54 protein-coding genes and 1 tRNA gene (1 of these 55 running past the window's edge) are annotated in these 55,235 nt (G+C 66.2%); 19 read left to right on the forward strand and 36 right to left on the reverse strand.

The genetic code is table 11. The features are described from left to right. The first annotated feature begins 265 nt into the window (after positions 1-265). Positions 266-1,642 carry an arylsulfotransferase family protein gene (locus AB0T83_RS13905; RefSeq protein ID WP_366193760.1) on the forward strand — a complete coding sequence of 459 codons (1,377 nt, stop codon included), beginning with the start codon at positions 266-268 and terminating at the stop codon, positions 1,640-1,642. Here AB0T83_RS13905 and msrQ read toward each other — a convergent pair. The 3 genes from msrQ to AB0T83_RS13920 form a co-directional block, all read right to left on the reverse strand. Continuing rightward, positions 1,639-2,283 (reverse strand): protein-methionine-sulfoxide reductase heme-binding subunit MsrQ, encoded by a 645-nt coding sequence (msrQ, locus tag AB0T83_RS13910; protein WP_366193762.1) that lies wholly within the window; start codon positions 2,281-2,283, stop codon positions 1,639-1,641. The genes AB0T83_RS13905 and msrQ overlap by 4 nt on opposite strands. Before the next feature lie 43 nt (positions 2,284-2,326). Beyond that, on the reverse strand, positions 2,327-3,238 hold the full coding sequence (gene msrP, locus AB0T83_RS13915; RefSeq protein ID WP_366193764.1) for a protein-methionine-sulfoxide reductase catalytic subunit MsrP: 912 nt from the start codon (positions 3,236-3,238) through the stop codon (positions 2,327-2,329). 85 nt (positions 3,239-3,323) lie between these two features. Continuing rightward, on the reverse strand, positions 3,324-4,817 hold the full coding sequence (locus tag AB0T83_RS13920) for an FMN-binding glutamate synthase family protein (protein WP_435891176.1): 1,494 nt from the start codon (positions 4,815-4,817) through the stop codon (positions 3,324-3,326). A 287-nt stretch (positions 4,818-5,104) separates the two neighbouring features. Between AB0T83_RS13920 and AB0T83_RS13925 the strand changes: the two genes are divergently transcribed. Beyond that, positions 5,105-5,590, forward strand: a complete 486-nt coding sequence (locus tag AB0T83_RS13925; RefSeq protein ID WP_366193766.1) for a fasciclin domain-containing protein — start codon at positions 5,105-5,107, stop codon at positions 5,588-5,590. A 59-nt stretch (positions 5,591-5,649) separates the two neighbouring features. Here AB0T83_RS13925 and clpB read toward each other — a convergent pair whose 3' ends face one another. Next, entirely contained in the window at positions 5,650-8,265 is a 2,616-nt protein-coding gene (clpB, locus tag AB0T83_RS13930; RefSeq protein WP_366193768.1) for an ATP-dependent chaperone ClpB, read from the reverse strand. A 189-nt stretch (positions 8,266-8,454) separates the two neighbouring features. Between clpB and pyrF the strand changes: the two genes are divergently transcribed. The 3 genes from pyrF to AB0T83_RS13945 all read left to right on the forward strand — a co-directional run bounded on the left by pyrF (position 8,455) and on the right by AB0T83_RS13945 (position 11,396). Then, entirely contained in the window at positions 8,455-9,150 is a 696-nt protein-coding gene (gene pyrF, locus AB0T83_RS13935) for an orotidine-5'-phosphate decarboxylase (RefSeq protein WP_366193770.1), read from the forward strand. Positions 9,151-9,491: 341 nt separating this feature from the next. Next, positions 9,492-10,748, forward strand: a complete 1,257-nt coding sequence (locus tag AB0T83_RS13940; protein ID WP_366193772.1) for a DNA polymerase IV — start codon at positions 9,492-9,494, stop codon at positions 10,746-10,748. Positions 10,749-10,757: 9 nt separating this feature from the next. Further along, positions 10,758-11,396, forward strand: coding sequence for a hypothetical protein (locus AB0T83_RS13945; protein ID WP_366193774.1), 639 nt, complete (start codon positions 10,758-10,760; stop codon positions 11,394-11,396). A 4-nt stretch (positions 11,397-11,400) separates the two neighbouring features. Here AB0T83_RS13945 and AB0T83_RS13950 read toward each other — a convergent pair whose 3' ends face one another. Beyond that, entirely contained in the window at positions 11,401-12,255 is an 855-nt protein-coding gene (locus AB0T83_RS13950; RefSeq protein ID WP_366193775.1) for an N-formylglutamate amidohydrolase, read from the reverse strand. A 136-nt stretch (positions 12,256-12,391) separates the two neighbouring features. Between AB0T83_RS13950 and AB0T83_RS13955 the strand changes: the two genes are divergently transcribed. Together AB0T83_RS13955 and ykgO are read left to right on the forward strand one after the other, a co-directional pair. Then, positions 12,392-12,466, forward strand: a tRNA-Val gene (locus AB0T83_RS13955). Positions 12,467-12,536: 70 nt separating this feature from the next. Continuing rightward, the gene (gene ykgO / locus AB0T83_RS13960; RefSeq protein WP_133343857.1) at positions 12,537-12,662 is read left to right on the forward strand and encodes a type B 50S ribosomal protein L36; all 126 of its coding nucleotides are present in this window, start codon (positions 12,537-12,539) and stop codon (positions 12,660-12,662) included. A 64-nt stretch (positions 12,663-12,726) separates the two neighbouring features. On the opposite strand, the gene AB0T83_RS13965 is transcribed toward ykgO, so the two are convergent. From AB0T83_RS13965 to AB0T83_RS14005, 9 genes are all read right to left on the reverse strand, one after another. Further along, positions 12,727-13,953 carry a phenylacetate--CoA ligase family protein gene (locus AB0T83_RS13965; protein ID WP_366193777.1) on the reverse strand — a complete coding sequence of 409 codons (1,227 nt, stop codon included), beginning with the start codon at positions 13,951-13,953 and terminating at the stop codon, positions 12,727-12,729. Positions 13,954-13,966: 13 nt separating this feature from the next. After that, complete coding sequence (locus tag AB0T83_RS13970; RefSeq protein ID WP_366193779.1) at positions 13,967-14,182, reverse strand: GDCCVxC domain-containing (seleno)protein; 216 nt, start codon at positions 14,180-14,182, stop codon at positions 13,967-13,969. Positions 14,183-14,187: 5 nt separating this feature from the next. Then, the gene (locus AB0T83_RS13975) at positions 14,188-15,015 is read right to left on the reverse strand and encodes an ABC transporter ATP-binding protein (protein ID WP_366193781.1); all 828 of its coding nucleotides are present in this window, start codon (positions 15,013-15,015) and stop codon (positions 14,188-14,190) included. Positions 15,016-15,118: 103 nt separating this feature from the next. Then, a complete protein-coding gene (locus tag AB0T83_RS13980; RefSeq protein WP_366193783.1) occupies positions 15,119-16,396 on the reverse strand; it encodes an ABC transporter substrate-binding protein in 1,278 nt (425 codons plus the stop codon). Between the two features lie 63 nt (positions 16,397-16,459). Next, positions 16,460-17,536 (reverse strand): branched-chain amino acid ABC transporter permease, encoded by a 1,077-nt coding sequence (locus AB0T83_RS13985; RefSeq protein WP_366193785.1) that lies wholly within the window; start codon positions 17,534-17,536, stop codon positions 16,460-16,462. A 299-nt stretch (positions 17,537-17,835) separates the two neighbouring features. After that, positions 17,836-18,084 carry a hypothetical protein gene (locus AB0T83_RS13990; RefSeq protein ID WP_366193787.1) on the reverse strand — a complete coding sequence of 83 codons (249 nt, stop codon included), beginning with the start codon at positions 18,082-18,084 and terminating at the stop codon, positions 17,836-17,838. Positions 18,085-18,222: 138 nt separating this feature from the next. Continuing rightward, positions 18,223-19,209: a branched-chain amino acid ABC transporter permease gene (locus AB0T83_RS13995; protein WP_366193789.1), complete on the reverse strand. Its 987-nt coding sequence runs from the start codon at positions 19,207-19,209 to the stop codon at positions 18,223-18,225. Between the two features lie 101 nt (positions 19,210-19,310). Next, positions 19,311-20,132: an ABC transporter ATP-binding protein gene (locus tag AB0T83_RS14000; RefSeq protein ID WP_366193791.1), complete on the reverse strand. Its 822-nt coding sequence runs from the start codon at positions 20,130-20,132 to the stop codon at positions 19,311-19,313. After that, positions 20,129-22,102, reverse strand: coding sequence for an AMP-binding protein (locus tag AB0T83_RS14005; RefSeq protein WP_366193793.1), 1,974 nt, complete (start codon positions 22,100-22,102; stop codon positions 20,129-20,131). Before AB0T83_RS14005 ends, AB0T83_RS14000 begins: the two co-directional genes overlap by 4 nt. Positions 22,103-22,267: 165 nt before the next feature. Between AB0T83_RS14005 and AB0T83_RS14010 the strand changes: the two genes are divergently transcribed. Then, positions 22,268-22,429: a hypothetical protein gene (locus AB0T83_RS14010; protein ID WP_366193795.1), complete on the forward strand. Its 162-nt coding sequence runs from the start codon at positions 22,268-22,270 to the stop codon at positions 22,427-22,429. Between the two features lie 13 nt (positions 22,430-22,442). On the opposite strand, the gene fdhF is transcribed toward AB0T83_RS14010, so the two are convergent. From fdhF to AB0T83_RS14045, 7 genes are all read right to left on the reverse strand, one after another. Further along, positions 22,443-25,217 (reverse strand): formate dehydrogenase subunit alpha, encoded by a 2,775-nt coding sequence (fdhF, locus tag AB0T83_RS14015; protein WP_366193797.1) that lies wholly within the window; start codon positions 25,215-25,217, stop codon positions 22,443-22,445. Between the two features lie 108 nt (positions 25,218-25,325). After that, positions 25,326-25,691, reverse strand: coding sequence for a DUF3775 domain-containing protein (locus AB0T83_RS14020; protein WP_366193798.1), 366 nt, complete (start codon positions 25,689-25,691; stop codon positions 25,326-25,328). Between the two features lie 78 nt (positions 25,692-25,769). Next, on the reverse strand, positions 25,770-26,513 hold the full coding sequence (locus AB0T83_RS14025; RefSeq protein WP_366193799.1) for an SDR family NAD(P)-dependent oxidoreductase: 744 nt from the start codon (positions 26,511-26,513) through the stop codon (positions 25,770-25,772). Further along, positions 26,510-27,091 (reverse strand): DUF3833 domain-containing protein, encoded by a 582-nt coding sequence (locus AB0T83_RS14030; RefSeq protein ID WP_366193800.1) that lies wholly within the window; start codon positions 27,089-27,091, stop codon positions 26,510-26,512. The genes AB0T83_RS14025 and AB0T83_RS14030 overlap by 4 nt, the downstream gene beginning before the upstream one ends. Continuing rightward, the gene (locus AB0T83_RS14035) at positions 27,088-28,335 is read right to left on the reverse strand and encodes an MFS transporter (protein WP_366193801.1); all 1,248 of its coding nucleotides are present in this window, start codon (positions 28,333-28,335) and stop codon (positions 27,088-27,090) included. Before AB0T83_RS14035 ends, AB0T83_RS14030 begins: the two co-directional genes overlap by 4 nt. Then, positions 28,332-29,087, reverse strand: a complete 756-nt coding sequence (locus AB0T83_RS14040; RefSeq protein ID WP_366193802.1) for a DUF1365 domain-containing protein — start codon at positions 29,085-29,087, stop codon at positions 28,332-28,334. Before AB0T83_RS14040 ends, AB0T83_RS14035 begins: the two co-directional genes overlap by 4 nt. Next, positions 29,084-30,376, reverse strand: a complete 1,293-nt coding sequence (locus tag AB0T83_RS14045; protein WP_366193803.1) for an NAD(P)/FAD-dependent oxidoreductase — start codon at positions 30,374-30,376, stop codon at positions 29,084-29,086. The genes AB0T83_RS14040 and AB0T83_RS14045 overlap by 4 nt, the downstream gene beginning before the upstream one ends. Before the next feature lie 256 nt (positions 30,377-30,632). Here AB0T83_RS14045 and AB0T83_RS14050 point away from each other — a divergent pair, with 256 nt between their 5' ends. The 3 genes from AB0T83_RS14050 to AB0T83_RS14060 are packed head-to-tail and all read left to right on the forward strand — an operon-like array spanning position 30,633 to position 32,768. After that, positions 30,633-31,139 carry a sigma-70 family RNA polymerase sigma factor gene (locus AB0T83_RS14050; protein WP_366193805.1) on the forward strand — a complete coding sequence of 169 codons (507 nt, stop codon included), beginning with the start codon at positions 30,633-30,635 and terminating at the stop codon, positions 31,137-31,139. A 9-nt stretch (positions 31,140-31,148) separates the two neighbouring features. Then, positions 31,149-31,790: a ChrR family anti-sigma-E factor gene (locus tag AB0T83_RS14055; RefSeq protein ID WP_366193806.1), complete on the forward strand. Its 642-nt coding sequence runs from the start codon at positions 31,149-31,151 to the stop codon at positions 31,788-31,790. A 42-nt stretch (positions 31,791-31,832) separates the two neighbouring features. After that, positions 31,833-32,768, forward strand: coding sequence for an AEC family transporter (locus tag AB0T83_RS14060; RefSeq protein ID WP_366193807.1), 936 nt, complete (start codon positions 31,833-31,835; stop codon positions 32,766-32,768). Between the two features lie 3 nt (positions 32,769-32,771). Here AB0T83_RS14060 and AB0T83_RS14065 read toward each other — a convergent pair whose 3' ends face one another. The 9 genes from AB0T83_RS14065 to AB0T83_RS14105 all read right to left on the reverse strand — a co-directional run bounded on the left by AB0T83_RS14065 (position 32,772) and on the right by AB0T83_RS14105 (position 44,406). Then, complete coding sequence (locus tag AB0T83_RS14065) at positions 32,772-33,962, reverse strand: DNA recombination protein RmuC (RefSeq protein ID WP_366193808.1); 1,191 nt, start codon at positions 33,960-33,962, stop codon at positions 32,772-32,774. Further along, positions 33,962-35,836, reverse strand: coding sequence for a DNA mismatch repair endonuclease MutL (gene mutL, locus AB0T83_RS14070; protein WP_366193810.1), 1,875 nt, complete (start codon positions 35,834-35,836; stop codon positions 33,962-33,964). Before mutL ends, AB0T83_RS14065 begins: the two co-directional genes overlap by 1 nt. A 42-nt stretch (positions 35,837-35,878) precedes the next feature. Next, the gene (locus AB0T83_RS14075; RefSeq protein WP_366193811.1) at positions 35,879-37,192 is read right to left on the reverse strand and encodes a M16 family metallopeptidase; all 1,314 of its coding nucleotides are present in this window, start codon (positions 37,190-37,192) and stop codon (positions 35,879-35,881) included. Then, positions 37,189-38,550 (reverse strand): M16 family metallopeptidase, encoded by a 1,362-nt coding sequence (locus AB0T83_RS14080; protein WP_366193812.1) that lies wholly within the window; start codon positions 38,548-38,550, stop codon positions 37,189-37,191. Before AB0T83_RS14080 ends, AB0T83_RS14075 begins: the two co-directional genes overlap by 4 nt. 79 nt (positions 38,551-38,629) lie before the next feature. Beyond that, positions 38,630-39,154, reverse strand: a complete 525-nt coding sequence (locus tag AB0T83_RS14085; RefSeq protein WP_366193813.1) for a DUF3035 domain-containing protein — start codon at positions 39,152-39,154, stop codon at positions 38,630-38,632. 58 nt (positions 39,155-39,212) lie between these two features. Next, positions 39,213-39,680, reverse strand: coding sequence for a signal peptidase II (lspA, locus tag AB0T83_RS14090; RefSeq protein ID WP_366193814.1), 468 nt, complete (start codon positions 39,678-39,680; stop codon positions 39,213-39,215). Between the two features lie 4 nt (positions 39,681-39,684). Beyond that, positions 39,685-41,274 (reverse strand): bifunctional phosphoribosylaminoimidazolecarboxamide formyltransferase/IMP cyclohydrolase, encoded by a 1,590-nt coding sequence (gene purH / locus AB0T83_RS14095; RefSeq protein ID WP_366193815.1) that lies wholly within the window; start codon positions 41,272-41,274, stop codon positions 39,685-39,687. A 13-nt stretch (positions 41,275-41,287) separates the two neighbouring features. Beyond that, positions 41,288-43,027, reverse strand: a complete 1,740-nt coding sequence (locus tag AB0T83_RS14100) for a heparinase II/III family protein (protein WP_366193816.1) — start codon at positions 43,025-43,027, stop codon at positions 41,288-41,290. Positions 43,028-43,101: 74 nt separating this feature from the next. Beyond that, positions 43,102-44,406, reverse strand: coding sequence for an RsmB/NOP family class I SAM-dependent RNA methyltransferase (locus AB0T83_RS14105; protein ID WP_366193817.1), 1,305 nt, complete (start codon positions 44,404-44,406; stop codon positions 43,102-43,104). A gap of 77 nt (positions 44,407-44,483) precedes the next feature. On the opposite strand from AB0T83_RS14105, the gene AB0T83_RS14110 reads away from it, so the two are divergent. Beyond that, positions 44,484-44,663 carry a DUF1674 domain-containing protein gene (locus AB0T83_RS14110; protein WP_366193818.1) on the forward strand — a complete coding sequence of 60 codons (180 nt, stop codon included), beginning with the start codon at positions 44,484-44,486 and terminating at the stop codon, positions 44,661-44,663. Positions 44,664-44,821: 158 nt separating this feature from the next. On the opposite strand, the gene AB0T83_RS14115 is transcribed toward AB0T83_RS14110, so the two are convergent. Together AB0T83_RS14115 and dapB are read right to left on the reverse strand one after the other, a co-directional pair. After that, positions 44,822-45,184, reverse strand: coding sequence for a dihydrodipicolinate reductase (locus AB0T83_RS14115; protein ID WP_366193819.1), 363 nt, complete (start codon positions 45,182-45,184; stop codon positions 44,822-44,824). A gap of 47 nt (positions 45,185-45,231) precedes the next feature. Continuing rightward, positions 45,232-46,044 (reverse strand): 4-hydroxy-tetrahydrodipicolinate reductase, encoded by an 813-nt coding sequence (dapB, locus tag AB0T83_RS14120; protein ID WP_366193820.1) that lies wholly within the window; start codon positions 46,042-46,044, stop codon positions 45,232-45,234. Between the two features lie 102 nt (positions 46,045-46,146). On the opposite strand from dapB, the gene rbfA reads away from it, so the two are divergent. The 7 genes from rbfA (at position 46,147) to AB0T83_RS14155 (ending at position 52,817) form a co-directional block, all read left to right on the forward strand. Then, positions 46,147-46,551, forward strand: coding sequence for a 30S ribosome-binding factor RbfA (rbfA, locus tag AB0T83_RS14125; RefSeq protein WP_366193821.1), 405 nt, complete (start codon positions 46,147-46,149; stop codon positions 46,549-46,551). Between the two features lie 4 nt (positions 46,552-46,555). Beyond that, a complete protein-coding gene (gene truB / locus AB0T83_RS14130; RefSeq protein ID WP_366193822.1) occupies positions 46,556-47,461 on the forward strand; it encodes a tRNA pseudouridine(55) synthase TruB in 906 nt (301 codons plus the stop codon). A gap of 150 nt (positions 47,462-47,611) precedes the next feature. Continuing rightward, the gene (locus AB0T83_RS14135) at positions 47,612-48,469 is read left to right on the forward strand and encodes a DUF2189 domain-containing protein (protein WP_366193823.1); all 858 of its coding nucleotides are present in this window, start codon (positions 47,612-47,614) and stop codon (positions 48,467-48,469) included. A 44-nt stretch (positions 48,470-48,513) separates the two neighbouring features. After that, positions 48,514-49,029, forward strand: a complete 516-nt coding sequence (locus AB0T83_RS14140; protein WP_366193824.1) for a DUF1643 domain-containing protein — start codon at positions 48,514-48,516, stop codon at positions 49,027-49,029. 388 nt (positions 49,030-49,417) lie between these two features. After that, the gene (rpsO, locus tag AB0T83_RS14145; protein ID WP_193143174.1) at positions 49,418-49,687 is read left to right on the forward strand and encodes a 30S ribosomal protein S15; all 270 of its coding nucleotides are present in this window, start codon (positions 49,418-49,420) and stop codon (positions 49,685-49,687) included. 183 nt (positions 49,688-49,870) lie between these two features. Further along, entirely contained in the window at positions 49,871-52,006 is a 2,136-nt protein-coding gene (gene pnp / locus AB0T83_RS14150) for a polyribonucleotide nucleotidyltransferase (protein WP_366193825.1), read from the forward strand. A 157-nt stretch (positions 52,007-52,163) separates the two neighbouring features. Continuing rightward, positions 52,164-52,817, forward strand: a complete 654-nt coding sequence (locus tag AB0T83_RS14155) for a peroxiredoxin (protein ID WP_366193826.1) — start codon at positions 52,164-52,166, stop codon at positions 52,815-52,817. A gap of 72 nt (positions 52,818-52,889) precedes the next feature. Here AB0T83_RS14155 and AB0T83_RS14160 read toward each other — a convergent pair whose 3' ends face one another. The 4 genes from AB0T83_RS14160 to AB0T83_RS14175 form a co-directional block, all read right to left on the reverse strand. Continuing rightward, positions 52,890-53,111, reverse strand: a complete 222-nt coding sequence (locus AB0T83_RS14160) for a DUF1127 domain-containing protein (RefSeq protein ID WP_366193827.1) — start codon at positions 53,109-53,111, stop codon at positions 52,890-52,892. 124 nt (positions 53,112-53,235) lie between these two features. Next, on the reverse strand, positions 53,236-53,883 hold the full coding sequence (locus AB0T83_RS14165; protein WP_366193854.1) for a pseudouridine synthase: 648 nt from the start codon (positions 53,881-53,883) through the stop codon (positions 53,236-53,238). Then, the gene (locus AB0T83_RS14170) at positions 53,883-54,335 is read right to left on the reverse strand and encodes a GAF domain-containing protein (RefSeq protein ID WP_366193828.1); all 453 of its coding nucleotides are present in this window, start codon (positions 54,333-54,335) and stop codon (positions 53,883-53,885) included. Before AB0T83_RS14170 ends, AB0T83_RS14165 begins: the two co-directional genes overlap by 1 nt. A gap of 3 nt (positions 54,336-54,338) precedes the next feature. Continuing rightward, on the reverse strand, positions 54,339-55,235 hold the 3' portion of the coding sequence (locus AB0T83_RS14175) for a thiolase family protein (RefSeq protein WP_366193829.1). Its footprint extends 282 nt past the window's final position; the window shows 897 of its 1,179 coding nt (coding positions 283-1,179); the start codon falls outside the window, past its right edge; its stop codon occupies positions 54,339-54,341.

The following is a 55,235-nucleotide window of genomic DNA, read 5'->3' on the forward strand; positions in this document are numbered from 1 at the left end:
AATCACCCCAGGACAAACCCAAAACCAACCGAACCCAGACAACAAAAGGTACCGCTATACCCAATGACCAAAGGGCACCTGGCAACCATGACACCGCCGTGGCGATTCCCAGGGGACTCCACAGGGGCTTCCGAGCGGACAAGGGTTGCTGCGCCGCCGGTTCTTCGCAAAGATCGCGGCAAGTTAAAGTCAGATGTGACAGTACCTCCCAGCAGCCCAGCCCGGAACACCCGGCGACAGGGCCATTGGATGGAAGGAGTCGACGATGTGGTTCGAGCGTGTGTTGTTCAAGCGTGTGGAAGTGTGGTTGGTGCTGCTGCTTCTGGTTCTGGTTCTGCCCGGAATTGTCCTGTTCGGCGAGATCGTGAAGAACGAGGCCGTCTCGCGCCAGCATCCTGACCGGTCATCGCGCTGGGGCACCATCGGGGACGCGGCCTATTTCGTGGCGGACCTGCCCGAAGTGTTGAAAAGCGCGCTGGAGACGGGCTCGGCCTTTCACGCGGGCAGCGCAGGGCGGCTGGCCGGGATTCCCTCGGGCTGGTCGCCGGTCTCGGAGGGGCCGCCGATCTCGGGTTACCTGCTGTTCAGCCGGATCGATGGCGACCTCGGCCGGACCGTGGTGGAACTGGTGGACCTGAGCGATTTCTCGGTGTTGCACCGCTGGCTGCCGGACCCCGAAACGCTGTTTGCCGGTCTGCCGCGCACCTCGAAGATCGTGCCCTATGCCTTCTGGTCGTCCGCCCGCTTCCGCGCCATGCACCCGTTGCTGGAAGCCGATGGCACGCTGGTGATGCACGGCCAGACCTCGCCGCTAATGCGGCTGGATGCCTGCGGAGACGTGCTGTGGAGGCAGGACGACATCATGCTGCACCATTCCCTGAACCGGGATGCGGAGGGCAACTACTGGGCACCGGGCTTTACCGAACCGACGGATCTTGGCCTGTCCGAGAAGTTCCACGACGATACCCTGGTGCAGATCTCGCCCGAGGGAGAAATCCTGTTCACGCGGTCGCTGACGCAGCTTCTGATCGATCACGGCCACGAATACATGGTCTACCAGATCGGCGCCTACCGCGAGGATCCGCTGCATCTGAACGACATTCAGCCGGTGCTGTCGGACGGGCCGTTCTGGAAGACCGGCGATGTGCTGATCAGTGCGCGGGATATCGCGGCGATCCTGCTGTACCGGCCCTCGACCGATGAAATCCTGTGGATGAAGCGCGGTCCGTGGATGGCCCAACATGACGTGGATATCCTGGGACCGACCACGATCTCGGTGTTCAACAACAATGTCCGCAACCGGGGCGCCGGCGGCTATATCGACACGACATCCAACGTGCTGGTCTATGATTTCGCCGCCGACACCGTGACAAGCCCCTATCAGGCGGCGCTGGAGGAGGCGGTGGTGCTGGCCACCACAAACGGGCTGTCGGAGATGACCGAGTCCGGTCATCTGATCGTGGAGGAAGACACGGCGGGCCGGCTGCTGGTCTTCGGACCCGACCGCGCGCTTGCGTGGCAATACATGAACCGGGACGCTGCAGGCACGCCCTATCGCATGGCGTGGTCGCGCTATGTCCCGCAAGATGTTGGCGATCAGGCGCGGGCAGCGCTGACAGCGGCCTCCTGCCCGGCGCCCTAGCGGCCCGGCACCAACCGCAGCAGCAGCAGGCCGACGATGGCGCCGAAGTAAAGGATCGGCTCGGTCTGCCAGCCTTTTACGAGCATCACGAAATGCGCCGATCCCAGCAGCACCGCCGGATAGGTCAGCCTGTGCAGGCGGCGCCAGCGCAGCGGCCCCATCCGGCGCAGCGACCAGTTGTTCGAGGTCAGCGCCAGCGGCAGCAGGCACAGGAACCCGGTCATGCCGATGGTGATATAGGGCCGCTTGACGATGTCCTTCCAGATCGCCGCAAGCGACTGCACGTCCAGCAGGGCCCAGACGCTGAGATGGGCCAGCACATAGAAAAACGCCGTCAGGCCGATGGCGCGGCGAAAGCGGATCAGGTTGATCCCCAGCAGGCGGCGCAGGGGGGTCACGGCCAGACCGGCCACCAGGAATTGCAGGGCGAACAGCCCATAGCGGTGTTCCAGCGCCTCGACCGGGTTGACGCCCATCTCGCCGTTCAGGGCTTTCCAGAAGAACCAGGGCACCGGCAGCAGGCCGAACAGATAGACTGGCCACGTCGGCAGGCGCCGGGTGGCCCCGTTCAGGCCATTGGCGACCGCCGCCCAAGGCGACGGCTGCGGTGCGACCGCGCCGGGTGTGGTCTGTCGTGTCATGCCCAAGGCCCTTTGCCCGTGCTGCCGGGGCGCGCGTCCGCTGTCAGTAGAATTTCGCCAGATCCATGCCGGAGTACAGACCCGCCACCTCGTCGGCATAGCCGTTGAACATCAGTGTGGGCTGCTTCTTGGCAAACAGGCCGCTGCCGACCCGGCGTTCGCTGGCCTGGCTCCAGCGCGGGTGATCCACTTCCGGGTTCACATTGGCGTAGAAGCCGTATTCACGGGGCAGCAACATGTTCCAGGTGGTCGGCGGTTCCTGATCCGTCAGGGTGATCCGCACGATCGACTTGATTGACTTGAAGCCGTATTTCCACGGCACCACCAGCCGCAGCGGTGCGCCGTTCTGGTTGGGCAGGGTTTTGCCGTACAGCCCCGTGGCGATCAGGGTCAGCGGGTTCATGGCTTCGTCCAGCCGCAGCCCCTCGCGATAGGGCCAGTCCAGCGCCGAGGTGCGCTGGCCGCGCATTTCCTCGGGGCGGAACAGGGTCTCGAAGGCCACGTATTTCGCCGACGGCTGGACGCCGACCTTGTTCAGCAGGCCGCGCAGCTCGAAGCCGTTCCACGGGATGACCATCGACCAGGCCTCGACACAGCGCAAGCGGTAGATCCGTTCCTCGATGGCCAGCCCGGCCATCAGTTCCGCCAGATCATAGGTGCCGGGGCGCTCGACCATGCCGTCGATCTTGACGCTCCAGGGATCGGTGGTCAGCGCCTCGGCATAGCGGGCCGGATCGGTCTTGTCCCAGCCGAATTCATAGAAGTTGTTGTACTGGGTGATGTCCTCGAAACTGTTGGGCGCCTCATCGGTGGAATACGCCCCCGCCGCCTGCAGCGGGCGCGCCAGTGCGGCCAGGCCAAGGGCGCCGGCACCGGCCAGCAAGGCCCGGCGGTTCAGGAAATCGGCTTCGGGCGTGACATCGGCCCAGGTCAGGCTGCGGGGTTGACGGCGCATCGGATCCTCCGTTGGTCACCGGGAACTTAACGCTCCCGGCCGCGTCTTCAAAGACAACCCTGCTCACAGCTGCGTTGGGAATGTGTCAGGCCGGGCTGATACGCTCGGGCTCGGGATAGAGCGCATTCATCCGCAGCGACCGGCCGTTGGGCTGCACCAGACGTACATGGCCCCGGCCCAGTTGGCGCGGGCCATCGACCCCCACCGAATGGGCGATGACCTCGACCTCCTTGACCACCGAGGTCGCATAGTTGGCGACCTTGCGGAACTTGTCCTCGACCACCAGCCCCTTCTGGAAGCGCGGGTCATGGGTGGTGATGCCGGTCGGGCAGGTGTTCTTGTTGCACTTGAGCGCCTGGATACAGCCAAGCGCGAACATGAAGCCGCGCGCCGAGGTGACGAAATCGGCCCCAGCCGCCAGCGCCCAGGCCACATCGCCGGGATTGACCAGCTTGGCGCTGGCGATCAGGCGGATGCGGTCGCGCAGCCCGTATTCCTTCAACATGTCAGACATGCGCGGCAAGGCCTCACGAATGGGCATTCCCACCAGATCCATCAGCGGCATGGGCGAGGCCCCGGTCCCGCCCTCGCCGCCATCGATGGTGATGAAATCCGGCGCGCTGTCGGCGCCGCGCGCGTTGATGGTCGAAAAGAACTCCCGCACCCCGTCGACCGAACCGATGCACATCTTGACGCCCACCGGCTTGCCTGTGACCTCGCGCACATGGCCGATGAAATCCAGCAGGTCGTCCCAATTGTGCACTTCCGTGTGGCGATTGGGGGAATAGCTGGTCTCGTTCAACGGGATGCCCCGAATCTCGGCAATCTCGGGGGTGATCTTGGCCGCTGGCAGGATGCCACCCTTGCCCGGCTTTGCGCCCTGGCTGAGCTTGATCTCGAACATGCGAATGTTGTCATGGGCTGCGATGGCGGCCAGCTTGCCGTCGTCCAGATGCCCCGCCACGTCGCGCACCCCGTATTTCGCGGTGCCGATCTGATAGACCAGATCGCAGCCCGATTTCAGGTGATAGGGCGACACGCCGCCCTCGCCGGTGTTCATCCAGATGCCAGCCTCCTTGGCCCCCTGCGCCAGCGCCAGAACCGCCGGTTTGGATATGGCACCGAAGCTCATGCCGGAGATGTTGAAGAAGGACGGCGCCTCGAACGGATTGCGCGCGCCCGGTCCGATGACCAGCGGCCCTGCCGGGGCGGCTTCCTCGTCCAGCGGCGGGAAGGCCGAGTTCACGAAGATCGGCGTGCCCACCACGTCAAGATTGCGGGTCGATCCGAAGGCGATGGTATTGCCCTTGCCCGAGGCCGCCCGCGTGACCCAGTCGCGCTGCGCCCGGTTGAACGGCAATTCCTCGCGATCCATGGCAAAGAAATACTGCCGGAAGAACTCCCCCAACGAGGTGAACAGATGCCGGAAGCGGCCCAGCACCGGATAGTTGCGGCGGATGGCGTCGCGGGTCTGTATCCGGTCGATGATGAACAGGGTGGCGGCCGCCAGTATGGCGACCATGAAGCCCAGGACCAGAAGCAGCCCCAGAAAGTTCAGCCCGCGTTCTACAAATTCCATCCGCTTCTCCCTGTTCGGCCGCCCCGGTGCCTGTCACCCGGTCCGAATGCCCCTGATTGCGTCACAATCGCCGCCAAAGGACAAAGGGAAACTGAAGCCCGCGCCGGTTTTTTCGTCACAAGCCCTCACTTTGAGTTGACTGGAAATCCCGGAAACGCCGGCTTAGGCGCGTCGAGGCCTGCGTCAAGGAACATTCCGGCGACCAACCGGCCTGATTTCCGCCGACGCCTTCCTACTCTCTCCTCCAACGCAACGATGCGTTCCTTGTGCAACAACGGAGACCACACATGTTTCGCAGAACTTTCACTGCCCTGACCGCCGCCGCCTTCTTCGCCGGTCCGGCCTTCGCCGATGGCCACAGCAAGGACATCGTGGACACGGCGGTCGAAGCGGGCAGCTTCAACACCCTCGTTGCCGCGGTTCAGGCCGCCGGGCTGGTCGAGACCCTGAAAGGCTCCGGCCCCTTCACCGTCTTCGCCCCCACCGACGAGGCTTTTGCCGCCCTGCCCGATGGCACCGTCGAAACCCTGCTGATGCCGGAAAACAAGGATCAGCTGGTGGCGATCCTGACCTATCACGTGGTGCCCGCCAAGGTGATGTCGGGTGAACTGGTGGACCAGACCGTCAGCGCCAGGACCGTCAACGGGGCTGAGCTGATCATCGATGGCCGTGATGGCGTGAAGGTCAACGACGCGATGGTCATTCAGGCCGACATCGCAGCCAGCAACGGTGTGATCCATGTGGTCGACAGCGTGATCCTGCCCGAAGGGTAAGCAAGAAAAGGGGGCGGCCCCGCAGGACCGCCCCCCGTGTTGTAACCAGTCAAGGGCGCCTAGTGAATGACCGCGTCCTCTGGCTTGGGCCGCTGAGACGCGCTGATCCGGTCCCCTACGATCAGCCCGTCGGCCCCGGCCGAAACCGTGATGACGTCGCCGTCCTTCACGTCCCCGGCCAGGATCATCTCGGCCAGCTGGTCCTGCAGGGCGCGCTGGATCACGCGCTTCAGGGGACGCGCCCCGAACACCGGGTCATAGCCTTCATCGGCAAGCCACTTGTGCGCCGGTTCGTCCAGTTCCACCGACAGCTTGCGGGCAGCCAGACGTTTTTCCAGACGCGCCAGCTGGATATCGACGATCCCATCCATATCCGCACGGTTCAATCGATCGAAGATGATCGTCTCGTCCAGACGGTTCAGGAACTCGGGCCGGAAGTGCGCCCGCACCGCGTCCATCACGTCGCGCTTGGCCTGCGCCGCATCGGCCCCCTCGGGCAGTTGGCTCAGCGCCTGCGACCCCAGATTCGACGTCAGCACGATCAGCGTCTGCTTGAAGTCCACGGTGCGGCCCTGACCATCGGTCAGCACGCCGTCATCCAGTACCTGCAACAGCACGTTGAACACATCCGGGTGCGCCTTCTCGACCTCGTCGAACAGCACCACCTGGTACGGACGCCGCCGCACGGCCTCGGTCAGAACCCCGCCCTCGTCATAGCCGACATAGCCCGGAGGCGCGCCGATCAGGCGGGCCACCGCGTGCTTCTCCATGAATTCGCTCATGTCGATGCGCACCATGGCGTTGTCGTCGTCGAACAGATACTCGGCCACGGCCTTGGTCAGTTCGGTCTTGCCGACACCGGTCGGCCCAAGGAACAGGAACGAGCCCAGCGGCCGGTTCTCGTCGTTCAACCCGGCCCGCGCGCGACGCACGGCGTTCGACACGGCGGTGACCGCCGTCCTTTGGCCGACAACCCGCTTGCCCAGTTCCTCTTCCATGCGCAGCAGCTTCTCGCGCTCGCCTTCCAGCATCTTCGAGGTCGGAATCCCGGTCCAGCGTTCCACCACACCGGCGATCTGCTCAGGCCGCACGGCTTCTTCGACCATCACGTCGCTTTCGACTTCCTCGGCAGAGGCCAGCTTCTTTTCCAGATCCGGGATCACGCCATAGGACAGCTCCCCGGCGCGGGCCAGGTTGCCTTCGCGCTTGGCCTGATCCAGCTCGGCCCGGGCATGGTCCAGCTTTTCCTTGATGTCGCGGGCCTGGGCCAGCTTGTCGCGTTCGGCCTGCCATTGCGCCGTCATCTCGGCCGAGCGCTGCATCAGGTCGCCCAACTCGGCCTCCAGCTTCTCCAGCCGGTCTTTCGACGCCGTGTCGTCTTCCTTCTTCAGGGCCTCCGCCTCGATCTGCAACTGCAGGATCTGGCGATCCAGCGCGTCCAGTTCCTCGGGCTTGCTGTCCACTTCCATGCGCAACCGGCTGGCGGCCTCGTCGACCAGGTCGATGGCCTTGTCCGGCAGGAAACGGTCGGTGATATAGCGGTGCGACAGGGTCGCCGCCGCCACAAGGGCCGAGTCGCTGATCCGCACGCCGTGGTGAAGCTCGTATTTCTCCTTGATACCGCGCAGGATCGACACGGTGTCCTCGACCGTGGGTTCCTCGACCAGCACCGGCTGGAACCGCCGCGCCAGGGCCGCGTCTTTCTCGACATGCTTGCGGTATTCGTCCAGAGTGGTCGCGCCGACGCAGTGAAGCTCCCCGCGCGCCAACGCCGGTTTCAGCAGGTTGCTGGCATCCATCGCCCCATCCGCCTTGCCCGCGCCAACCAGCGTGTGCATCTCGTCGATGAACAGCACGATCTCGCCGGCCGCGGCCTCGATCTCCTTCAGGATCGCCTTCAGACGCTCCTCGAACTCGCCACGATACTTGGCGCCCGCGATCAAAGATCCCATGTCCAGCGCCATCAGCCGCTTGTTCTTCAGGCTTTCGGGCACGTCACCGTCGATGATGCGCAGGGCCAGACCCTCGGCAATCGCCGTCTTGCCGACGCCGGGTTCCCCGATCAGCACCGGGTTGTTCTTGGTCCGCCGACTCAGCACCTGCATCGTGCGCCTGATCTCCTCGTCGCGGCCGATGATCGGGTCGATCTTGCCGTCGCGCGCCGCCTGCGTCAGGTCGCGCGCGTATTTCTTCAGTGCGTCATAGCCATCTTCGGCCGAAGCACTGTCCGCAGTACGCCCCTTGCGCAGGTCGTTGATCGCCGAATTCAGCGTCTGGGCCGTGACCGCCCCGGCGTCCAGCGCCTCCTTGGCCTTCGACCGGACCACCGCCAGCGCGGTCAGGATACGCTCGACGGCGACAAAGCTGTCGCCGGCCTTGGTGGCGATCTTCTCGGCCTCGTCCAGCACCTTGGCGGTCTGGGGATCCATATAGACCTGACCGGCATCGCCGCTGACCTTTGGCAGCTTCGACAGGGCCAGCTCGGTGGCCTCACGCACCCGCTCGGGCGCGCCCCCGGCCTGTTTGATCAGGTTGGCAGCAAGACCTTCCTCATCATCCAGCAGGGCTTTCAGGACATGTTCGGGGGAAAGTTTCTGATGCCCCTCGCGCATCGCAATCGTCTGGGCCGCTTGCAGAAAACCGCGCGACCGCTCCGTGAACTTTTCAAGGTTCATGGTGTTCTCCTTTTCTCAGCACCCTGTGCGATCCCGCCCGGCTTGGCGGCACGGGATCTGTCGGGCCTCAGGTTGAATTTGGGAATTCTGCACGCCCGGCTCAAGGGTCCGCGCGCATTTTCCCGGTGTTGCGGGCCTTGACCTTGCCCCCGCCGGGCCTCATCACCCGAAAAACCACCGGAGCCCGCCATGACCGATGACCGCCTGATTGTCGCCCTCGATGTGCCCAACGCCCTGTCCGGGCTGCAACTGGCCCAGAAGATCGGCGATGCCGCCAGCTTCTACAAGATCGGGCTGGGGATGCTCACGGGGGGCGGGCTGGCGCTGGCCAATGAACTCAAGCAGGATCACGGCAAGCGCATCTTCCTCGACATGAAGCTATTCGACATCAGCGCGACGGTGGAACACGCGGTGCGCGGTCTGGCGCAATTCGATCTCGACTTCCTGACCGTGCACGGCGACCCGCATGTTGTGCACGCGGCCCGCGAAGGGGCGGCCGGCTCCAACCTGAAGATCCTCGCAGTCACCATCCTGACCTCGCTCGACCGCGCCGACCTCGACGCTTGCCTGATCCAAAACGGCGAGATTCGCGATCTCGTCACCGAACGCGCCGCCCGCGCCTTCAAAGCCGGCGCCCATGGCGTCATCGCCTCCCCGCAAGAGGCCGCCCTGATCCGCGCCCTGCCGGAAGCCGCGGGAAAACTCATCGTCACCCCCGGCGTGCGCCCCACCGGCAGCGCACTTGGCGATCAGAAACGCGTGGCCACCCCGGCCAACGCCATCACCGACGGTGCCGACCACATCGTGGTGGGCCGACCGATCTGGACCGCCGACAACCCTCGCGCCGCCGCCCAGGCGATCCAGGCCGAACTTGCTGCGCTCTGAGCTTTTTCTTGTCCAAAATACTCACGGCGCGACCCCACCACACGCACCGCCTGCAGACAGGGGCGGGTGCCGTCCAGCGGCCCGCACGGCCAATCCTGTATCTAGGATATATGTCCGTGATCTCAGCGGCTTGAGCGAGATACGCCGAAACACCCGGCCCCTGAAACTCGTGAGCCGCACCTTCCGGCACGGCCCACCCGGATCATGCCGCGACCGGCGCAATTCGGTCAAGGGAACGCAGGCTTCAAGGTCTGGAATTCTTGCCCTTGGGTTAACTACCCCCGGACTGCCGCCGCCGCAGACCGCTTGCCCGGCGCACGCCAACCGCCTAATCCTGCCCCATGCCCAGCCTGTGCCGCGATTGCCTGGCGACCCCTCCCGGCACGCCCGCGCGTTGCCCTTCCTGCGGATCGCCCCGGATGCTCTCCCACCCCGAGCTGTTCTCGCTCTCGGTGGCGCATATGGATTGCGACGCCTTCTATGCCAGCGTCGAGAAACGCGACAACCCGGACCTGCGGGACAAGCCGGTGATCATCGGCGGCGGCAAGCGCGGCGTGGTCTCCACCGCCTGCTACATCGCCCGGATCAAGGGCGTGCGCTCGGCCATGCCCATGTTCCAGGCGCTGAAGCTTTGCCCCGAGGCGGTGGTGGTACGCGGCGACATGGCCACCTATGCCCGCGTCAGCCGCCAGATCCGCGACATGATGGAGGCGCTGACCCCGGCGGTCGAGCCGCTGTCGCTGGACGAGGCCTTCCTCGATCTCACCGGCACCGAAAAACTGCATGGCGCGCCGCCGGCGGTGGTGCTGGCCGGACTGGTGAAGCGGATGCAGGAGGAGATCGGCATCACCGGCTCCATCGGCCTCAGCCACAACAAGTTCCTGGCCAAGGTGGCCTCGGATCTGGACAAGCCGCGCGGTTTCTCGGTGATCGGCAAGGCCGAAACCGCGGATTTCCTCGAACACCAGCCGGTGCGGCTGATCTGGGGGGTCGGGCAGGCCACGCAGGCCGCACTCGACAAGGCCGGCATCCGCACCTTCGCGGATCTGCGCCGCTGGGACCGGCGCGACCTGCACGCCCGCTTCGGCGGCTTCGGCGAACGGCTCTGGCATCTGGCGCGGGGGCAGGACGCGCGTTCCATCTCGGCCCGCCGCCCGGTCAAGTCGATCTCCAACGAAACCACCTTCTTTGAGGACACCGCCGATCCCGAGATCCTCGATGGCCATTTGTGGCGGCTGTCGGAAAAGGTGGCCGATCGCGCCAAGGCCAAGGACTATGCGGGCCGGGTCGTCACCCTGAAGCTGAAACGCGCCAACCACGCCCTGCTCAGCCGCCGCGAATCCCTGCGCGCGCCGACGCAACTGGCCGACACGCTCTATCGCCACGCCCGCGCGCTGTACGACCGGGCCGGCGACGCGGGACCGTTCCGCCTGATCGGCGTCGGCCTCAGTGATCTGATGCCCGCCGATCAGGCCGGGGCCACCGCCGACCTGCTGGACCCGGACGCCGCGCGCCGGGAAAAAGCCGAACGCGCCGCCGATGCCATCCGCGAACGCTTCGGCCCGCAGGCCATCGTCAAGGGCCGCGCCCTGCGCTAGGCTGGCCCCATGCGCAAGATCAGCAGCGTCACCTCACTGGAAAATTTCGGACGCACCCGGCTGTCGCGGTTCTTCTTCATGCGCGATTTTCTGTTCTCCGAGATCGCCGCCATTCACCTGCGCCCGAACCTGCCCGAGGATCCCGATCTGGCCATTACCGCCGGAACCCGGCTGTGCACCGATCTGCTCGATCCGCTGGTCGAGACCTTCGGGCCGATGCATGTCCGCTCGGCCTTGCGCGGCGCCGATCTGAACGCCTTCGGCAATGCAAAGGGTCTGAACTGCGCCCGCAACGCCGCCAGCGCGGCCAATCACATCTGGGACCGGCGCGACGCACAGGGCCGCATGGGCGCTTGCGCCTGCATCGTGATCCCATGGTTCGCCGACCGCTACGCGCAGGGGCGCGACTGGCGGCACCTGGCGTGGTGGCTGCACGATCACCTGCCCTATTCGGCGCTCCAGTTCTTTCCCCGGCTGGCGGCTTTCAACCTGACATGGCGCGAAGATCCCGAAGGCCGCATCGCCTCCTACATCGCACCGCGCGGCCTGTTGCTGCGCCCCGGCGCGCCGCCGCCGATGGACCGCGCCGCCCGCCAAAGGCTCTATGCGGATTTCCCGGAATTTCGCGGCATCCGCTACCCGGACTGAGCGGCTATTCCGCCGCCAGCGGCACCTTGGGCGCCCCGTATTTGACGATCTCGGCCATGACCCGGGTCAGCATCTGCCGGGTCTCGGCAAAGCCGCTGCTGCGCACCATCCGCGTCTCGTCCATGTACAGCGCCCGGTCGATCTCCACCTGCACCACGTGCTGCCCATAGGCTGGCCGGCCATAGCGCTGCGAGATGAAGGCCCCGGCAAAGGGCGCATTGCGCGCCACCCGCAGCCCTTCGGCGACAAAGGCGCTTTCCAGGCGATCCACGAAGTCTTCGTCCGCCGCCGCCCCGAACCGGTCGCCCAGCACGATCTGCGGCGCCGCACGCCGCGGCGAGGCCGAGGTGATCGCCTCGTGCGGCATCGAATGACAGTCGATCAGGATGGCCCTGCCAAAGTGCGCCTTCTGCTGCTGCATGACCTCGGCCAGCGCCGCGTGATAGGGTCGCCAGTGCCGATCCAACCGGGTTTGCGCCTCGATCATCGACAGCTTGCCGGAATAGATCGCCTGGCCCTGCGCCACCACCCGCGGAATCACCCCCAGCCCGGAACTGACGCGCGGGTTGTGCGCCAGACGACGCACCCCTTCGATCACCGCCGAATCAAGCTCGTCCAGGCTGCGGTTCAGATCCACATAGGCACGCGGGGTGCGCGCCGTCAGCAGCGGTGCCCCCATCTCGGGCGCTGCCGCGATCAGCTGATCCACATAAGCGTCTTCGGAAGACCGCAGCGCATTGCCCTTCAGCACCGACCGCCGCCGGAATGCCCCGGAATAGGCCCGTCCGCTGTGCGGCGAGGCGAAGACCACCGGAGTGGTCACCGGATCGGGAATAATCAGGTCGTAGGGCACGGGCACTCGCATCTCATGACCCATTCATATAGCCGATTTTTTTTCGCCTCCAATACCCCTTGAACCCCTCGCCGACTCCTTCTATAGACCCTGCACCACCGCGCGGAAGGGGCGTTTCAGACGCAATGGAAGCTGCGGGAAGGGGTGATTAGCTCAGCGGTAGAGCACTTCGTTGACATCGAAGGGGTCACTGGTTCGATCCCAGTATCGCCCACCATTCATTCCTTGCGCAGGCAAGGTCAGGTTCAACAGGCGCAACGACGCGCCGCGACGGATAGGAGAGGACCATGAAGGTCAGAAACTCGCTTCGCTCGCTCAAGCAGCGTCACCGCGATTGCCGTGTTGTGCGCCGCAAGGGCCGGGTCTATGTGATCAACAAGACCCAGAAACGGTTCAAGGCACGCCAGGGCTGATTGCCCCGGTCCTGAACACGACGAAAGCCGCCCTCGGGCGGCTTTTTTTGTGACTCGCCCTGGCTCAGCCCGTGTCGTAGTCGCGCTGATCGTCGATCACCTTGCCGTCGCGCGGCAAGCTCCCCGGCGCCACCAGATCTATCCGCCCCTTCAGCTTCAGCACCGCCGCCACCGAGTCGCCATAGGCGGCGGGATCGCCGGCCTCGGTCTCAAGCTGCACCAGCATGGCATCCGCCGCACCCTCGCGGGTGACGGTCACGCGGGCGCGGGCCACCTCCGGATGACGGGCGACCAATGCGGCGACCTGCTCGGGCCGCACGAACATGCCCTTGATCTTGGCGGTCTGGTCGGCGCGTCCCATCCAGCCCTTGATCCGCAAATTGGTCCGACCGCAGGTCGACTCGCCGGGCAGCACCGCCGACAGATCGCCGGTGGCAAAGCGGATCAGCGGATAGTCCGGGTTCAGCGAGGTCACCACAACCTCTCCCACCTCGCCCTGCGCCACCGGATCGCCGGTGCCGGGGGTGACGATTTCGACCAGCACGCCCTCGTCCACGATCAGCCCCTCCATGGCGGGCGATTCATAGGCGATGTTGCCAAGATCGGCGGTGGCATAGCACTGAAGGCAGGCGATGCCGCGCTGCGCATATTCCTGCCGCAAGGCCGGAAACAGCGCGCCGCCCGACACCGCCGCCTTTTTGATCTTCAATGTCAGCCCCATCGCATCGGCCTTGTCCAGGATCACCTTCAGGTAGTCCGGCGTGCCGGCATAGGCGGTCGCCCCGATGTCATGGGCCGCCTGCGCCTGCAATTCGGTCTGGCCGGTGCCGGCGGGGATCACCGCCGCCCCCACCGCCCGCGCGCCGTTTTCAAAGATCATGCCCGCCGGGGTCAGGTGATAGCCGAAACAGTTCTGAACGATGTCGCCCGCGCCAATGCCGCAGGCATGCAGGAACCGCCCCAGCCGCCACCAGTCGCGGCTGATCATGCCCGGTTCATACAGCGGTCCCGGCGACTGGAAGATATGGGCAAACCCCGAGGCCGCATGCGGCACCAGCCCGCCAAAGGGCGGCGCGGCCCTTTGCGCGGCCCCCAATTCGGCCTTGCGCAGCACCGGCAGGCGCGCCAGCGCGGCCAAATCGGTGACTTCCTCGGCCGCAATCCCGGCAAGGCTTTCGGCATAGCCGGGCAGCGCCTGCGCCGCCGCGATCTGCGCCGGCAGGCATTCGGCAATGGATCCCGCCCGCGCATCGGCACTGCGGGTTTCCCAGTCATCGTAGAATGCGGTCATCGGTTACTTCCCCTCAGGAACAGCAGCCCGACCCGGCCTGAACCGGCGGGCAGGGCACATCGGCATAGGAACAGAACACGCAGCAATCGCCCGGCAGGGGGCGCAGCACGGTCCGGCAATTGCGGCATTCATGGAACCACTGGCAGGCGTCGGTTGGCATGGTCAACGCCTCGACCTGCCCGCATTCGGGGCAGGTCAGCCGCGCCGTGGTCTGGATCTCCGGTCCCATCGGCCTCAACTCAACCAGCGCTTGCGTCGGCGGTACGACCGCACGTCCCGGAAACTCTTGCGGCCTTCTTCCGAAACGCCCAGGTAGAATTCCTTCACATCCGGGTTCTCCAGCAGATCCTTCGCCGGTCCATCCATCACCACGCGCCCCGACTCCAGGATATAGCCGTAATGGGCATAGCGCAGCGCCACCGTGGTGTTCTGCTCGGCCAGAAGAAAGCTCACCCCCTCCTGCTCGTTCAGCGTCTTCACGATGCCGAAGATCTCTTCCACAAGCTGCGGCGCCAGCCCCATCGAGGGCTCGTCCAGCAGGATGCACGCGGGCCGCGCCATCAGCGCCCGCCCCATGGCCACCATCTGCTGCTCCCCGCCCGAGGTATAGCCCGCTTGCGAGCGGCGCCGCTCCTTCAGACGCGGGAAATAGTGATAGACCAGCTCCAGATCCTTGTTGATCGCCGCGGACCCGTCGCGCCGCGTATAGGCGCCGGTCAGCAGGTTTTCCTCCACCGTCAGATGCTCGAAACAATGGCGGCCTTCCATGACCTGGATGACCCCGCGCTTGACCAGCGTTGCCGGATCCAGCCCCTGCACCCGCTCGCCGCGATAATGGATCGAGCCCTTGGTGACCTCGCCACGCTCGGAATGCAGCAGGTTCGACACCGCCTTCAGCGTTGTGGTCTTGCCCGCCCCATTGCCCCCCAGCAGCGCGGTGATGCCGCCCTTGGGCACGCTCAGGCTGACGCCTTTCAGCACCAGGATCACATGGTTGTAGATCACCTCGATGTTGTTGACCTCCAGAAGCGTCTCCCGGGTCTCGGCAGTGGCATCCAGCATGGCGATCCTCGTCTGATCCGGGGCGCGGCGGCCCCTGCTTTTTCTTGTCAAAAATACTCATGCGCCCCGGCGGCAGACAGCGCCGCCGCCGGGGCAGAGGGATTTATTCGCAGCGCGGCGCGATGGCGTTCTCGGCGGCGAAAGCCTCCGAGTCCGCGATCACCAGCGGCCCGGTCACGTCATCCTCGGGCGCGATGAAATCGGTCAGCGGCACCCAGGCTTTCGCGCTCGCGTCCCATTGCTGGACGATGCCCATGCCCGATCCGCCGTGATCCTCGCAGGTCACGCTGAACTCCGGCCCGACGCCCGGCATGCCCAGGGCTTCCATCTTGGCGGCGGTCATTTCCAGCGCTTCCATGCCGTCGCGCATCTGCGCGGCGGTGATGTCGGCGGTGCCGTTGATTTTCTGCGCGGTCTTGGCCGCTTCCACCGCCAGCATCGCCGCGTACATGCCGCGCGTGTACAGCACCGATCCCAGGTTCGAGCCGTCCCCGGCCGCCAGCCCGGCGTCATGCACATGGGTCTGGATGTCGGCGAACACCGGCAGATCGCCCACCTTGTTCATGTTCAGCGCCTTGTAGCCGTTGGCCGCCTCGCCCGCCGGCGTCACGTCGTGCTCGGCCCCGGCCCACCAGTTGCCGATGAAGTTCTCCATCGGGAAGCGGATGTTGGCGGCTTCCTGCACGGCGACCTGGTTCATCACGCCCCAGCCCCACATCAGCACATAGTCCGGCCGTTCGCGCCGGATCTGCAGCCACTGGCTCTTCTGCTCCTGGCCCGGCGAATCCACGGCGATGGTGGTCAGATCAAATCCGTATTTCTGCGACAGCGCTTCCAGCGTCGGGATCGGTTCCTTGCCATAGGCCGAGTTGTGGAACAGCAGCACGATCTTCTTGCCCTCCAGACTGTCGCCATTCTCGCTCAGCAGGTACTTGATCGCCACGCTGGCCGCGTCCCAGTAGTTCGCCGGGTAGTTGAACACATGGCTGAACACCTTGCCGTTGGCCGCCGAGGTGCGCCCGTAACCCATGGTGTGCAGCGGAATGCCGTCGGCGGTGACCTTGGGGATCAGCTGGTAGGTGATGCCGGTGGACAGCGGCTGATAGACCAGCGCGCCCTCGCCCTTGGTCGCCTCGTAGCATTCGACGCCCTTCTCGGTGTTATAGCCGGTCTCGCATTCGATGACTTTCGCGGGGATGCCGCCGATGCCGCCGTCCCGCGCGTTCACCATCGTGAAATAGTCCTGGTAGCCGTCCGAGAACGGGATGCCCCCTGCCGCAAAAGGTCCGGTGCGATAGCTGAGATCCGGGAACACCAGATCCGCCAGCGCCGGACCGCTCGCCAAGGCACCCATCAGCGCCAATGCTGTCAATTTCTTCATGTCAGTTTCCTCCCTGTTGTTTGTTGCGTGCCGATCCTCCAACCGGCACCGGCAGTGGCCCCCTCAATGCGGGAAAGGCCACAGCCGCAGTTTTTCCTTCGCAAGTTCCCACAGTCGGGCCAGCCCATGCGGCTCGGCGATCAGGAAGCCGATGATCAGCGCCCCGACGATCACCAGTTCCAGATGCGCCGCCAGCGCCGTGTCCCAGCCGAAGCCGCCGACCAGCACGTTCTTCAGCAGCACCGGCAGCAGCACCATGAAGGCCGCGCCGGCCAGCGATCCGAAGATCGACCCCAGCCCGCCGATGATGATCATGAACAGCACCAGGAACGACTTGTTGATGCCGAAAGCCTCGCCGACCTCGACCGCGCCCAGGTAAACCGAGAAGAACAGCGCCCCGGCGATCCCCACGAAGAAGGACGACGCGGCAAAGGCGGTCAGTTTGGCGCGCAGCGGGTTCACGCCGATGATCTCGGCGGCGATATCCATGTCGCGGATCGACATCCAGGTGCGGCCCACGGTGCCCCGTGTCAGGTTGCGCGCCAGCCAGGCCAGCGCCACCAGGAACACCAGGCAGAACAGATAGGTCGCCCAGGCGCTGGTGTTGGGACCGGTCACCGGTATGCCAAAGACGGTGCGTTCCGGCGCGCTGATCTGGCCCGAAGCGGAATAGTTGTAGAACCACGGCACCCGGTTGAACAGCCAGACCAGGAAGAACTGCGCCGCCAGCGTCGCCACCGCCAGGTAGAAGCCCTTGATTCGCAGGCTCGGCAAGCCGAACAACACGCCCACCAAGGCCGTGACTCCACCCCCCAGCAACACGCAGAAGGCGATATTCAGATCGGGAAAGGCGGTCATGAACTTGTAGCAGGAATAGGCGCCCACGGCCATGAAGCCGCCGGTGCCAAGGCTGACCTGCCCGCAGTACCCGGTCAGGATGTTCAGCCCGATGGCCGCGATCGCCCAGATCAGGAACGGCAGCAGAACCGCATTGGCCCAATAGTCGTTGACGATGAAGGGCACCACAAGGAAGGCCACCGCCAGCACCACGTAATAGCGGTAGCGGTCGAAGGCGATGGGAAAGGTCTGGTTGTCGGCGACATAGCTGGTCTTGAAGTCGCCCGCTTCACGGTAAAACATCTCCGCTCCTCCTCAGGCCGCCGCGGGGCGCGGCGCCCCGGTCCGGGAACAGGGATGCGACCCGACCGGCCGAAGCTGGCGGTTCAGGTCAATCCCATGATATGTCTTGGTTTTTCCGGCGTTCGATCCGGGGTCATCAGCCGCTGGTCGGGCCGAACCCCCCCCCCAGAAACGGGAATGGGACTTCCAGCCTCCACCGGAAGTCCCACCCGTTTGATCGTGCGCAGCGAGCGGGCCCGAAAGCACCGCGTGCACTACGATCACATGTCCGCCGCTCGCTCCTCCTCGCGCAGCAGACGTCAACTCGCGGTTTGCTGGTACTCCTCCTCCAGCCGCGCCCGTGCAGCTGCGCGACGCCCGTGCATCCGCGGCGACAGGCGCATGATCTGCACCCAGCCGATAAGACCGGCGCCGAGCCCCAGCAAACACAGAACGAAGGTGATCGGATGCGTGGACCGGTCGCCCATCACGCCAGCCGCCGCGATGAACCCATAGGTCCAGAACGCCGTAAAGCCGACAACCGTGATGATGGCCCAGATTTTCTTCATCCAATGTATCCCTTGACAACTGCACCGCCAGTTCGCGACGCACCGTTGCGGGCGGACATTGCCTGACTCGCCCCCCATGCGTCAAGCGCATATCTGCCATGCATTTTTGCTGCGCTGCAGCGTTATCCGCTAACATGGTCATACCCGCTCGATGATCTTTTCGCCGAACAGGCCCTGCGGCCTGAAAACAAGGAACAAAAGCGCCAGTACATAGGCAAACCAGTTCTCGGTGGCACCGCCCACAAGCGGGCCGATCGTGAACTCGAACAGCTTCTCGCCGACACCAATGATCAACCCGCCGACGATGGCGCCGGGAATCGAGGTGAAGCCGCCCAGCATCAGCACCGGCAAGGCCTTCAGCGCGATCAGCGACAGCGAGAATTGCACCCCCGATTTCGCGCCCCACATGATGCCCGCGACCAGCGCCACGAAGCCCGCGATGGACCAGACCAGCACCCAGATGAACTGCAGCGAGATGCCCACCGACAACGCCGCCTGATGATCGTCGGCCACCGCGCGCAGTGCCCGGCCCTGCTTGGTATATTGCGAGAAGGCCACCAGCCCGGCCACCAGGATGGCGGCGATGATCGTGGCGGCGATGTCCAGCCGGTCGATGAAGAAGCCGTAGCCGAACCAGTTGTAGGTGGTGGTGTCGATGAACTCGGACAGGCCTTGTGGCAACCCCACGTCCATCTTCTTGATCTCCGACCCCCACATCAGGTCGCCGACCCCTTCCAGGAAATAGGCCAGTCCGATGGTGGCCATGAACAGGATGATCGGCTCCTGATTGACCAGATGTTTCAGCACGAAATACTCGATCAGGATGGCCAGACCGATCATCACCCCGATGGTCAGCACGATGGCCACGATGGCGGGCAGGTGCCAGCCGAAGTGATGGATCTCGGTGCCAAAGACCGCGTTGATGAGATGCGCGAAGGGCACTTGGCCCTGCTGGATGCCGACCAGCGTCAGCGCCGCGAACAGGGCCATGACGCCCTGCGCATAGTTGAAGATGCCCGACGCCTTGTAGATCAGCACGAAGCCCAGCGCGACGAGCGCATACATGACCCCGGCCATCAGGCCGTTGAGCATGACCTCCATGGCGAAAAGAACCTGATCAGGCATGGCAACGGCCTCCATTCGCGGGGATGTCCAAGTGTTTCGGTCGCAATACACCGGCCAGACAGTTTCCAGACGGTTTCCAACGGACGGTCGGAGGGCAGATCTCAGTCATGCGCCACCCCCAGATAGGCATCGATGACCTCTTTGCTGGCGCGCACCTCGTCGGGGGTGCCGTCGCCGATCTTCTTGCCGTAATCCATCACCACCACCCGGTCGGACAGGTCCATGACCACGCCCATGTCATGTTCGATCAGGGCGATGGTGGTGCCGTATTCGTCGTTCACATCCAGAATGAAGCGGCACATGTCCTCCTTCTCCTCGACGTTCATGCCCGCCATGGGCTCGTCCAGCAGCAGGATCCTCGGCTCGGCGGCCAGTGCACGGGCCAGTTCGACGCGTTTCTTCAGGCCATAGGGCAGGCGGCCCACCGGCGTCTTGCGGATGTGCTCGATCTCGAGAAAATCAATGATTTCCTCGACCTTGCGGCGGTTGGCGACCTCTTCACGCTCGGCCTTGCCCCACCAGATCGCCTGCTCCAGAAGTCCCGTTTTCATATGGGTCAACCGGCCGGTCATGATGTTGTCCAGCACCGACATGCCGTCAAACAGCGCGATGTTCTGGAAGGTGCGGGCGATGCCCTGACGCGCCACCTGATAGGGGCGCATCGGCGGGCGCTTCTTGCCGTGGAACAGCACCTCGCCCTCCTGCGGATTGTAGAACCCGCTGATCACATTGAGCATCGACGACTTGCCGGCGCCGTTCGGCCCGATGATGGCGCGGATCTCGCCCTCGCGGATGTCAAAGCTGATGTCCTTGATCGCGATCACACCACCGAACCGCAGGGTGATGTTGCGCATCTCCATCAGCACACCACCGATGGTGCGGCCGTCCGGGGTGACAAAGCTTTCGTCGGGAAAGGCGGTCATTCGGCGGCCATCCTGTTTTCTGTCGGCTGGACCTTGGCGTCGCGCAGTTCCAGCGTCGCGCTGATCGCGCCCTTGCGCCCATCCTCATAGGTCACTTCGGTGACGGTCGAGACCTTTTCGGAGCCGTCATAAAGCCCCGCGATCAGATCGGCGAATTTCTCTTCGATGATGCGGCGGCGCACCTTGCGGGTCCGGGTCAACTCGCCATCGTCGGCGTCCAACTCCTTGTGCAGAACCAGGAATCTGTGGATCTGGCAGCCCGACAGCATGGGATCGTTGGCCAGGCTCGCGTTGACCTCCTCCACGTGCGACTGGATCGTGTCCAGCACCTTGGGATGGCCCGCGAGTTCCTGATAGGAGCCATAGGCGATGTTGTTGCGCTCGGCCCAGTTGCCGACGGCGGTCAGGTCAATGTTGATGAAGGCGGTGCAGCGGTCGCGGCCATTGCCGAAGACCACCACTTCCAGAATGTCGGGATAGAACTTCAGCTTGTTCTCGACGTATTTCGGCGCGAACAGACGGCCATCGGCCATCTCGCCTACGTCCTTGGCGCGGTCGATGATGCGCAGATGCCCGGACTCCGGGTCGATGAAACCCGCATCCCCCGTGGCCACCCAGCCTTCGGCATCCTTGGTCGAGGCGGTGCTCTCCGGATTGCGGTAGTATTCGACGAAAACACCGGGCGAGCGGTAATACACCTCGCGCGTGGCCTCGTCGATGCGCAGTTCCACCCCCGGTGTGGGCGTGCCCACGGTATCCGAGAACACCTCGCCGTCGCGCTGCTGGGTGATGAAGACCGAGGCCTCGGTCTGCCCATAAAGCTGCTTCAGGTTGATCCCCAGCGAGCGGTAGAAGTCGAAAATCTCCGGCCCGATGGCCTCCCCCGCCGTATAGCCGACACGCACCCGCGACAGGCCCAGCGTGTTCTTCAGCGGCCCGTAGACAAGGATCTCGCCCAACCGATAGGCCAGACGATCGCCGCCCGAAACGGGCTTGCCGTCCAGAATCGCCGGGCCCACGCGGTGGGCCACGGCCATGTACTTCTTGAACAGCCAGCGCTTGAAACGGCCCGCATCCTCCATCCGGATCATCACCGAGGTCAGCTTGGCCTCGAACACCCGCGGCGGGGCAAAATAATAGGTCGGCCCGATCTCGCGCATGTCGGTCATCATCGTGTCCGCGCTTTCGGGACAGTTCACGCAGAAGCCGCACCACATGGCCTGCCCGACCGAGAAGATGAAATCCCCGACCCAGGCCATGGGCAGATAGGCAAGGATTTCTTCGGACTGGCGCAGATGATCGAATTCGGCTGAATTCTTGGCGGTTTCGATGATGTTGCGGTTCGACAGAACCACGCCCTTGGGCCGCCCGGTCGTGCCCGATGTATACAGCATCACGCAGGTGTCGTCATAGCCCAAGGCGTCCGAGCGGCGCTTGATCTCGGGCCGCAGCTCGTCCCGGGCAGCGCGGCCCTTGTCCTGCAACTCGGTATAGGCGGTCAGATGCTGGTGGTCGTATTTCCGCAGACCGCGCGGGTCCAGATAGATGATGTGGTCGAGATGTTGCAGGCTGTCCTTCACATCCACCATCTTGTCGACCTGTTCCTGGTCGCCGGCGACGACGAAACGGGCCTCGCAATGCTCCAGAACGAAGGCGATCTCTTCGCCCACCGCATCCTGATACAGCGGCACCGGCACAGCACCCACCATCTGCGCCGAGATCATCGCCCAGTACAGCGCCGGGCGGTTGCGGCCGATGATGGCGATCTTGTCGCCGGGCTGCGCGCCAAGGGTCATGAACCCCAGCGCCAGCGCCTCGATCTCGGCGGCGGCCTCGGCCCAGGTCCAGGCCTGCCAGATCCCGAGATCCTTCTCCCGATAGGCCGGGCGATCCCCATAAAGGGCCGCGTTGCGGGCCAGAATGCGCGGAATGGACGCCAGTTCCCCGGCGGCCTGGGCAGTTGATGCCAAAGTTTATCCCTCCCTTATCCCGGTCTGTGCCGGGTTGACTGCCCGGCTGACGGCCCAGGTTCTGACCCCATAATCGCGGCTCAGCGCGAGAGGTCAAATCATTTTTTGAACGTTCGTTTATTTAATTTGCGACACGGGCGCGCAGGGACATGCTAATCATGGAATATGGATACGATTGCGATGACCTATTACGCGGTGATCTGTGCCGCGCTCAGCCTTCTGTCCCCGGCCATCGGCGGGGTGATTCCCCGCGTTGTGGCCGGTGTGGTGGTGGGCATGGCCGCTGCTGCGGGCTTGCCGACAGTCAAGGCAATGCTGGGCCTGTGACCGCAACGGGCGGCTATTGCGCCGCCAGCGTTTCGGCCTTTTCCACCCGCACCGCCGCATATTTGAACTCGGGGATCTTGCCGTAGGGATCCAGCGCCGGGTTGGTCAGGATGTTGGCGGCGGCTTCCACATAGGCAAACGGCAGAAACACCATATCCGGGCTGACCGCACGATCGGCCCGCGCCATCACGGTGACACTGCCCCGGCGCGTGGTCAGCCGCACCAACCCGCCGGGGTCCACCCCCAGTTTGCGCAGGGTTGACGGGTGCAGCGAGCAATTGGCCTCGGGCTCCACCGCATCCAGCACCGTCGCCCGGCGGGTCATCGAGCCGGTGTGCCAGTGCTCCAACTGCCGCCCGGTGGTCAGCACCATCGGGAACTCCGCATCCGGGGCTTCGGCCGGGGCGACGATGTCGGCGGGTGTGAACCGCGCCCGGCCCCCGGCGCGCGGGAAGCCGTCGCCAAAGACCACCGCCTGTCCCGGATCCTCGGGCGACAGGCTGGGATAGGTCACCGCCCCCTCATCCTCCAACCGGTCCCAGGTGATGTTGTCGAGACTCTTCATGCCGCGTTTCATCTCGGCAAAGACCTCGGACACATCGGTATAGGCCCAGTCCAGCCCCAGCCGCCGCGCCAGCGCCATGGTGATTTCCCAGTCGGGCCGTGCGTCGCCCGGCGGGGTCACGGCGGCGCGGCCCATCTGCACTTGCCGGTTGGTGTTGGTGACGGTGCCGTCTTTCTCATAGAAGGCGGCGGCGGGCAGGATCACATCGGCGTAATTGGCGGTTTCGGTCAGAAAGATGTCCTGCACAACCAGATGCTCCAGCCTGGCCAGCGCGTCGCGGGCGTGTTCCACATCCGGGTCGGACATGGCGGGGTTTTCCCCAAGGATATACATGCCCCGCACCTCGCCCGCGTGAACGGCATCCAGGATCTCGGTCACCGTCAGGCCCTTCTCGGCGGAAAAATCGCCCGATGCCCAGATCTCGGAAAACGCCGCACGCACCCCGTCATCCGTAACCGGCTGATAGTCGGGCAGGAACATCGGGATCAGCCCCGCGTCCGATGCGCCCTGCACGTTGTTCTGTCCGCGCAGCGGATGCAGACCGGTGCCGGGCCGGCCCACCTGCCCGCACATCAGCGCCAGCGAGATCAGGCAGCGCGAATTGTCGGTGCCGTGGATGTGCTGCGACACTCCCATGCCCCAAAAGATCATTGCCGCCCGCGCCCCGGCAAACTCCCGCGCGACCTGCCGCAGGGTTTCGGCGGGGATGCCGCAATGCGGCTCCATCGCCTCGGGGGAGAAGGCCTTCAGATGCGCTTTCTCGGCCTCCCAGTTCTCGGTGTAGGCCGCGATGTACTGGCGGTCGTAGAGCTCCTCCTCGACGATCACATGCATGATGGCGTTCAGCATCGACACATCGGCGCCGGGCTTGAATTGCAGCATGTGGGTCGCGAAACGGCGCAGGCCGACGCCGCGCGGATCCATGACGATTAGCTTGCCGCCGCGCTTGGCGAACTGCTTGAAATAGGTCGCCGCTACGGGATGGTTCTCGACCGGGTTGGCGCCGATGACAATGGCCACATCCGCGTGTTCAATCTGGTTGAAGGTGGCCGTCACCGCGCCCGAACCGACGTTTTCCATCAGCGCCGCCACCGAGGAGGCATGGCACAGCCGGGTGCAATGATCGACGTTGTTGTGCCCGAAGCCCTGCCGGATCAGCTTCTGGAACAGATAGGCTTCCTCGTTGCTGCATTTGGCCGAGCCGAAGCCGGCAACGCGGCGCCCCGTGTCGTCGCGCAGCCGCGCCAGCCCACCAGCGGCGGCGTCCAGTGCTTCGTCCCAGGTTGCCTCGCAGAAATGGGTCAGCAGGTTGCCGGGATCGACGTTCAGCCCCTTGGGCGGGGCGTCGTCGCGGCGGATCAGCGGCCTGGTCAGCCGGTGAGGATGGTGGATATAGTCGAAGCCGAAGCGGCCCTTCACGCAAAGCCGCCCCTCGTTGGCCGGTCCGTTGATCCCGTCGACGCGCACCACCTTGTCGCCCTTGACCTTCAGCGAGACCTGACAGCCCACACCGCAGAACGGGCAGATCGAGGCGACCTCGGCGTCGATGTCCCGGCTGTCGCCGCGCTGTGCCGTATCCAGCACGGCGGCGGGCATCAGCGCCCCGGTGGGGCAGGCCTGCACGCATTCGCCGCAAGCCACGCAGGTCGAGGCGCCCATCGGATCGGACATGTCGAACACCGGATAGGCATCCGCGCCCCGGCCCGCCATCCCGATCACATCGTTGACCTGCACCTCGCGGCAGGCCCGCACGCAAAGCCCGCACTGGATGCAGGCATCCAGATTGACCGCCATGGCGACATGGCTGTCGTCCAGCAGCGGGATGCGGTCGGCGCGTTTGGGCGGGAAGCGGCTGGCTTCGACCCGCACGGCATCGGCCATGGCCAGAAGATGCGATCCGGCGTCATGGGCGGCATCGCGGGGCGGTTGGTCGGCGGCCAGAAGCTCCATCACCATGCGGCGGGCCTGCGCCTCGCGCGGCGCAGCGGTGGTGACCACCATGCCCTCGGTCGGGGTACGGATGCAGGAGGCCGCCAGCGCCCGCTCGCCCTCAATCGCCACCATGCAGGCCCGGCAGTTGCCATCCGGGCGATACCCCGGCGCAGGCTTGTGGCACAGATGCAGCAGGGTTGTGCCCTGGCGCCGGGCGACCTCCCACAGGGTTTCCCCGTCGCGGGCCTCGACCTCGGTGCCGTCAAGCGTAAAGCGAATGGTGCCGGTCATGCTGTGCCTCTTGCCGTCGTCGGACACAGTCTAGGCGCAACGCCCCGGACTCAGAAACCCGAAGCGACACCGCGCGCGTGTTTTCCGCCAATCCACCGGGCTGTGGGCCTACATCAGATCCTGTTCGGCGTCGCTGGGATCGATGCCCAGGGCCTCAAGCCCGCTTTCCAGATAGTCGGCCAGCAGGTCGGTGCCCACCAGATAGGCCGCCGTGGTAGAGGGGTCTTCCTGGCTGGCCGTTTCATAGGCTTCGTCATATTCATCGGCGCTGAAACTGTCGCGCCCGACCCATGCGACGGCCACAAGGTTATATTTCTCATCCTCGGTCAGCGCGTCGATGAAGGCGCGCAATTCGGCTTCGGCCGGACCCGAGTGTCCAGCCAGACCGTCGTGCGCGCCGACGGCGGTGGTTTCCCCCATTTCCCGCGCCAGGAGGATGACCTGGGCGATCGTATCCGCATGAATTTCTGGCATTGGTCCCTCCGCGGTTGCTCTGCAGGCTTGGGCCAGATCAAGGCCGTGGTCCTTGATCCAGCGCAAGTAGACAATGGATCACGTCTTGGCGGCAAACAACCGTTTGTAAAGCCCGTCGGGCAGAAACCGGCTGAGGCGGAACACCAGCGAGAACCCCGAAGGGAAATTGGCCGAGAAGCGCTTCCTGCCCATATGGCGCAGCATCCGCGCTGCGGCGTCCTCGGGCTCCATCCGGAAGGGCATGTGAAACTGGTTCTTGTCGGTCAGCCGGGTACGGATGAAGCCGGGGTTCATCAGTTGCACCGCGATGCCGGTCCGGGCCAGATCCAGATACAGGCTTTCGGCCAGAGACATCACCGCCGCCTTGGACGGGCCATATCCAATGGCGCCGGGCAAGCCACGATAGGCCGACAGCGACGACGTCAGCACGATGTGGCCGTCGTCCCGGTCCAGAAACTGCGGCAGCACCGCCCCCACCACGCGCAGCGCGCCAGTATAATTGGTGTCGGTCATGGTCAACGCCCGATCAGTGTCCCAGTCGGTGGCCGCCATCGGCCAATAGGTGGCCGCCAGATAGACCAGCCCGTCGATCTTGCCGACCTCGGCCATGGCCTGGGCCACCGAACCCGCATCGGTCACATCCATCGGCACCGTGCGGGCCGGACCGGGCAGGCTGTCGGCCAGTTCGACCAGCACGTCCTTGCTGCGGGCGCTCAGCACCAGCTCGGCGCCCTCGGCGCTCATCCGTTGCGCCAGCGCCTTGCCCAGCCCGTCAGACGCGCCCACCAGCCAATAGCGTTTTCCGGTCCAGTCGCGGGTCATTCGGCGGCAGTGCGCTGCGCATCGATCCCGGGCCGCATGGTGGCCACCAGTTCGGCCACCTTGATGCCGAACTTGCGGAACTGGCTGCGATTGATGAGCGCACCGTTCTCGGCCAGATACATCCAGTCGATCACGTCCAGCACATGGCCCCCGGCGGACTCGGGCAGGCGGATACGGTACTTCAGGCAGACGGTTGCGCCGGACTGGCGACCCGTGGCCTCGCCCAGGATATCGGGGGCCGTGCCGGAGATGCTGCCATCGTTCCCAAGCGTCAGGTGCCATTCCCGCTCTTGCCGGCTGCCATTGTCATAGCGGAAGGATTCGCGCAGCACGCCGCTGCGTCCGGTCCAGTCGCCCTGCATGTCGGCGACAAAGCGCGACGTCACCCGCCCGGCGGGGCCATAGATGACGCCGTCGCACAGGATCGGCCCCTGCAGGGCTTGCCGGATGTCCAATTGAGGCAGGGTGCCGGCGTAGTCCTTGGGTGTCTGGGCGCGGAACGACCACAGGCTCTGCACCAGAACAAAGGCGGCCAGCGCCAGGATCATCCCGGCCAGAAGAAATACCAGATCGGTCATGATCGGACCTCGTCGATTGGGGTCGCGGCCAGCAGGACCAGCGCGACGAGTTTCAGAACACAGGGCAGCAGCCCGTAGGCAAGAGTCAGCGTCCACAGCGCGGCGGCGTCATTTTCGACCCCCGACCGGAAGCCCGCCACATCCAGCAGCGGCAGCAGCACCACCGCGGCCAGCGCCAGGCAAAGCTTCGTCACCAGCGCCCACAGGCCGAAGCCCTGCCCGCCATTGGGGGCGATGGTGGCCATCCGGCGCGCGAACAGCGCCGGCAGCAGGGTCAGATCGGCGCCGATGCTGGCCCCGGACAGCACGCAGATCGCGGCAAACAATGCCAAATCGCCTGCCGCCAGTGTCAGGGTTCCCGCGAAGGATACGATGGCCAGCGCCATGGCCAGCTGCAAGGCGCGGCGCGCGCCCCAAAGGCCGGCCAGCCAGCTCCAGCCAGGGGCCGAAGCGGCGGCGGAGAGGAAGAACAGCACCAGCAGTGGCCCTTCCCACCCTGGCGCGGCAAGACGGCTTTCCACGTAGAACAGGAACAAGGTCGAGGTGACCGCCAGCGGCGCGGCGTTGACCAGCGCCAACAGCAGCAGGCGGCGGGCGGGGTGATCGTCAAGAATGCGGCGCAGCGGCACCGGGGTACTTTCAACTCCGGCCTGCGACTCCCACATCGGCGCCATGGCCAGCGCGGCCAGCGCCACCACCGCGACAAACCCCCAGGCGAAGACGGCATAGGGGGCCGCGACCACTCCGGTCAGCAAGCTGGGTGCAACCGCAGCGGTACAGACCCCTGCCAGCGCACCGCTTTCGCGCCACGCGGCCAGTTGCACATGCCCGCCGGGCAGCGTTTCGGCCCGGCGCACGCCCTGAGCGTAGAACCCGATGGTCAGGAAACTGAAGGCCGAGAACAGCCCGGTGACGGTCAGCGCGAACCACAGCAGCGGCGGCAAGGGCGGCGCCACCGCGAACAGCCCCAGCATCGACAGCGCCAGCACAAAAGCGCCCGCCGCCATCGCCACGCCCCGCCGCGCGCCCAGACGCTCGGACACCCAGCCAAGCGCGGGATCCTGCACCACGTCCAGCAGCCGCAGCCCGAACAGGACCGCCGCCAGCGCCGACAGGCTGGTGCCGTAGGTGTCGGCAAAGAATTTGGGCGCGTAGATATAGATCGGCAGCCCCGCCCCCGACAGCATGGCACCATACAGCGCCCAGGGCAGCAGGCGCGGGGTTGCGGCGACGGCGGTGTTCATCGCGAGACCTCGTCGGCTGGCGGCTCGGGGCGCACGTGCCAGCGCGCGCCCTTCCACCACAGCACCAGCGCCTGCCAGTGGATCAGCCCCAGCACCCGTCGCGAGCCCAATGGCCGCCGCAGCGCTGCCCACAGGATCGCCCGATTGGTCAGCCGCCGCCGCCGTCCGGTCAGCGTGGCCAGCAGCTGGGTGTCGCCATGGCAGTAGTCGATCCAGATGCCCAGCCGATCGTCGCGGATGTCGAAGCGGAAGCGGTAGTCGCCCGCGACCGGCTGAAACGGCGAGACATGGAAGATCTTCTGCGCCGACAGTCGTTCATGCCGGGTGATCGGGCGCTGATCGGGGTGGTGACACAGATAGGAATGGCGGTCGCCGTAGGTGTTGGTGACCTCGGCGATCACCGCGCGCAGGCTGCCGTCGCGCCCGTGGCACAGCCAGAAGCTGACCGGGTTGAACACATGGCCCAGCACGCGCGGCTGCGCCAGCAGCAGGATGTCGCCATCGGCCTTGTCCAGCTGATGGGCCTGCAGAACCTCGCGCACCCAGGCCACACCGCGCCCCTCGCCCGGTGCACCGCCATGGTCGCGGTCGTGCAGCGCGGTCAGGTTGCGGCGATTGCGCGAAAACAGCGCCGGGCCCTGCGCCTGTTCGGGATCCAGCAGGCAATAGTCCACGCTGTAGCGAAAGGCGTTTTCCACCTTTCCCTTGCGGCCATGAAAGGTCTGGCCGGATATGTGATCCACATGCCTCATTCCGCCGCGATCTGCAGCGGCGTCTGCAGCCCCGCGACCACGTCCAGCGCCGAGGCCAGCCCGTCTTCATGGAAGCCGTTGCGCATCCAGGCGCCGCAGAACCACGTGCGGTTCTGACCGTTGCGCGCCTTCAACACCTGCTGCGCGGCCAGCGCGCCCACATCGTAGACCGGATGGTGGAAGGTGGTGGTGTCGTGGATGGTCTCGTCGCGGATCTCGCGCACGGGGTTCAGGGTGACGAACAGCGGATCGTGCTTGGGGATCGGCTGCAGCGCGTTCATCCAGTAGCTGAGCGAAATGCGGTCGGGGCGCGCACCCGCGGCCTCGGTATAGTTCCAAGCGGCCCAGCAGCGTTTGCGCCGGGGCATCAGGCGGGCATCGGAATGCAGCACCGCCGTGTTGGGCTGATAGCGGATGGCCGACAGCGCGGCCTGTTCCTGCGGATCGGCATCCTGCAACAGCTTCAGCGAAATGTCGGAATGGGTGGCCAGAACGACCTCGTCGAAGTCCTCCCACCCCTGACCCTCGGTCGCGACCTGCACGCCAAAGGCGGTCCGGGTGACGCCGGTGACCCTGGTGCCGGTGCGGATATCGACGCCGCGCGCGGTCATGCTGGCGTGCAACCGTCGCACATATTCCACAGACCCGCCGCGCACCGTGTACCACTGGTGCTGTCCGGTCGCGGACAGCAGCGCATGGTTGCGGAAGAAGCGCACCAGCGCCGCCGCCGGAAACTCCAGAATGCCATGGGTCGGCGTCGACCAGATCGCCCCCGAGAACGGCAGGATGTAATAGTCGCGGAACCACGCGCCGGTGCCCAACTTGCCCAGAAGCCCGGCGATGGTCATCTCCTCGCCCTCGACCAGCGCCTCGGCCTGCGAATTGAACCGGGCGATATCGCGCAGGAAGCCCCAGAACCGGGGATCGGCGATGTTCCGGCGCTGCCCGAACACGCTGTCGAGCGAGTTGAGCGCATATTCGAACCGGCCGCCATCCACCGAGGTTGCGAAGGTCATCTGCGCCTTGGCGGTGGGCACGTCCAACTCGTCGAACAGGGCCCGCAGATTGGGATAGGTGGCGTGGTTGAAGACGATGAACCCGGTGTCCACCGGCTGATCGTCGCGCTTGCCCGCCAGCACCGTGCGCGCGTGGCCGCCCAGCCGGGGTTCGGCCTCGATCAGGGTAACCAGATGATCGGCTGCCAAAGCGTGCGCCGCGCCCATGCCCGAAATCCCCCCCCCGATGACAGCGATGCGTTTGGCAGCTTGGGGAAGGCGATCATAGGGCATTGGCGAAACTCCGAAATCAGAAGGAACTTGCCCCTTAGTACGCGCCCCGGTCGCCACTGGATGAAAAACCGCGCACTGAAACGGAAAATAAGTGATCCGACCCGAAGGCTGGCGCGTCTAACGAACAGATGTTCTTGCTTGCAGGCCGGATATGTCGCTAGACGATATGACCACCATATCGAACGGGGCATGGCGAACCTGTCGTGAGAGCAGCTTGATTGAAGACGACCGACCGGACACGCAATGGGTCGACTGTATGGCGCGCATCCGAAGCGCGCAGGACCAGACGGCCTTTGTCGCGTTGTTCCGACATTTTGCCCCGCGCGTGAAGGGGTTCCTGATCAAGTCCGGCGCCAGCGACAGTCTGGCCGAGGAAGTGACTCAAGAGGTGATGGCAACCGTGTGGCAGAAGGCGCATCAATACGACGAGACCCGCGCCAGCGTGGCCACCTGGATCTTCACGATCGCGCGGAACCGCAAGATCGACCTGCTGCGCAAGCTCAACCGGCCCGAGCCGGAAGACCTGCCATGGGCGCCCGAGCCGGAACCGGAACAGTCCGAGGTCCTTGTCATCCAGCAGGAAAGCGCCCGTCTGACCACGGCCCTTGCCGCCCTGCCCGAGAAACAGCGCCTTCTGGTCGAACGCGCCTATTTCGGCGACCTGTCCCACAGCGAGATCGCTGCGGAAACCGGTTTGCCACTGGGCACGATCAAGTCGCGCATTAGATTGGCGTTGGAGAAGCTGCGCCACGAGATGAGGTAACCCAGGCCCATGGTTCAACACCATATTCCAGACAAGTTCCTGATGGCATATTCGGCAGGTGTCCTGCCCGAAGCCTTCAGCCTTGCCGTGGCCAGTCACGTGTCGCTGGACGACGACAGCCGGGCGCGGCTTGAAACTTTTGACGCCGTGGGCGGTGCCGTTCTGGACACTACGCCGGCAGCGACCATCTCGGACGATTGCCTGGCCGCCACGCTGGCCCTGATCGGCGGAAAGATGCCCGACGCCCTGCCCCCGCCCCCCCGACCCGACAGCCTGTTTCCGGCCCCGCTGCAGGACTATATCGGCGGCGATCTGGACGCGGTGAAATGGCGCGGAGTCGGCATGGGGGTCAAACAGGCGATCCTTGAAACCGCTGACGAGGCCACGGCGCGACTGCTATATATCCCCTCGGGCACGGCGGTGCCGGATCACGGTCACAACGGGATCGAATTGACCCTTGTCCTGCAGGGCGCCTATCGCGACGAGGGCGGCGAGTTTCATCGCGGCGACATCGAGGTCGCCGATGAATCCGACGAACACACGCCCATCGCCTTCGGGCCGCAGCCCTGTATCTGCCTTGCGGTGACCGACGCCAAGCTGCGCTTCACCTCGCTGCTGCCGCGACTGGCGCAGCCCTTCCTGCGGATCTGAAGCCCCCTTGCACGGCTGCGTCTTCGGGCGTAGCCCGGACGCATGCTGACCATTGCCCTTGCCATCGCGCCGATCTTTGCCCTGCTGGTGTTGGGCAATGTCCTGCGCCGCAAGGGCATTCCCAGCTTCGAGTTCTGGACCCTGAACGACAAGCTCGTCTACTGGGTGCTGATGCCGGCGCTGCTGTTTCACCAGACGTCGACCGCGCATCTGGATCCGGCCATGGTCGGCCCCTATGCGGTCGTAATCCTGGGCGGGTTCTTCATCGCGGTGATCTATGGGCTGCTGGCGGCACGGGCCGCGAAGCTGCCCGGCCCGGTGGCCAGTTCGCTTCTGCAAGGCGCATCGCGCCACAACACCTTCATCGCGCTGGCGGCATCCGAGCAGTTGCTGGGGGCCGAAGGGCTGGCATTGGCCGCGCTGGCCTCGGCCATGTACATCCCGGTGACCAGTTTTGTCATCGTGCCCTGCATGGTGGCGCTGCACGCCGACCGATCCGAGTCGGGCCTGTGGCGCCGGATCCTGCGCGATCTGGCCACCAATCCACTGATCCTGTCGGTTCTGGCGGGGCTTCTGGCCAATGCCACGGGGCAGACGGCGGTGCCGGTGCTGCACGAAACTTCTCGTATCCTGGGGTCAGCCGCGTTGCCGATCATGCTGCTCAGCGTCGGGGCCAGCCTGAAGGCGCGCCAGCTGACCGCCGCCGTGCCGCTGACCCTGTTGTCGGCGGGGAGCAAATTCCTGCTGTTCCCGGCGGTGGTGGTGGGCCTGTCGCTGCTGGTGGGGCTGACCCAGACGCAGATGACCGTGGCGCTGATCTATGCGGCGGTGCCGACGGCGACCTCGTCCTACACGCTGGCGCGGCAGATGGGCGGCGACAGTGCGGTGATGGCCGCGATCATGAGCCTGCAGACGGCCATGTCCTTCGTCACCATTCCGGTGACGCTCAGCCTCGTGGCGCGATTTCTGGGCGGCTGAGGCTCAGGAGCGGATCACCGCCAGAGGCTCCGCGTCCGGTTTCGGCGCCGCCTCGGGGGCGGCGACCTCCTCGAAGTCGAAAGCATCCATGCGCTGCGCCCGGCGGCTGGCCTTTTCCGCCGAGATCTTGATGTCGGCAACATCCTTGGCGGCCTGTCCGAAGTGGCGATCCAGATTGCCGACGCGGCTGCTCAGCCGTTCCACATCCTTGTGCAGCAGGGCCAGTTCCTTGCGGATCACCCCGGCCTGTTCGCGCATCCGCACGTCCTTCAGCACCGCGCGCAGAGTGTTCAGCGTGGCCATGCAGGTGGTGGGCGAGACCAGCCAGACCCGCGCGTCGAAGCCTTCGCGCACGACCTCGGGAAACCGGGCGTGCAATTCGGAATAGACCGCTTCGGACGGCACGAACATCAGCGCACCCTCGGCGGTCTCGCCCTCGATGATATAGCGCTCGGCAATGGCCTTGATGTGGCCCCGGACGGCGGTCTTGAATTTGCGCGCGGCAGCGGTTTTTGCATGGTCGCTGTCGGCATTGACCAGGTCTTCATAGTCGCCCAGCGGAAACTTGCTGTCGATCACCAGCGGCCCCGGCGGGTTCGGCAGGTGGATCACGCAATCGGCGCGCTTGCCGTTGGACAGGGTCACCTGAAAGCCGTGACTGTCGGCGGGCAGGGCCTTGGTGACGATGTCGTGCAGCTGGATCTCGCCGAAAGCCCCGCGCGCCTGCTTGTTGGACAGGATGTCCTGCAGGCCCAGCACGTCGCCGGACAGTTTCTCGATATTGCTTTGCGCCTTGTCGATGGTCTCCAGCCGCTGCTGCAACTCGCCCAGCGACCGGGCGGTGCGGGTGGCGGTGCCGTGCAGCGTGTCGCCCATGGACTTGGTGACTTCCTCCAGCCGTCGCTCGACCGTGGACAGGGTCACCACCTGCGCCCGCGCCTGCGCCTCGGCCACATGGCTGAGGCCGCCCGAAAGCTGCTGCTGGGCCTGCGAGATCCCCTCGACCCGGCGCCCCATGGCTGAAATCTCGCGCAGCGCCTCCGGCATCATCCGGGCAGTGCGCCCCGCCGCGCGCAGGGCGGCAAGGATCAGCAGCAGGAACAAGACCAGCACCGCCGCGCTGGCCAGCGCCAGCATCGCCATCGGGTCCGCCAGAAGCTCCGGCAGGGAGTGCGGAAGGTCCAATGCAGGCATCAGCTGCGCCCGAACAGCCGTTCCAGATCGGCCAGCTTGAGTTCCACATAGGTCGGGCGGCCATGGTTGCATTGGCCCGAATGCGGCGTCGCCTCCATCTCGCGCAGCAGAGCGTTCATTTCGTCGGCCTGCATCCGCCGCCCGGCCCGTACCGAGCCGTGACAGGCCATCCGCGACAGCACCGCGTCGATACGGGCGGTGATATTGCCGGTCTCCACCGCGCCGCCTTCGCGCAATTCATCCAGCAGGTCGCGCAACAGCGCCTCGGCGTTGACCGGACCCAGCAGCGCCGGGGTGGCGCGCACCGCAACGGCACCGGGGCCGAAGGGCTCAAGGCTCAAGCCCAGACCGTCCAGCGCCTCGGCCTCGGCCAGCAGGGTGGCGGCATCGTCGGGGCCGAGCTCCACGATCTCGGGGATCAGTAGGGCCTGCGAAGCGACGCCGCGGTGCGCGCGCTGGGTTTTCAGCCGCTCGTAGACCAGTCGTTCATGGGCGGCGTGCTGATCCACCAGCACCATGCCGGTGGCGGTCTGCGCCACGATATAGGTCTCGTGCAATTGCGCCCGCGCCGCGCCCAGATAGCCGATAGCGGGGGCTTCCCCGCCATCCGCGTGGTCGGGCGTAGGCTCCGCTTCCACCCGTGCCGAGGGCGCCTCGGCAAAGCCGAAGCCGTCCACGGCCGCCTGCGGCGCCTGGGCCTGGTACGCCATCTGCCGCGCGGCGGGGGCGGAACGGTCCATCTGATAGAGCCGCGCCGGACCCGCCGCCCCGGTCTCTTGGCGGAACGCCCCCAGCGTCGCACCCGCCACGGTGCTCGAGGCCCGATGCCCGGCCTCGGCCAGACAATGACGCAGCCCCGACACGATCAACCCGCGCACCAGCCCCGGATCGCGGAACCGCACCTCGGCCTTGGCCGGGTGCACGTTCACATCCACCCGCATCGGATCGCAGGACACGAACAGCGCCGCCGCCGGATAACGATCGCGGCTCAGCAGGTCCGAATACCCGGCCCGCAGCGCCCCGGTCAGCAGCTTGTCGCGCACCGGGCGGCCATTGACGAACAGGTATTGCGCCACCGCAGCCCCCCGCGAATAGGTGGGCAGCGCCGCGAAGCCCGACAGGTGGTGGCCTTCGCGCTCGGCCAAGATCGGCACCGCGTTTTCAGCAAACTCCTTGCCGATCAGCCGCGACAACCGGCCCAGCAACGCCTCGGCCCCCTCGCCCGCTTCCGGGTCGGCGCGCAGCACCACGCGCCCGTCGCCGCCGCCCGACAGGTCGCGCACCACGAACCCCACCTGCGGCGCGGCCATGGCCAGCCGCCGCAGCGTGTCCAGCAGCGCCTGGGTTTCGGCCCGGTCCGAGCGCAGGAATTTCAGCCGCGCCGGGGTCGCATGGAACAGATCGCGCAATTCGACCCGCGTGCCGCTGCGCAGGGCCGCGGGCCGCACCGGCCCCGGCGCCCCGCCGCGCACCGAGATTTCGGCGGCGTCTTCCGTGCCGTGACGCGAGGTGACGGTCAGCCGCGCCACAGCCCCCAGCGAGGCCAGCGCCTCGCCCCGGAAGCCAAAGGAATGGATGTTCAGCAGGTCGGAGCCGTCGATCTTCGACGTCGCATGTCGGCTCAGCGCCAGCGGCAGATCTTCGGCCCGGATGCCGTGGCCGTCGTCGCTGACCCGCAACAGGGTCTTGCCGCCGTCGGCATAGGCGACCTCGATCCGCCGCGCGCCCGCATCCAGCGCGTTCTCGACCAACTCCTTGGCCGCCGAGGCCGGACGTTCCACCACCTCACCAGCGGCGATGCGGTTGATCGCCGCCTCGTCCAATGGGGCAATCCGGGGCGATTCACGCGGTATATTGGGCAATGCAAGCTCCATACCACAATCTGTAGCATGGAGCCCGACGATTCTGCCAGCCGCTCAGTTGCCGGCTTCCAACCCCTCGGGCTGGCCCACCACAAGGAAGGTCAACGCCTGGGGATCAAGCAATTCACCCGCCACACGGCGCACGTCCTCCACCGTGACGGCGGCCATCCGGTCGTTGCGGGAGGCGATATAGTCGATGGGCAAGCCACCGGCCTGCATCCCCACCATGATCCCCGCAATGGCGGCGTTGCCGTCGAACCGCAGCGGGTAGCCGCCGATCAGGAAGGTCTTGGCTTTCGCCACCTCTTCTTCGGTCGGTCCTTCGGTGGCCATGCGCTCCCATTCCGCCCGCACCACATCGATGGTTTCGGCGGCGCGTGCATTGGCGGTCGAGGCGCGGCCGATCAGCAGGTCGGCCTGATCCTTGCCCAGAAGGTAGGAATAGATGCCGTAGGTCAGCCCGCGCTTCTCGCGCACCTCGGTCATCAGGCGGGCCTCGAAGCCGCTGCCACCCAGGATCTGGTTGGCGATATAGGCCGCGAAATAATCCGGGTGGTCACGATCCAGCCCCGGCTGGGCAAAGGTGATCACCGATTGCGGGGTGTCGAAAGGCACCACCTGCACGCCGCCGGGGAAGTTCGGCGCAACCGGCGGCGGCAGGGCCGCCCCGGTTTCCGGCAGCCGGGCCATCAGGGCATCGACCACTTGCGCCAGTTTCTCGGGCGAGATGTCGCCCGCCGCGCCAATATAGACCCGGTCCTGCGCCAACGCGCCCTTGTGGGCGGCCAGCAGATCGTCCCGCGTCAGGGCCGCGACGGTGTCGATCGTGCCTTCCCCCGGCGTGCCATAGGGATGGTCGCCGAATGTCATCTCGGAAAAGGCGGTCGAGGCGACGGTGTCGGGATCCTCGGCATCGCCGCGCAGTCCCACCAGCACCTGCGCCCGCACGCGTTCCACGGCATCTCCGTCGAACCGCGGGGCAGCCAGCGCGTCGGCCAGAAGCGCCATCGCCTCATCCGTGGTGTCGCTCAGGAACCGGGCCGAGACCGACACGTAGTCGTCGCTGGCATCAAAGCCGAAACTGGCCGCCAGATCGTCGCGCGCCTGGGCAAAGCCCAGGGCATCCAGATCGCCCGCGCCTTCCTCAAGAATCGCGGTCATCAGATAGGTCGCGCCCCGCTTGCCCGGCTGATCCAGCGAGGTGCCGCCCTTGAACAGGATCTCCAGCGACACCGCCGGGATGGCCGGTTCCTCGACCAGCCAAACGGTGAACCCCGCCGGCGTGGTGACCTCGGTGATCTCGACGCTGGCGTGCAACGGCAGCGCGGCCCCGATCCACAGGGCTACAGCAGCGACTAGGCGTTTCATTGGCTTACCTCCACAAGGTCCGCCGGATCCGCCGGCGCGCGCAACCAGCCCGTGACCGAGCCCTCGGGCACCAGCACCGCGCGTCCGGCGGCCAGGATATCCTCGGCGGTGACGGACTGGATCACCTCCGGCCAGGCCTCCACATCGGCCAGCGTCAGCCCCGAGGTCAGCGCCGCCCCGATCTGCTGTGCCCGGCCCTTCACGTTGTCCTTGGCATAGATCGCATCCGCCGCGTACTGCCGTTTCAGCCGCGCCAACTGTTCGGCATCGACGCCGCCATCCAGAAAGGCCGCAATTTCTTCATCCAACGCCGCTTCGGCGTCTTCCAGCGTCACCCCGTCCGCCGGGACAAGGGTGATGGAAAAGCTCGACGCGTCCAGCGAGGTTGGCTGGTAGTAGGCGGCTGTATAGACCGCCTGCTGGCTGCCGAATTGCAGCGCCTGCCCAAGATGCGAGGTCGCCGGGGTGCCCCCCAGCAGATCGGCCAGCAAAAGCAAAGCCGCCGCCGTGTCCTGATCGCCGCTGTCGCGCTCGGGCGCCAGATAGGTGCGGGTCAGATAGGGCTGTGCGATGCGCGGATCCTCAAACACCATGCGCCGGGCGGCCAGATGCGGCGGCTCGGTCACGCGCTCCCGCGGGGCCAGCTCCGGGTTCGGCGGGATCGGGCCGTAGTATGCCTCGGCCAGGTCACGCACACGCTCGGGTGTGACATCGCCGGCCACCACCAGAACCGCGTTGTTCGGGACGTAATGCTCTCCATAAAACTCCAGCGCCGCCTCGGCCCCCAGGGCCGCCACCTCGTGCCGCCAGCCGATGATCGGCCGCCCGTAGGGGTGATTCAGGTACAGCGCCGCGCGCGCCTGTTCGCGGTACAGCGCAGCCGGGTTGGAATCGATGCGCTGGTTGCGCTCCTCCAGCACCACGCTGACCTCGGGCGCGGTCTGCTCCTCGGTCAGGCGCAGGTTCGACATGCGGTCAGCCTCCATCTCCATCATCTGCGGCAGCAAGTCGGCGGCCACGCGCTGGAAATAGGCAGTGTAGTCCCACGAGGTAAACGCGTTCTCGGAGCCGCCATTGGCCTGCACGATGCCCGAGAATTCACCCGGTTCGCGGGTCTCGGTGCCCTTGAACATCAGGTGTTCCAGCAGATGCGCGACACCGGAAGTGCCGGGCGTTTCATCCGCCGCGCCGACCTTGTACCAGATCATGTGCACCACGGCGGGCGAGCGGTGATCCTCGACAACGACCACCTCCATACCGTTGTCCAGCGTGAAACTGGTCACGTCCTCGGCGGCCGCCACGGGCAGGGCGACAGCACAGGCCAATGCGATCGACATGTTGCGTAGGGTAGAAATCATGACGCCTCCTGTCAGGGTTTCCAAACAGATACGCCATGGCGCGCGCGGTACAAGCCACCACGCGAGGATGTGAGCAGGATCAGCGCGGTTTCAGCTCGGCCGGCGGTGCCGACGGGGTTTCGACACCCATCCGGCGGAATCGCGCGATCTCGGCCTGCTGATCCAGCGACATGCTGCTGTAGGCGTCGTAATAGACGTTTACGTTGAACCAGCGCTCCAGCAAGCGGCCATCGTTGTCCCGGCGGAACTTCAGGTCCTCGTCGGCCAGTGTCTTGCGGATGGTGGGATCGGTGCCATAGCGCCCGGCATAGCGCACCAGCCCGCCGTCCGAGGCGGGGATGCCGCCGCGTTTCAACGCACTGGCCGACCCGCCAAGCGCCACCACCGCATCCTCGAAGGGCGTGGGATCGGCGCGGTTCTGTGCGCCCAAAATCGGGGCTGGCAGGGCTTTGGGATCGGGTGGTGTCTCCAGCGGGCGCGCCGGCGCCACCAGAAATTCGTCCGGGCCGGTGCGGCTGGCGGCGAAATTCATCAGGTCCGGGTTGTCGCTGCCGCAGGCGGACAGAACGACAAGGGCAAGCAGGCTCAGGCGCAGGGGCGTCACTTGGACAAACTCTCCGATCTCGGGTCGGCCCCTTCTCTAGCGCAGCTTTGGGGCCGCGTCACGGGGTGTTTGCCGGGCGCGCCCACAGAACCAGCGCCGCGGCGCCAGTAAACACCGCCACATCGGCCAGATTGAAGGCAAAGGGGTTGTTGATCCCGCAGCACGACATGTTCAGGAAGTCGGCCACCGCGCCGAACCGTAGCCGGTCCACCACATTGCCAAGCGCCCCGCCCACCAGCGCGCCGGCGGCCCAAAGCACCCGGCGCTGCCCGTCGGCGCGGGCAAAGCGGATCACCCAGGCGCAGATCGCCAGCGCCAGCGCGATCAGGATCCAGCGCGCCGCGCCGGGCGCCCCGGAGAACAGGCCGAAATTGATGCCCTCGTTCCAGCCCATCACAAAACGCAAGTAAGGCGGGGCCACGTCAATCACCAGACGGTCCTTCAGGTTCAGACCCCAGACCACCGCCCATTTCGACGCCTGGTCCAGGATCAGCACCAGCAGCGCCGCGCTCCACAGCCCCCGCATCGGCTCAGTGCCGGAAATGGCGCATGCCGGTGAAGACCATCGCCAGCCCGGCCTCATCTGCCGCCGCGATGACCTCGTCGTCGCGCATCGAGCCGCCGGGCTGGATGATCGCCGTGGCGCCCGCCTCGGCGGCGGTGATCAGCCCGTCGGCAAAGGGGAAGAACGCGTCCGACGCTACAACCGAACCCTGCGTCAGCGGTGCGTCCAGCCCCATCGCCTCGGCCATGTCCTGCGCCTTGCGCGCGGCGATCCGGGTGCTGTCCACGCGGCTCATCTGCCCCGCACCCACACCGACCGTCGCGCCATCCTTGACATAGATGATGGCGTTGGACTTCACGTGCTTGGCCACCTTCCAGGCAAAAAGCAGATCCGCCAGCTCGGCCTCCGACGGTGCCCGCTTGGTGACCACCTTCAGATCGTCGCGCGAAATCCGCCCGATGTCCTTGTCCTGCACCAGCATCCCGCCCGCGACCTGCCGATAGGTCTGCGCCGCCACCGTCAGATCCGGCAGCCCGCCAGTGGTGAGCAGCCGCAGGTTCTTTTTCTTGGAAAAAATACTCATCGCCGCGTCATCCGCCGCCGGTGCGATCACCACTTCGGTGAAGATCTCGGTGATGGCTTCGGCGGTCGGCCCGTCGATCGGCTGGTTCAGCGCGATGATGCCCCCGAAGGCCGAGGTGCGGTCGCAGTCGAAAGCGCGCCCATAGGCTTCGGCCAGCGTCGCACCACGCGCCACGCCGCAAGGGTTGGCGTGCTTGATGATGGCGCATGCAGGCCCCTCGGCCGGATCGAATTCCGCCACCAGTTCGAACGCCGCATCCGTGTCGTTGATGTTGTTATAGGACAGTTCCTTGCCCTGATGCTGGCGCGCCGTTGCGACGCCGGGGCGGCTGGAGCCATCGGTATAGAAGGCCGCCGCCTGATGCGGGTTCTCACCATAGCGCAGGGTCTGGGCCAGCGTCCCGGCAAAGGCCCGGCGGCGCGGCGCGGTTTCGCCCAGGGCATCGGCCATCCAGCTCGACACGGCAGCATCATAGGCGGCGGTGCGGGCATAGGCGGTCTGGGCCAGCTTCTGGCGGAACACATAGGTGGTCTCGCCATCCTGGGCTTCCATTTCGGCCAGCAGGGCGTCGTAATCCTGCGGATCGACCACCACCGACACGAAGACATGGTTCTTGGCCGCCGCGCGGATCATTGCCGGGCCGCCGATGTCGATATTCTCGATACAGGTGTCGTAATCCGCCCCGGCGGCCACCGTGGCCTCGAAGGGATAAAGGTTGACCACCAGCAGGTCGATAGGGTCGATGCCGTGGCTCTCCATCGCCTCCAGATGCGCATCGTTGTCGCGCAGGGCCAGCAGGCCGCCGTGCACGCGCGGGTGCAGTGTCTTGACGCGCCCGTCCATCATCTCGGGAAAGCCGGTGACCTCGGCCACATCTGTAACCTCCAGCCCGGCGTCACGCAGCGCCTTGGCGGTACCGCCGGTGGACAGCAGCTTGACCCCCTTCGCGTTCAGGGCGGTGGCGAACTCCACCAGACCGGTCTTGTCGGAAACGGATAGCAGCGCAGAGCGCAGCGGCGCGCGGTCGGTCATTGTCTTGGTCCTTTCAGGCCGGGCCCGGTACAGGGTCGTCCAGCAGCCCGTCGCGCGGGTTCTCGCGCAGAAAATCGGGCATGTCGCCCTCTTTCTCAAGCCGCCATCGGATCGTCGTGGCAAAGTCGCGCGCCCGCCCCTCCAGAACGATCTGTCGGCTCGCACGCGGTTCGGCGCGGGTGTTGTCCAGATACACGCTGGCGTCAAGACGCAAGGACAGCGCGCCCTCGACGCGGAAGCACCAGCGTTCCCCCGACGGCAACGCCAGATGCACCGGACCGGTGCCGTCCTCCTGCTGGGCGGTCACCTCCGGGTGCAGGTGAAAGCGCAGGGCAAAGGGCACCCCGCGCCCGTCATGGGCGCCGGAAAACCGCCGCTTCTCGGTCTCGGTGACCGCGCTCAGCAGATCCTCGCCGCGCAGCACCCCGCCCGACAGGTCGAGGTCCAGCCGCCGCACATGAATCAGACCATAGCCTGGGGCATAGCCGTTGTGGGCGGCCACCACATGCGTATCTGGCGTGTCGCCATGCAATTCGACTTCCACATCTTCCGGCAGTTCCGTGCTGCGCCGCGCCGCCCGCCCCAAAGGCTCCAGCGGACAGGAAGACTGCCCGTCCACGATCAGCGTGCTGTGCGAGGCGCTCTGTCGGGCAGCACTGTGCCATTCCACCCCGAACCCGGCGCCCGAGCCGCAATTGACAATCAGGCGACGGCGGCCCGAGGTCATCTCGAACCCCAGCGCCCCGGCATGGGGATCGGCGCCGGGCACCGCCAGCGGCGGCGGCGCCACATCGGCCACGACAATGCTGCGCCCGCGCACCAGCCGCACATAGCCCATGGGCATCGCCGGGCCTGCGCCGCGTGCGCCCTGCACCACCGACATCGCCGCATCCAGCGTCACCGCGCATCCGGCACTGCCGCCCTGAAACCGTGCCAGCCCGCCGGTGCCCAGCCGCACCCCGCGCACCACAGGCGCCAGTCGCGCCAGCGCGCCGGCATGTTCCGGCCCGGGTGACAATTCCGCCAGGTCCAACGCCCGCGCGGCCATGGCCAGCGCCACGAAAAGATCGGCCAGTTCCTCGGGGTTGCGGGTCGGAATGCCGCCCTTGGTGTCGATCAGCTTTGCGCACAGCGGCTCCAACGCCGCCTTTGCCTTGGCCTGCAGCGCCTCGGACTGAGTCAGGCAGGCCCCCGCGGTCAGAAGGCGTGTCCAGGTCAGCAGGCCGTCGAAGCCGCCCGGCACCTGCCGCAACCGCCGCTGCACGAACCGCTGGTGGCGCGCGACCGTTCGCTCCAGAACCGCCAGCGGCACGGCGTCCGTCCCGGTGCTCAGCCACGTCATGTAGCGCAGCAGCCGGTCCAGCCGTTCCGCCGCGATCACCACGTGCCAGCCCGGCCCATGCCCCTTGCCGAAGCGGTTCAGCCAGATCTGCACCCATTGGCAGGCCACGCGCTGTGCTTGCGGTGCCGAGAGCGCCGCCAGATCGTCCAGCCAGCGGAACGCCTGCCGCCCCTGCTCACGCAGCGGGTCGTCGCAGTGAATGTCCCAGATGGGCTCGCCAGGGCGGGGGCTGGGTTCGCCAAGGCCGAAATGCCCGGCCAGCAGGGCCTCGCCCCGCGCGGCATGGCCAAAGACCGCCCAGGCCGGATCGGCGCGCAGCGCCAGACGGCGGTGCATCGGCCCGCTCAGCCGGGCATGCAGCCGGTCGATCCCGGTCACGCGATAGGCTTTGCCCCCGGCCAGTCCCGCCATGAAAACCCCGTTCGTTTCAATGCGCCCGCCGGACCATAGGCAGGCGCGCGCGCCCTGTCATCGCCCAATTGGCCTCACGCCTCCGGACGCAGAAGCGTGATGAAGAACCCGTCCATGCCCCCGCGTTCGGCCCAGTAGTCCGGCCGCAGGCGCAACCCCAACGGCCCCAGCCAGCCCGGCTCAAGTCCCGGCAGGGCGTTCAAGCCGTCGTGATCGACCCGCAGGCCCGGTGTGCGTTCCAGCAGCCCAGCGATCTGATCCTCGCCCTCCTCGGGCAGCAGCGAACAGGTGCAATAGACCAGCCGCCCGCCGGGTTTCACCCAGGCCAGCGCCCGGTCAAGCATCTGCCGCTGCAAATCCGCCAGCCCCCGGATGTCCGACGATTGCTTGACGAAGGGCAGGTCGGGATGGCGGCGGATCGTGCCGGTGGCCGAACAGGGCGCATCCAGCAGCACGGCGTCATAGGCCCCGCCCTCCCAGGCCAGCGCATCGGCCACCACGACCTCGGCCCCAAGCCCGGTACGGCGCAGGTTGTCATGCAGGCGGCGCAACCGCGATTCGGAGGCATCCAGCGCCGTGACCGACGCACCGGCGGCGGCCAGTTGCAGGGTCTTGCCGCCGGGGGCTGCGCAAAGATCCAGCACCGTTTCGCCCGGCTTCGCGGCCAGCAATCGCGCCGGCAGCGCCGCCGCCGCATCCTGCACCCAGAAGGCACCCGTATCATACCCCGGCAAACCCGAGACCTGACGCGAGCCCTTAAGCCGCACCGACCCCGTAGGCTGAAGATCGCCGCCAAGCGTCTCGGCCAGCGCTGCGGCCTCGCGCGCCGTCAGATCCAGCGGTGCCCCGACCGCATGTGCCACCTCGATCGCGGCAGTCACCTTGCCGCCATAGGCCGATTGCAGCCGCCCCCGCAGCCAGTTCGGCAGCCGTTGTGCCTGCTGCCGCGCCCAGATCTCCGGCCCGTCTTCGGCCACCCGGCGCAACACCGCGTTGACCAGGCCCTTCAGCCGCGCCGTCGCCGGATCGCTGCCCGCCAGGCTGACCGCCGAATCCACCACCCCATGCGCCGCCGCGCCCAGGTGGCACAATTCAACCACCGACAGCCGCAGCAGGTTCCGCGCCGCTGGCGGTGGGGGTTTGCGCACGAAGGGCTTCAGAACCGCATCGGTCGGTCCCAGGTGCCGCAGGGTCTCGCTCGCCAGACGTTGCGCGCGCGCCCGGTCGTCGGGCGCCAGTCCGGCCAGCGGTCCGCCTTCGGCATCCACCGCCGCGGCCAGCAACTGGCCCTCTTCCAGAACCGCCACCAGCAGGCCCACGGCCGCCTTGCGGGCCGCCTGACCGCCCGGTGCGGCACTCTTTCGGTCTTCCTGTGCCATCCCCTGCGCCCTCCGGCCCCCTTGAGCGTTGCGACGTCTGGCGTATATCAGGCACAGGTCAGCCACAAGGACGCCCCATGAGCCATCCCGATCCAGACACCCTGCCCGAGGCCGCAAAACGCGCCCTGCAGGAAGCCGAAGAGCGCCGCAAGCAGGCCCGACAGGCCGAACTTCCCACGGAACTGGGCGGGCGCGACGGCCCGGAACCGGTGCGCTACGGCGACTGGGAGAAGAAGGGCATCGCCATCGATTTCTGACGGCGGGCAGCATCGGGCCTTTGTCCATGCCCGGAACGTCTTGCGCCCTGGTCAGCCCGGGCGCCACTCATTCGCGCCTGAAATGCCCCCTCGGATCATGTCCCAAGCGGCCCTCACTTTTTCTTGTCCAAAATACTCCCGCCGGAGGCACAAAAGTCCTAGCGCAACGTCAGGCTCGCCGAAGGCCCCTCGCCCCGGTCCGAGGTGAACTTCAAGGCCCGTCCGTTCAGGGCAACCTCCTGACAGTTGAACCCCAGGTCGCGCTCACCCCAGACAAGATCGCGGCAGAAATAGCCGTTCTGCCACTCCCAGGCCCCCGAGACTTGCTTGCCAAAGGCCGAACCGCGGATGTTGCCGCCCGGCGTCACGGTCAATTCGATCCCCAGGCGGGTCAATTGCCGGCCCGCGACCATCTCGGCGAAGGTGCGCTTGTCAGTGATCCGGGAAAAATCCGCCACGGCGGCGGTGGCAACAAGGCTGACACTTACCCCGGCGATCCAGGCGAAGACACGATATGGCATGGCACGCTCCCTGCTTTATAGGGATACGCGACAGACCCGTGGCTGGATCACCCCAGCCCGAGCACATCCAGCATGGAATAGTGACCCGATTCCTTGCCCCGCCCCCACAGCGCCGCCTTCACCGCCCCGCGCGCAAAGACCGACCGGTCCGAGGCCACGTGGCGCAGGGTGATGCGTTCGCCATCGGCGGCAAACAGCACGTCGTGTTCGCCGATGATGTCGCCGCCGCGAATGGCATGGAAGCCGATCTTGCCGCGTTCGCGCGGGCCGGTGATGCCGTCCCGGCCCCGGTCGCTGGCCTCGTCCAGATCGACGCCGCGCCCGTCTGCGGCGGCCTGCCCCAGCATCAGCGCGGTGCCCGAAGGCGCATCGACCTTGTGCCGGTGGTGGCCTTCGATCACTTCGATGTCGTAATCTTCGTCCAGTGCGGCGGCGACCTGCTTTGTCAATTGCACCAGAAGGTTCACGCCAAGGCTCATGTTGCCGGCGCGGACCACGACGCCCCGGTCGGTCACCGCGTCCACGGCGGCGATATCGGCCTCGGTCATGCCGGTGGTGCCGATCACATGCACGACGCCCTTGTCGGCCGCCAGTTTCGCCAGCGCAACGGTGGCCGCAGGTGCTGTGAAATCGATCACCGCATCGGCCCCTTCCAGCGCCTCTGCCGGATCATCCGTCACCACCACGCCCGTTGCCGCACCGCCAAGGGCCGCGCCCAGGTCGCGGCCGATCCAGTCATGGCCCGGACGCTCGACTGCGCCGCACAGATGCGTCTTGGGGTTGTCCTGCACGGTTTGCACCAGCATCCGGCCCATCCGGCCCGACACCCCCATCACCACGATCGCGCAGCTTTCCGACATCTCGCATCATCCTTCTTTTCATGGTCCCGCCCCTGTTACCTTTCCCCGACGCCCTTGGCAAAGCCTGTTGCAGCAGCCGATCCGATCCCCTAGATAGCGCCGATGGCACGAAACAAGCATCATGATGGCGCCGGCCCCTCGCAGCGGCAATTGCGCGTAGGCGAACTGATCCGGCGCACCCTGTCGGATGTGCTGACGCGCGGCGACGTGCATGATCCCGACCTGAACCGCATGTCGATCACCGTGGGCGAGGTGCGCACCTCGCCGGACCTGAAGATCGCCACGGCCTTTGTCCTGCCCCTGGGCGGCGAAAATGCCGAAGAGGCGCTTCTGGCCCTGCGCCGCAACACGCATGAACTGCGCCGCCAGGTCTCGAAGGGTCTGACCCTGAAATACGCACCCGAGTTGCGGTTCCTGCTGGATGACACCTTCGACCGGATGGACGATACCCGCCGCCTGTTCTCCAGCGAGACGGTCCAGCGCGACCTGCAAAAGCCGGACGACTGAGACCATGGCACGTCGAAAGAAGGGACGCGACGTCTCGGGCTGGCTGGTCATCGACAAGCCCGCCGGGATCACCTCCAACGCGGTGGTCAACAAGATCCGCTGGGCCTTCGATGCGAAAAAGGCCGGTCATGCAGGCACGCTGGATCCCGAAGCCACTGGCGTTCTGGCCGTGGCGCTTGGCGAGGCCACCAAGACCGTACCCTATATCACCGATGCGCTGAAAGCCTATCGCTTCACCGTGCGGCTGGGGGTGGCCACCGATACCGACGATGCCGAAGGCCGGGTTCTGGCGACCTCGGACCTGCGCCCCGATGACGGCCAGATCGACGCCGCGCTGGCGCAATTCGTGGGGGATATCCAGCAGGTGCCGCCGCTGTACTCGGCGGTGAAGATCGACGGCCAGCGCGCCTATAAACTGGCCCGCGACGGCGACACGCCGGAACTGGCCGCGCGGCCGCTTTTTGTCGAAAGCCTGGCCCGCGTCGCCCGCGAGGACGCCGATCACGTCACCCTGGAAATGGTCTGCGGCAAGGGCGGCTACGTGCGCGCCATCGCCCGTGATCTGGGCGAGGCGCTGGGATGCCTCGGCCATGTGCGCGAGCTGCGCCGGGTCTGGTCCGGCCCCTTCGACGCCGAGGATGGCCTGACAATGGCGCAGATCGAGGCCGAGGCGAAGGATCCCGCGCTCGACCGCTACCTGCTGCCGCTGGAAACCGGTCTTGCCGACCTGCCCGAACTGCCCTGCGCGCCCGAGGCCGCCACCCGCCTGCGTCACGGCAATCCCGGCCGCGTCAACCAGGGGGCCGAGTACGGCGAGGAAGCCTGGGCGTCGTGCAACGGTCAGCCGGTGGCCGTGGGCATCTACCGTGCCGGGGAACTGCACCCCACACGGGTCTTCAACCTGCCGTGACCCTGCCCGCCGCTCGCGCCACTGTGAGCGACACCGGGTGCCATTTGCGCTAGACTGAAGGCACAGCGCGCGGCCATCCGGGTCTCGCCGCGCTCCGCCGCAGGCCTATACCTGACGACGTTCCCACAGGCCCGCACCGGAGGAACGCAAATGGTCAAGACAATCGGAAACCCCCTGACATGGACCGCCGATGCGGCGGGTGCGGCCGGATCGCATATGGCCGAAGCCGCCCGCCGCATGGGCGGGCGCGAAACCGAGCCGCCACAGGTGCGCCAGATCACCTATGATGATCTGCTGGCCGCGCTGGCCACGGGGTTCGAGGATTTCATGGCCTTGCGCAGCGACGTGCTGGCGCTGGTGGTGATCTATCCGCTGATCGGCGTGATGCTGGCGCTGATCGCGGTCAATACGGAACTGCTGCCCTATCTGTTCCCCATGGCCTCGGGCTTTGCCCTGGTCGGACCGGTGGCCGCCACCGGGCTTTATGAACTCAGCCGCCGCCGCGAGGCCGGCGAACCGACGCGGTGGAGCGATGCGCTCACCCCCCTGCGCTCGCCGTCGATGGCGCCGATCCTGGCGCTTGGCGGTCTGCTGATGGCGATCTTCGTCATCTGGATGCTGGTGGCCGGAATGATCTGGCAGATCACGCTGGGCGCACAATCCCCGACCGAGGCCGGGTTCCTGGCGCAGGTTCTGGGCACCAACGCCGGCTGGGGCATGATCCTGCTGGGCATCCCCGTGGGCGCGGTCTTCGCAGCCCTGGTGCTGGCGCTGGCGGTGGTCTCGGTCCCGCTGCTGGTGGATCGCAATACCGGCCTGCCGATGGCGCTGGTCACCTCGTGGCGCGTCACCCGCACCAATCCCGGCCCGGTGCTGGCCTGGGGCGCGATCGTGGCGGGGCTTCTCGTCCTCGGCTCGCTGCCGCTGTTTCTGGGGCTGATCGTGGTGATGCCGGTGCTCGGCCATGCCAGTTGGCACCTCTATCGCTGCGCCGTCGCGCCGCGCTAGACGACCGGCTTGCGGCCCGTCCGGCAATCGCGCAAGACGGGCCCATGATCGAACGCAGCCACCTGAAGGGCGATGCCGCCTCTACCGCCGTCTATTCCGACTGCGAACGCTATCGCTACAGCCTGACCCGCACCTGGGATCCGCAGGGCGCGCGGGCCTTGTTCGTGATGCTGAACCCCTCGACCGCCACCGAGGTGCAGAACGACCCCACCGTCGAACGCTGCGAGCGACGCGCCCGCGCCCTGGGTTTCGGCGCCTTCCAGGTCACCAACATCTTCGCCTGGCGCGCCACCGACCCGCGCGAGATGCGCGCGCAGGCCGACCCGGTGGGCCCGGCCAATGACTCCGCCATCGCCGAAGGCTGCGGCTGGGCCGACAAGGTGATCTGCGCCTGGGGCACCCACGGCGCGCATCTGGATCGCGGCCCGGCGGTCGAATCGCTGATCCGCGCCACCGGCGTCGCGCCCCATCACCTCGGCCTCAGCAAGGCGGGTCACCCGAAACACCCGCTTTATATTTCCTACGCCCAGCAGTTGATCCCCTGGCCCGCCACCGGGTGAGTCGGCCGCCGGGTCAAGGGCGCGGCACGCGCGGGCAACGCCCGCTTGCCCTTGAGGCGGGGGCCGACTTGCCCAAGGCTTGCCATGATCCGCGGAATGACCGCGGATCTCTCAGCCAAATGCCCTTCGCCATTACCACAAGCCCGCCGCAGATCCGGGGCGCCTGGCGGCCACGGGCGGCGCCCCGCCCGCGGCGCAAGCCGGGGGTGGGGAACATGTCGTGCCGCGCGCCCGCGCGGCGCCGCCCGGCAACGCTGCCCCTTTTCAACGCCCCGCTTTTCCCCTATACGCGCGCATCCGCCCGGTGTTCGGGTGGGTGCTCTCTCCATGGGCTCTGCTGGACGACATCCCGGCTTGTGCCTTCACCCTCTTGTTCAAGGAGACCCCGATGTCGATTACTGTTGAAGAAAAAGCCCGCGTCATGAAGGACTTCGCAACCAAGGAAGGCGACACCGGTTCGCCCGAAGTTCAGGTTGCCATCCTCACCTCGCGGATCACCACGCTCACCGAGCACTTCAAGACTCACAAGAAGGACAACCACTCGCGTCGTGGCCTTCTGAAATTGGTGGCACAGCGCCGCAAGCTGCTGGACTACCTGAATGAAAAAGACGCCGCCCGCTACCAGGAGCTGATCAAGCGCCTCGGCCTGCGCCGCTAAGTTTTTCGGGAAACGCGCCTTCGGCGCGTTTTCTTTTGTTTTCCACGGCACCGCGCCGTTCCCAGACGCACTCTCCCGCCGGGCCCCACGGGACAGGATGCCAGACTGACGACGGGGCCACGGGCACAAGCCTGTACGCAACCAGGCCGGGGGAGGGTCCCTCGGTCAGCATTAGGAACGACAATGTTCGACGTAAAAACCAAATCCATGCAGTGGGGTGAAGAAACCCTGACGCTCGAAACGGGCAAGGTTGCCCGCCAGGCCGATGGCAGCGTGATTGCCACCCTGGGCGAAACCAGCGTCATGGCCAACGTGACCTTCGCCAAGGAAGAAAAGCCCGGACAGGGCTTCTTCCCGCTGACCGTGCATTACCAGGAAAAATACTATGCCGCGGGCAAGATCCCCGGCGGCTTTTTCAAGCGTGAAGCGCGCCCGACCGAAAAAGAAACCCTGACGGCCCGCCTGATCGACCGCCCGATGCGGCCGCTGTTCGTGCCCGGCTTCAAGCATGAAGTCCTGGTCATGTGCACCGTGCTCAGCCACGACCTGGTCAACGATCCCGACATCGTGGCGCTGATTGCCGCCTCGGCCGCGCTGACCATCTCGGGCGTGCCCTTCATGGGCCCCGTGGGCGCTGCCCGCGTCGGCTTCGAGGATGGCGAATACATCCTGAACCCGACCATCGACGACATGACCCAGCTGCGCAACAACCCCGAGCAGCGGCTCGACCTGATTGTCGCCGGCACCCGTGACGCCGTGATGATGGTGGAATCGGAAGCCTACGAGCTGTCGGAAGCCGAGATGCTGGGTGCCGTGAAGTTCGGCCATGAGGCCCTCAAGCCGGTGGTCGACCTGATCATCGCGCTGGCCGAGGAATCCGCCAAGGATCCCTTCGACTACACGCCGCCGGATTACTCGGATCTCTACGCCGCCGTGAAGGCTGCGGGCGAGACCGAGATGCGCGCCGCCTTCGCCCTGACCGACAAGCAGGAGCGGACCGCCGCCATCTCTGCCGCGCGCGAGACCATTCGCGGCAAGCTGACCGAAGAACAGCTGGAAGACGGCAACCTCGGCTCGGCCTTCAAGAAGCTGGAAAGCAGCATCCTGCGCGGCGACATCATCTCGGGCGGTGCCCGGATCGACGGTCGTGCCCGTGATCAGGTGCGCCCGATCGTGTCGGAAGTGGGCATCCTGCCCCGCACCCATGGGTCCGCCCTGTTCACCCGTGGCGAAACCCAGGGTCTGGTGGTGACCACGCTGGGCACCGGCGACGACGAACAGTTCATCGACGCCCTGCACGGCAACTTCAAATCCAACTTCCTGCTGCACTACAACTTCCCGCCGTATTCGGTCGGTGAAGTTGGCCGGGTCAGCGGCCCGGGCCGTCGTGAAATCGGCCATGGCAAGCTGGCGTGGCGCGCGCTGCAGGCGGTACTGCCGGCGTCCACCGACTTCCCCTACACGATCCGCCTGGTCTCCGAGATCACCGAATCGAACGGCTCCTCCTCGATGGCGTCGGTCTGCGGTGGCTCGCTGTCGATGATGGATGCGGGCGTGCCCCTGAAAGCGCCGGTCGCCGGTGTGGCCATGGGCCTGATCCTGGAAGACGACGGCCAGTTCGCGGTTCTGACCGACATTCTGGGCGACGAGGATCACCTCGGCGACATGGACTTCAAGGTCGCGGGTACCGAGAACGGCATCACTTCGCTGCAGATGGACATCAAGGTCGCGGGCATCACCCCCGAGATCATGGAGCAGGCCCTGTCGCAAGCCAAGGACGGCCGTCTGCACATCCTGGGCGAGATGAACAAGGCGCTCAGCTCGGGCCGTCAGGAATTCTCGGCCCACGCCCCGCGCATCGAGACCATGACCGTGCCCACCGACAAAATCCGTGAAGTGATCGGCTCGGGCGGCAAGGTCATCCGCGAGATCGTGGAAGTTTCCGGCGCCAAGGTCGACATCAACGACGACGGTGTCATCAAGATCGCCTCGGCCAATGCCGACAGCATCCAGAAGGCCTATGACATGATCTACTCGATCGTGGCAGAGCCGGAAGAAGGCAAGGTCTACAAGGGCAAGGTCGTGAAGATCGTCGATTTCGGCGCCTTCGTGAACTTCTTCGGCAAGCGCGACGGGTTGGTGCACGTCAGCCAGATCGAAAACCGCCGCCTGAACCATCCGTCGGATGTGCTGAAGGAAGGTCAGGAAGTCTGGGTCAAGCTGCTGGGCTTTGACGATCGCGGCAAGGTTCGCCTGTCGATGAAGGTCGTCGACCAGGAGACCGGCGAGGAAGCCAAGCGGGACGAGACCGCCGAATAAGGCACTCACATCCCTGAAATATTTGCCCCGCGCCCCCCAAGGCGCGGGGTTTTTCGTGTCTGGCGCGCAAGGGGCCGGGGGCAATCGGCACTGGCACGCCTTGGCCCTTTGTGCTGAACTCTCAGGCCAGAGCACACACCCACTGATGGAGGATCACATGGGACTGCGAATCAACGACACTGTTCCGAATTTCACCGCCCAGACCAGCCAGGGCGAAATCAACTTCCACGACTGGATCGGCAACAGCTGGGCCATCTTGTTCAGCCACCCCAAGGACTTCACCCCGGTCTGCACCACCGAATTCGGGGCCGTGGCGCAGCTGGCCGATGAATGGGCCAAGCGCGGCACCAAGGTCATCGGCGTGTCGGTGGACGGGGTCGAGGATCACAAGAAGTGGATCGGTGACATCGCCAGCTATGCCGGCACCGATGTTGGCTTCCCGATCATCGCCGACGAGGGGCTGGCTGTGTCGAAAGCTTTCGACATGCTGCCCGCCGACGCCTATCTGCCCGATGGCCGCACGCCGGCGGACAGCCAGACCGTACGCTCGGTGTTCATCATCGGCCCGGACAAGCAGTTGAAACTGTCGATGACCTATCCGATGACCGTGGGCCGCAACTTCGCCGAAGTGCTGCGCGCGCTGGATGCGTTGCAAGCCTCGACCGGGCTGGGCGTGGCCACGCCCGCTAACTGGGAAGTGGGCCAGGACGTCATCGTGCCGACATCGGTCACGACCGAGGATGCGAAGGCAAAATACGGCGAGGTGGAGGAAATCTTCCCGTACCTGCGCCGCGTCAAATATCCGGGCTGAGCGCCCCTGCAACACGACGGGGGGCCGAGCCGTGTTTGCGGCTTTGCCCCCGGACGGATGACGGCGACCGCGTCAGGTGAAGTAGCCGTAGCGGAATACGTGGTCCACGATCTTGTCACGGCTCACGCCCCGCTTGGCCAGTTCGGCGTCGGACATGGCCTGCAGGCGGCGGGCCTGTCCCAGGTATTCATTGTTGTCGGCGATGGTCAGCAGACCATTTCCCAGACGCGTCCAGAGGGACGGGGTTGAACGGGACCGGTCGTGGCCGATGCCGTTCGTTGTTGTCGATGCCATTTGATGACTCCTGTCAGGCAATGATCGGGATCTCTCCCTGATGCGGCAGGTAGTCACGGCAGCAGAGGTCTACAAAGCCTGTTGCCGCATTGCCGTCCTGCGCCCAGTGCATGACGGCAGGAATTCAGAACGGTGCCGGGGCGCGGATGGCCATGCCCCGGCCGCCGTCGGGATGGCGAAACCGCAGGCTTTCCGAATGCAGCATCAGGCGCGGCGCATCGCGCGCCGGACCCTCGGCATAGAAGGGATCGCCCAGAATCGGATGGCCAAGCGCCAGCATGTGCACGCGCAACTGGTGGCTGCGCCCGGTCTTCGGCATCAGCCGGACCCGCGTGCCGTTCTCGCGCAGCTTCAGCGCCTTCCAGTCGGTCAGCGCCGGCTTGCCGGTGGCGTGATCCACCATCTGCCGTGGCCGGTTCGGCCAGTCGACGATCAGCGGCAGATCGACGGTGCCGGATTTCTCGGCCATGCGGCCCCAGACTTCGGCGACATAGGCCTTGCGGGTCTGGCGTTTCTCGAATTGCAGGCCAAGGTGGCGCTGCGCGTGCGGGGTCAGGGCAAAGACCATCACGCCCGAAGTGTCCCGATCCAGCCGATGCACCAGCAGCGCCTGCGGAAACACCGTCTGCACCCGGCGCAGCAGGCAATCGGCCAGATGCTCGCCGCGTCCCGGCACCGACAACAGCCCCGAGGGCTTGTTGACCAGAAGCACCTCGTGATCCTCGTGCAGGATTTGCAGGGGACCGTCGGGCGGGCTGTAGCTGGCGTCGATCACCGGTCGAAGACGTCGGTCAGGATCGCGGCCAGACGGTCTGAGTCCTCGGCGGTGAAGGCCGCGGGCTGATCGCTGTCGATGTCCAGCACCCCCAGCAGCTTGCCCTTGCGCCAGACCGGCAGCACCAGTTCGGACCGGGTCGAGGCGGCGCAGGCGATGTGATCGGGAATGGCATCCACATCGTCCACCATCTGCACCTTGCCGGTGCGTGCCGCCGCCCCGCAAACCCCGCGCGAGAACGGGATCTCGAGGCAGCCGTGGCCGCCCTGATAGGGGCCGATCTTCAGGGTCTTCTTGCCGACCACGCGATAAAATCCGGTCCAGTCGAAGCGATTGTCGGACCAGTGGATTTCGCAGGCACAGGTGGCCATCAGGGCCACGTCATCGGTCTCGCCATCGGTCAGGCTCGCCAAGGTCTGCGCCAGCGTATCATAATCCACGCGCGCCACCGGTCAGACCCGCTCGATCGCGATGGCGGTGCCTTCACCGCCACCGATGCAGATGGCCGCCACCCCGCGCCGCAGCCGGCGCCGTTCCAGCGCGTTCAGCAGGGTCACAAGGATGCGTGCCCCCGAGGCGCCGATGGGATGCCCCAGCGCACAGGCGCCGCCATGGACGTTGACCCGTTCCGGCGACAGGCCCATTTCCCGCATGAAGGCCATGGGCACGACCGCGAAGGCCTCGTTGACCTCCCACAGATCCACGTCCTCGACCCCCCAACCCAGCTTTTTCAGCAGTTTGCGCGCGGCGGGCACCGGCGCGGTGGTGAACAGCCCCGGTTGTTGCGCGTGGCTGGCATGCCCCCGGATCGCCGCCCGCACTTTCAGCGCGTGCCGGTCGGCCTGCGATTGCGCGGCCAGCACCAGCGCCGCCGCCCCGTCCGAGATCGACGAGGAATTGGCCGCCGTCACCGTGCCGCCCTCGCGGAAGGCAGGCTTCAGATGCGGGATCTTGTCGGGCCGCGCGTTGCCCGGCTGCTCGTCCCGCGCCACCACAACGGCCCCCTTGCGCGAGGTGACCTCCACCGGCGCGATCTCGGCCTCGAAGGTGCCATCGGATTGCGCCGTCACCGCCCGTTCAAGCGAGCGCAACGCATAGGCATCCTGGCTTTCGCGGGTGAACTGGAAGGCCTCCGCGCAGTCCTCGGCAAAGGTGCCCATCAGGCGGCCCTTGTCATAGGCATCTTCCAGCCCGTCCAGGAACATGCTGTCCATGACCTGCCCATGCCCCAGCCGGGCGCCGCCGCGCATCTTTTCCAGCAGATAGGGCGCTTGCGTCATGCTCTCCATCCCGCCCGCGACCACGATCCCGGCGCTGCCGCCGGCGATCTGGTCATGCGCCATCATCAC

It is taken from the genome of Meridianimarinicoccus marinus (assembly GCF_040689105.1).
GTDB lineage: Bacteria > Pseudomonadota > Alphaproteobacteria > Rhodobacterales > Rhodobacteraceae > Meridianimarinicoccus > Meridianimarinicoccus marinus.

What these genes read in the sequence shown, in the direction of transcription:
- AB0T83_RS14060 (WP_366193807.1), top strand. Translation starts at nt 31,833, where the DNA reads ATGCTGACCATTGCCCTTGCCATCGCGCCGATCTTTGCCCTGCTGGTG.
- AB0T83_RS14140 (WP_366193824.1), top strand. Translation starts at nt 48,514, where the DNA reads ATGATCGAACGCAGCCACCTGAAGGGCGATGCCGCCTCTACCGCCGTC.
- mutL (WP_366193810.1), bottom strand. Translation starts at nt 35,836, where the DNA reads ATGGAGCTTGCATTGCCCAATATACCGCGTGAATCGCCCCGGATTGCC.
- purH (WP_366193815.1), bottom strand. Translation starts at nt 41,274, where the DNA reads ATGACCGACCGCGCGCCGCTGCGCTCTGCGCTGCTATCCGTTTCCGAC.
- fdhF (WP_366193797.1), bottom strand. Translation starts at nt 25,217, where the DNA reads ATGACCGGCACCATTCGCTTTACGCTTGACGGCACCGAGGTCGAGGCC.
- AB0T83_RS14160 (WP_366193827.1), bottom strand. Translation starts at nt 53,111, where the DNA reads ATGGCATCGACAACAACGAACGGCATCGGCCACGACCGGTCCCGTTCA.
- rpsO (WP_193143174.1), top strand. Translation starts at nt 49,418, where the DNA reads ATGTCGATTACTGTTGAAGAAAAAGCCCGCGTCATGAAGGACTTCGCA.
- dapB (WP_366193820.1), bottom strand. Translation starts at nt 46,044, where the DNA reads ATGTCGGAAAGCTGCGCGATCGTGGTGATGGGGGTGTCGGGCCGGATG.
- AB0T83_RS14000 (WP_366193791.1), bottom strand. Translation starts at nt 20,132, where the DNA reads ATGACCGCCTTTCCCGACGAAAGCTTTGTCACCCCGGACGGCCGCACC.
- AB0T83_RS13905 (WP_366193760.1), top strand. Translation starts at nt 266, where the DNA reads ATGTGGTTCGAGCGTGTGTTGTTCAAGCGTGTGGAAGTGTGGTTGGTG.
- AB0T83_RS13990 (WP_366193787.1), bottom strand. Translation starts at nt 18,084, where the DNA reads ATGAAGAAAATCTGGGCCATCATCACGGTTGTCGGCTTTACGGCGTTC.
- AB0T83_RS14105 (WP_366193817.1), bottom strand. Translation starts at nt 44,406, where the DNA reads ATGGCACAGGAAGACCGAAAGAGTGCCGCACCGGGCGGTCAGGCGGCC.
- AB0T83_RS14155 (WP_366193826.1), top strand. Translation starts at nt 52,164, where the DNA reads ATGGGACTGCGAATCAACGACACTGTTCCGAATTTCACCGCCCAGACC.
- pnp (WP_366193825.1), top strand. Translation starts at nt 49,871, where the DNA reads ATGTTCGACGTAAAAACCAAATCCATGCAGTGGGGTGAAGAAACCCTG.
- AB0T83_RS14030 (WP_366193800.1), bottom strand. Translation starts at nt 27,091, where the DNA reads ATGACCGATCTGGTATTTCTTCTGGCCGGGATGATCCTGGCGCTGGCC.
- msrQ (WP_366193762.1), bottom strand. Translation starts at nt 2,283, where the DNA reads ATGACACGACAGACCACACCCGGCGCGGTCGCACCGCAGCCGTCGCCT.
- AB0T83_RS14135 (WP_366193823.1), top strand. Translation starts at nt 47,612, where the DNA reads ATGGTCAAGACAATCGGAAACCCCCTGACATGGACCGCCGATGCGGCG.
- AB0T83_RS14115 (WP_366193819.1), bottom strand. Translation starts at nt 45,184, where the DNA reads ATGCCATATCGTGTCTTCGCCTGGATCGCCGGGGTAAGTGTCAGCCTT.
- AB0T83_RS14025 (WP_366193799.1), bottom strand. Translation starts at nt 26,513, where the DNA reads ATGACCCGCGACTGGACCGGAAAACGCTATTGGCTGGTGGGCGCGTCT.
- AB0T83_RS13985 (WP_366193785.1), bottom strand. Translation starts at nt 17,536, where the DNA reads ATGTTTTACCGTGAAGCGGGCGACTTCAAGACCAGCTATGTCGCCGAC.
- AB0T83_RS14045 (WP_366193803.1), bottom strand. Translation starts at nt 30,376, where the DNA reads ATGCCCTATGATCGCCTTCCCCAAGCTGCCAAACGCATCGCTGTCATC.
- AB0T83_RS14065 (WP_366193808.1), bottom strand. Translation starts at nt 33,962, where the DNA reads ATGCCTGCATTGGACCTTCCGCACTCCCTGCCGGAGCTTCTGGCGGAC.
- AB0T83_RS14050 (WP_366193805.1), top strand. Translation starts at nt 30,633, where the DNA reads ATGGCGCGCATCCGAAGCGCGCAGGACCAGACGGCCTTTGTCGCGTTG.
- lspA (WP_366193814.1), bottom strand. Translation starts at nt 39,680, where the DNA reads ATGCGGGGGCTGTGGAGCGCGGCGCTGCTGGTGCTGATCCTGGACCAG.
- AB0T83_RS13980 (WP_366193783.1), bottom strand. Translation starts at nt 16,396, where the DNA reads ATGAAGAAATTGACAGCATTGGCGCTGATGGGTGCCTTGGCGAGCGGT.
- AB0T83_RS14020 (WP_366193798.1), bottom strand. Translation starts at nt 25,691, where the DNA reads ATGCCAGAAATTCATGCGGATACGATCGCCCAGGTCATCCTCCTGGCG.
- msrP (WP_366193764.1), bottom strand. Translation starts at nt 3,238, where the DNA reads ATGCGCCGTCAACCCCGCAGCCTGACCTGGGCCGATGTCACGCCCGAA.
- AB0T83_RS14040 (WP_366193802.1), bottom strand. Translation starts at nt 29,087, where the DNA reads ATGAGGCATGTGGATCACATATCCGGCCAGACCTTTCATGGCCGCAAG.
- truB (WP_366193822.1), top strand. Translation starts at nt 46,556, where the DNA reads ATGGCACGTCGAAAGAAGGGACGCGACGTCTCGGGCTGGCTGGTCATC.
- AB0T83_RS14055 (WP_366193806.1), top strand. Translation starts at nt 31,149, where the DNA reads ATGGTTCAACACCATATTCCAGACAAGTTCCTGATGGCATATTCGGCA.
- rbfA (WP_366193821.1), top strand. Translation starts at nt 46,147, where the DNA reads ATGGCACGAAACAAGCATCATGATGGCGCCGGCCCCTCGCAGCGGCAA.
- AB0T83_RS14035 (WP_366193801.1), bottom strand. Translation starts at nt 28,335, where the DNA reads ATGAACACCGCCGTCGCCGCAACCCCGCGCCTGCTGCCCTGGGCGCTG.
- pyrF (WP_366193770.1), top strand. Translation starts at nt 8,455, where the DNA reads ATGACCGATGACCGCCTGATTGTCGCCCTCGATGTGCCCAACGCCCTG.
- AB0T83_RS13965 (WP_366193777.1), bottom strand. Translation starts at nt 13,953, where the DNA reads ATGACCGCATTCTACGATGACTGGGAAACCCGCAGTGCCGATGCGCGG.
- AB0T83_RS13970 (WP_366193779.1), bottom strand. Translation starts at nt 14,182, where the DNA reads ATGGGACCGGAGATCCAGACCACGGCGCGGCTGACCTGCCCCGAATGC.
- AB0T83_RS13945 (WP_366193774.1), top strand. Translation starts at nt 10,758, where the DNA reads ATGCGCAAGATCAGCAGCGTCACCTCACTGGAAAATTTCGGACGCACC.
- AB0T83_RS13920 (WP_435891176.1), bottom strand. Translation starts at nt 4,817, where the DNA reads ATGGAATTTGTAGAACGCGGGCTGAACTTTCTGGGGCTGCTTCTGGTC.
- ykgO (WP_133343857.1), top strand. Translation starts at nt 12,537, where the DNA reads ATGAAGGTCAGAAACTCGCTTCGCTCGCTCAAGCAGCGTCACCGCGAT.
- AB0T83_RS14080 (WP_366193812.1), bottom strand. Translation starts at nt 38,550, where the DNA reads ATGATTTCTACCCTACGCAACATGTCGATCGCATTGGCCTGTGCTGTC.
- AB0T83_RS13995 (WP_366193789.1), bottom strand. Translation starts at nt 19,209, where the DNA reads ATGCCTGATCAGGTTCTTTTCGCCATGGAGGTCATGCTCAACGGCCTG.
- clpB (WP_366193768.1), bottom strand. Translation starts at nt 8,265, where the DNA reads ATGAACCTTGAAAAGTTCACGGAGCGGTCGCGCGGTTTTCTGCAAGCG.
- AB0T83_RS13975 (WP_366193781.1), bottom strand. Translation starts at nt 15,015, where the DNA reads ATGCTGGATGCCACTGCCGAGACCCGGGAGACGCTTCTGGAGGTCAAC.
- AB0T83_RS14010 (WP_366193795.1), top strand. Translation starts at nt 22,268, where the DNA reads ATGGATACGATTGCGATGACCTATTACGCGGTGATCTGTGCCGCGCTC.
- AB0T83_RS14100 (WP_366193816.1), bottom strand. Translation starts at nt 43,027, where the DNA reads ATGGCGGGACTGGCCGGGGGCAAAGCCTATCGCGTGACCGGGATCGAC.
- AB0T83_RS14075 (WP_366193811.1), bottom strand. Translation starts at nt 37,192, where the DNA reads ATGAAACGCCTAGTCGCTGCTGTAGCCCTGTGGATCGGGGCCGCGCTG.
- AB0T83_RS13940 (WP_366193772.1), top strand. Translation starts at nt 9,492, where the DNA reads ATGCCCAGCCTGTGCCGCGATTGCCTGGCGACCCCTCCCGGCACGCCC.
- AB0T83_RS14110 (WP_366193818.1), top strand. Translation starts at nt 44,484, where the DNA reads ATGAGCCATCCCGATCCAGACACCCTGCCCGAGGCCGCAAAACGCGCC.
- AB0T83_RS13925 (WP_366193766.1), top strand. Translation starts at nt 5,105, where the DNA reads ATGTTTCGCAGAACTTTCACTGCCCTGACCGCCGCCGCCTTCTTCGCC.